This window comes from Micromonospora sp. NPDC050695 (assembly GCF_040654415.1).
GTDB lineage: Bacteria > Actinomycetota > Actinomycetes > Mycobacteriales > Micromonosporaceae > Micromonospora.
On sequence record NZ_JBFAHZ010000035.1, the window covers coordinates 1 to 57079 of the forward strand.

The 57079-nt window shown below is 71.7% G+C and carries 49 protein-coding genes, 1 tRNA gene and 1 pseudogene; 16 read left to right on the forward strand and 35 right to left on the reverse strand.

All coding sequences use genetic code 11. The features are described 5' to 3' along the window. Positions 1-511: 511 nt before the first annotated feature. Entirely contained in the window at positions 512-814 is a 303-nt protein-coding gene (locus AB0H52_RS22740; RefSeq protein ID WP_151491397.1) for a DUF1540 domain-containing protein, read from the forward strand. Between the two features lie 9 nt (positions 815-823). On the opposite strand, the gene AB0H52_RS22745 is transcribed toward AB0H52_RS22740, so the two are convergent. Then, entirely contained in the window at positions 824-2827 is a 2004-nt protein-coding gene (locus AB0H52_RS22745; protein WP_357949803.1) for a protein meaA, read from the reverse strand. A gap of 151 nt (positions 2828-2978) precedes the next feature. Here AB0H52_RS22745 and AB0H52_RS22750 point away from each other — a divergent pair, with 151 nt between their 5' ends. Both AB0H52_RS22750 and AB0H52_RS22755 read left to right on the forward strand, forming a co-directional pair. After that, on the forward strand, positions 2979-3830 hold the full coding sequence (locus AB0H52_RS22750) for an ABC transporter ATP-binding protein (RefSeq protein ID WP_357949806.1): 852 nt from the start codon (positions 2979-2981) through the stop codon (positions 3828-3830). Continuing rightward, positions 3827-4672 carry an ABC transporter permease gene (locus AB0H52_RS22755; protein WP_357949809.1) on the forward strand — a complete coding sequence of 282 codons (846 nt, stop codon included), beginning with the start codon at positions 3827-3829 and terminating at the stop codon, positions 4670-4672. The genes AB0H52_RS22750 and AB0H52_RS22755 overlap by 4 nt, the downstream gene beginning before the upstream one ends. A gap of 41 nt (positions 4673-4713) precedes the next feature. On the opposite strand, the gene AB0H52_RS22760 is transcribed toward AB0H52_RS22755, so the two are convergent. Both AB0H52_RS22760 and murA read right to left on the reverse strand, forming a co-directional pair. Then, positions 4714-5562 carry a 3-hydroxyacyl-CoA dehydrogenase family protein gene (locus tag AB0H52_RS22760; protein WP_357949811.1) on the reverse strand — a complete coding sequence of 283 codons (849 nt, stop codon included), beginning with the start codon at positions 5560-5562 and terminating at the stop codon, positions 4714-4716. An 80-nt stretch (positions 5563-5642) separates the two neighbouring features. Beyond that, positions 5643-7082: a UDP-N-acetylglucosamine 1-carboxyvinyltransferase gene (gene murA / locus AB0H52_RS22765; protein WP_151491392.1), complete on the reverse strand. Its 1440-nt coding sequence runs from the start codon at positions 7080-7082 to the stop codon at positions 5643-5645. Between murA and AB0H52_RS22770 the strand changes: the two genes are divergently transcribed. Further along, positions 7081-7653 (forward strand): cob(I)yrinic acid a,c-diamide adenosyltransferase, encoded by a 573-nt coding sequence (locus AB0H52_RS22770; RefSeq protein ID WP_151491391.1) that lies wholly within the window; start codon positions 7081-7083, stop codon positions 7651-7653. The two genes, murA and AB0H52_RS22770, sit on opposite strands and share 2 nt — an antisense overlap. A gap of 231 nt (positions 7654-7884) precedes the next feature. Here the strand turns inward: AB0H52_RS22770 and AB0H52_RS22775 are convergent, their stop codons facing one another. The 13 genes from AB0H52_RS22775 to glyA all read right to left on the reverse strand — a co-directional run bounded on the left by AB0H52_RS22775 (position 7885) and on the right by glyA (position 18905). After that, positions 7885-8340: a DUF2550 domain-containing protein gene (locus AB0H52_RS22775; RefSeq protein ID WP_151491390.1), complete on the reverse strand. Its 456-nt coding sequence runs from the start codon at positions 8338-8340 to the stop codon at positions 7885-7887. A gap of 12 nt (positions 8341-8352) precedes the next feature. Further along, entirely contained in the window at positions 8353-8634 is a 282-nt protein-coding gene (locus AB0H52_RS22780; protein ID WP_151491389.1) for a F0F1 ATP synthase subunit epsilon, read from the reverse strand. Positions 8635-8721: 87 nt separating this feature from the next. Next, positions 8722-9864, reverse strand: a complete 1143-nt coding sequence (locus tag AB0H52_RS22785; protein WP_151491388.1) for an LCP family protein — start codon at positions 9862-9864, stop codon at positions 8722-8724. 223 nt (positions 9865-10087) lie between these two features. Then, positions 10088-11524 carry a F0F1 ATP synthase subunit beta gene (gene atpD, locus AB0H52_RS22790; protein WP_139582683.1) on the reverse strand — a complete coding sequence of 479 codons (1437 nt, stop codon included), beginning with the start codon at positions 11522-11524 and terminating at the stop codon, positions 10088-10090. Next, complete coding sequence (locus AB0H52_RS22795; protein WP_151491387.1) at positions 11524-12453, reverse strand: F0F1 ATP synthase subunit gamma; 930 nt, start codon at positions 12451-12453, stop codon at positions 11524-11526. The genes atpD and AB0H52_RS22795 overlap by 1 nt, the downstream gene beginning before the upstream one ends. A gap of 4 nt (positions 12454-12457) precedes the next feature. Further along, positions 12458-14110, reverse strand: coding sequence for a F0F1 ATP synthase subunit alpha (atpA, locus tag AB0H52_RS22800; RefSeq protein WP_151491386.1), 1653 nt, complete (start codon positions 14108-14110; stop codon positions 12458-12460). Between the two features lie 165 nt (positions 14111-14275). Further along, a complete protein-coding gene (locus AB0H52_RS22805; RefSeq protein WP_357949818.1) occupies positions 14276-15097 on the reverse strand; it encodes a F0F1 ATP synthase subunit delta in 822 nt (273 codons plus the stop codon). Continuing rightward, positions 15097-15636, reverse strand: a complete 540-nt coding sequence (locus tag AB0H52_RS22810) for a F0F1 ATP synthase subunit B (RefSeq protein ID WP_151491384.1) — start codon at positions 15634-15636, stop codon at positions 15097-15099. Before AB0H52_RS22810 ends, AB0H52_RS22805 begins: the two co-directional genes overlap by 1 nt. 26 nt (positions 15637-15662) lie before the next feature. After that, positions 15663-15896 (reverse strand): ATP synthase F0 subunit C, encoded by a 234-nt coding sequence (locus AB0H52_RS22815; protein ID WP_030488047.1) that lies wholly within the window; start codon positions 15894-15896, stop codon positions 15663-15665. A 66-nt stretch (positions 15897-15962) separates the two neighbouring features. Continuing rightward, positions 15963-16760, reverse strand: coding sequence for a F0F1 ATP synthase subunit A (gene atpB, locus AB0H52_RS22820; RefSeq protein ID WP_151491383.1), 798 nt, complete (start codon positions 16758-16760; stop codon positions 15963-15965). 11 nt (positions 16761-16771) lie between these two features. Beyond that, on the reverse strand, positions 16772-17008 hold the full coding sequence (locus AB0H52_RS22825; RefSeq protein ID WP_088951984.1) for an AtpZ/AtpI family protein: 237 nt from the start codon (positions 17006-17008) through the stop codon (positions 16772-16774). A 189-nt stretch (positions 17009-17197) separates the two neighbouring features. Next, positions 17198-17623 carry a hypothetical protein gene (locus tag AB0H52_RS22830; protein ID WP_151491382.1) on the reverse strand — a complete coding sequence of 142 codons (426 nt, stop codon included), beginning with the start codon at positions 17621-17623 and terminating at the stop codon, positions 17198-17200. Beyond that, positions 17616-18905: a serine hydroxymethyltransferase gene (gene glyA / locus AB0H52_RS22835; protein WP_192580373.1), complete on the reverse strand. Its 1290-nt coding sequence runs from the start codon at positions 18903-18905 to the stop codon at positions 17616-17618. The genes AB0H52_RS22830 and glyA overlap by 8 nt, the downstream gene beginning before the upstream one ends. A gap of 35 nt (positions 18906-18940) precedes the next feature. Between glyA and AB0H52_RS22840 the strand changes: the two genes are divergently transcribed. After that, positions 18941-20404, forward strand: coding sequence for an SDR family oxidoreductase (locus tag AB0H52_RS22840; protein ID WP_278126719.1), 1464 nt, complete (start codon positions 18941-18943; stop codon positions 20402-20404). Between the two features lie 175 nt (positions 20405-20579). Here AB0H52_RS22840 and AB0H52_RS22845 read toward each other — a convergent pair whose 3' ends face one another. The 4 genes and pseudogenes from AB0H52_RS22845 to prmC form a co-directional block, all read right to left on the reverse strand. Beyond that, positions 20580-22694 (reverse strand): transglycosylase domain-containing protein, encoded by a 2115-nt coding sequence (locus AB0H52_RS22845; protein ID WP_357949824.1) that lies wholly within the window; start codon positions 22692-22694, stop codon positions 20580-20582. 106 nt (positions 22695-22800) lie between these two features. After that, entirely contained in the window at positions 22801-23412 is a 612-nt protein-coding gene (locus AB0H52_RS22850; RefSeq protein ID WP_151490448.1) for a phosphotyrosine protein phosphatase, read from the reverse strand. After that, positions 23413-24069, reverse strand: a pseudogene (locus tag AB0H52_RS22855) (L-threonylcarbamoyladenylate synthase); the annotation flags it as partial. Beyond that, positions 24060-25007: a peptide chain release factor N(5)-glutamine methyltransferase gene (gene prmC / locus AB0H52_RS22860; protein WP_357949827.1), complete on the reverse strand. Its 948-nt coding sequence runs from the start codon at positions 25005-25007 to the stop codon at positions 24060-24062. The gene prmC and the pseudogene AB0H52_RS22855, both read right to left, overlap by 10 nt. A gap of 73 nt (positions 25008-25080) precedes the next feature. On the opposite strand from prmC, the gene AB0H52_RS22865 reads away from it, so the two are divergent. Continuing rightward, a complete protein-coding gene (locus AB0H52_RS22865; protein ID WP_151490450.1) occupies positions 25081-26628 on the forward strand; it encodes a GGDEF domain-containing protein in 1548 nt (515 codons plus the stop codon). A 32-nt stretch (positions 26629-26660) separates the two neighbouring features. On the opposite strand, the gene prfA is transcribed toward AB0H52_RS22865, so the two are convergent. Both prfA and rpmE read right to left on the reverse strand, forming a co-directional pair. Further along, positions 26661-27749 (reverse strand): peptide chain release factor 1, encoded by a 1089-nt coding sequence (prfA, locus tag AB0H52_RS22870; protein ID WP_151490451.1) that lies wholly within the window; start codon positions 27747-27749, stop codon positions 26661-26663. A 127-nt stretch (positions 27750-27876) separates the two neighbouring features. Continuing rightward, positions 27877-28101, reverse strand: a complete 225-nt coding sequence (rpmE, locus tag AB0H52_RS22875; protein WP_088987870.1) for a 50S ribosomal protein L31 — start codon at positions 28099-28101, stop codon at positions 27877-27879. A 275-nt stretch (positions 28102-28376) separates the two neighbouring features. Between rpmE and AB0H52_RS22880 the strand changes: the two genes are divergently transcribed. Next, positions 28377-29273: an AAA family ATPase gene (locus AB0H52_RS22880; protein ID WP_151490452.1), complete on the forward strand. Its 897-nt coding sequence runs from the start codon at positions 28377-28379 to the stop codon at positions 29271-29273. A gap of 75 nt (positions 29274-29348) precedes the next feature. Here AB0H52_RS22880 and rho read toward each other — a convergent pair whose 3' ends face one another. The 9 genes from rho to argS form a co-directional block, all read right to left on the reverse strand. After that, on the reverse strand, positions 29349-31460 hold the full coding sequence (gene rho, locus AB0H52_RS22885) for a transcription termination factor Rho (protein WP_357949831.1): 2112 nt from the start codon (positions 31458-31460) through the stop codon (positions 29349-29351). A gap of 296 nt (positions 31461-31756) precedes the next feature. Further along, on the reverse strand, positions 31757-32701 hold the full coding sequence (gene thrB, locus AB0H52_RS22890) for a homoserine kinase (RefSeq protein ID WP_151490454.1): 945 nt from the start codon (positions 32699-32701) through the stop codon (positions 31757-31759). 64 nt (positions 32702-32765) lie between these two features. Then, on the reverse strand, positions 32766-34010 hold the full coding sequence (locus tag AB0H52_RS22895) for an MFS transporter (protein ID WP_151490455.1): 1245 nt from the start codon (positions 34008-34010) through the stop codon (positions 32766-32768). A gap of 11 nt (positions 34011-34021) precedes the next feature. After that, positions 34022-34837, reverse strand: a complete 816-nt coding sequence (locus AB0H52_RS22900) for a polysaccharide deacetylase family protein (RefSeq protein WP_151490456.1) — start codon at positions 34835-34837, stop codon at positions 34022-34024. A 158-nt stretch (positions 34838-34995) separates the two neighbouring features. Beyond that, complete coding sequence (locus tag AB0H52_RS22905) at positions 34996-38292, reverse strand: efflux RND transporter permease subunit (RefSeq protein WP_151490457.1); 3297 nt, start codon at positions 38290-38292, stop codon at positions 34996-34998. Positions 38293-38446: 154 nt separating this feature from the next. Continuing rightward, positions 38447-39496 carry a threonine synthase gene (thrC, locus tag AB0H52_RS22910; protein WP_151490458.1) on the reverse strand — a complete coding sequence of 350 codons (1050 nt, stop codon included), beginning with the start codon at positions 39494-39496 and terminating at the stop codon, positions 38447-38449. A 138-nt stretch (positions 39497-39634) separates the two neighbouring features. Beyond that, positions 39635-40945 (reverse strand): homoserine dehydrogenase, encoded by a 1311-nt coding sequence (locus AB0H52_RS22915; RefSeq protein ID WP_192580298.1) that lies wholly within the window; start codon positions 40943-40945, stop codon positions 39635-39637. Between the two features lie 8 nt (positions 40946-40953). After that, positions 40954-42339 (reverse strand): diaminopimelate decarboxylase, encoded by a 1386-nt coding sequence (gene lysA / locus AB0H52_RS22920; protein WP_151490460.1) that lies wholly within the window; start codon positions 42337-42339, stop codon positions 40954-40956. A 1-nt stretch (position 42340) separates the two neighbouring features. Next, a complete protein-coding gene (gene argS, locus AB0H52_RS22925; RefSeq protein ID WP_278126697.1) occupies positions 42341-44008 on the reverse strand; it encodes an arginine--tRNA ligase in 1668 nt (555 codons plus the stop codon). A 98-nt stretch (positions 44009-44106) separates the two neighbouring features. Between argS and AB0H52_RS22930 the strand changes: the two genes are divergently transcribed. The 5 genes from AB0H52_RS22930 to AB0H52_RS22950 all read left to right on the forward strand — a co-directional run bounded on the left by AB0H52_RS22930 (position 44107) and on the right by AB0H52_RS22950 (position 48489). Beyond that, complete coding sequence (locus tag AB0H52_RS22930) at positions 44107-44907, forward strand: DUF3105 domain-containing protein (RefSeq protein ID WP_357949837.1); 801 nt, start codon at positions 44107-44109, stop codon at positions 44905-44907. 8 nt (positions 44908-44915) lie between these two features. Then, complete coding sequence (locus tag AB0H52_RS22935; protein ID WP_151490463.1) at positions 44916-45584, forward strand: DUF305 domain-containing protein; 669 nt, start codon at positions 44916-44918, stop codon at positions 45582-45584. Positions 45585-45924: 340 nt separating this feature from the next. Beyond that, a complete protein-coding gene (locus AB0H52_RS22940) occupies positions 45925-46620 on the forward strand; it encodes a winged helix-turn-helix domain-containing protein (protein WP_151490464.1) in 696 nt (231 codons plus the stop codon). Between the two features lie 238 nt (positions 46621-46858). Further along, a tRNA-Arg gene (locus tag AB0H52_RS22945) sits at positions 46859-46933 on the forward strand. Positions 46934-47145: 212 nt separating this feature from the next. After that, positions 47146-48489: a glycosyl hydrolase family 18 protein gene (locus AB0H52_RS22950; RefSeq protein WP_357949842.1), complete on the forward strand. Its 1344-nt coding sequence runs from the start codon at positions 47146-47148 to the stop codon at positions 48487-48489. 26 nt (positions 48490-48515) lie between these two features. Here the strand turns inward: AB0H52_RS22950 and AB0H52_RS22955 are convergent, their stop codons facing one another. Then, positions 48516-49475, reverse strand: a complete 960-nt coding sequence (locus AB0H52_RS22955) for an ATP-dependent DNA ligase (RefSeq protein WP_151492740.1) — start codon at positions 49473-49475, stop codon at positions 48516-48518. Beyond that, positions 49472-50989, reverse strand: a complete 1518-nt coding sequence (locus AB0H52_RS22960; protein WP_151492739.1) for an MFS transporter — start codon at positions 50987-50989, stop codon at positions 49472-49474. The genes AB0H52_RS22955 and AB0H52_RS22960 overlap by 4 nt, the downstream gene beginning before the upstream one ends. Before the next feature lie 75 nt (positions 50990-51064). Between AB0H52_RS22960 and AB0H52_RS22965 the strand changes: the two genes are divergently transcribed. The 3 genes from AB0H52_RS22965 to AB0H52_RS22975 all read left to right on the forward strand — a co-directional run bounded on the left by AB0H52_RS22965 (position 51065) and on the right by AB0H52_RS22975 (position 54406). Next, the gene (locus AB0H52_RS22965) at positions 51065-51499 is read left to right on the forward strand and encodes a helix-turn-helix domain-containing protein (protein ID WP_225854795.1); all 435 of its coding nucleotides are present in this window, start codon (positions 51065-51067) and stop codon (positions 51497-51499) included. A 100-nt stretch (positions 51500-51599) separates the two neighbouring features. Continuing rightward, a complete protein-coding gene (locus AB0H52_RS22970) occupies positions 51600-52187 on the forward strand; it encodes a TetR/AcrR family transcriptional regulator (protein ID WP_151492738.1) in 588 nt (195 codons plus the stop codon). Continuing rightward, entirely contained in the window at positions 52187-54406 is a 2220-nt protein-coding gene (locus AB0H52_RS22975) for an MMPL family transporter (protein WP_278126685.1), read from the forward strand. The genes AB0H52_RS22970 and AB0H52_RS22975 overlap by 1 nt, the downstream gene beginning before the upstream one ends. Before the next feature lie 105 nt (positions 54407-54511). On the opposite strand, the gene AB0H52_RS22980 is transcribed toward AB0H52_RS22975, so the two are convergent. Next, positions 54512-55768: an erythromycin esterase family protein gene (locus AB0H52_RS22980; protein WP_357949847.1), complete on the reverse strand. Its 1257-nt coding sequence runs from the start codon at positions 55766-55768 to the stop codon at positions 54512-54514. Between the two features lie 100 nt (positions 55769-55868). On the opposite strand from AB0H52_RS22980, the gene AB0H52_RS22985 reads away from it, so the two are divergent. Further along, the gene (locus tag AB0H52_RS22985; protein ID WP_151492735.1) at positions 55869-56060 is read left to right on the forward strand and encodes a DUF2795 domain-containing protein; all 192 of its coding nucleotides are present in this window, start codon (positions 55869-55871) and stop codon (positions 56058-56060) included. 9 nt (positions 56061-56069) lie between these two features. Here the strand turns inward: AB0H52_RS22985 and erm are convergent, their stop codons facing one another. Next, positions 56070-56867 carry an ErmE/ErmH/ErmO/ErmR family 23S rRNA (adenine(2058)-N(6))-methyltransferase gene (erm, locus tag AB0H52_RS22990; RefSeq protein ID WP_357949850.1) on the reverse strand — a complete coding sequence of 266 codons (798 nt, stop codon included), beginning with the start codon at positions 56865-56867 and terminating at the stop codon, positions 56070-56072. Positions 56868-57079 lie beyond the last annotated feature (212 nt).

Here is a 57079-nt window from a genome sequence, read left to right on the forward strand (position 1 = left end):
GCCAAGGGGGAAAACGGCGGGCAGGGTGTGAGCACCTCGTCCGGCGCTGCACAAACAAGGGGGAAAGTTTGGGGGCCTGCGAGCCCGGGGGCTCGCGGCGCCGGTGTCGGCGGCCTACCAAGCCGGGGGGCTCGGGGCGCCGGGACCGGGTGTAACGACCGGCTGCCGGGGGTCATTCCCCGGGGCCGCCCGGTCGGGCTGGCGGCCGTGGTCCTGCGATCGTCAGGGTGTGTAACGACCCCCGGCCAGCCACCATTCCGCCGCCCGGGTGCGGCCGGTCACAGCCCATAAACCCCCACTACCGGACAAACCACCCACCCCGACAGCCCAGCGCACACAGTTGCGCTCGGCGACCCGATACGGGACGTGAAGTGACGGATCGGCACGGCGCGGGCGCGGCGTGAGCGCGGTGCCGGATTCGGGTCGTCGCGGGTGATCGACGGGCGGTGATATCCGGGATTGGGATACCGGCAAAAGCCTAGGATCGGGCAAGAGACCAGAGGAGGTCGGCATGACCGCAGCGATGGAGATGCCCCGGGTCCAGGAGTGTGTGGTCGCGGCGTGCGCGTACAACCAGTCGGGTGACTGCCACGCCTTCGCGATCACGATCGGCAGCATGGATCACGCGCACTGCCACACCTTCGTCGAGTCGCCCGTCCGAGGTGGCGTGGACGGCCTCACCGCCCAGGTGGGTGCCTGCCAGCGTTCCGACTGTCAGCACAACGAGCAGCTGGAGTGCCACGCGTCGTCGATCCGGGTCGGGCCGGACAACGACATGGCCGACTGCATGACGTACGCGGGCCGGCGAGGCTGACCGGCGGGATCAGGGCAGGTCGTTGGCCTGCCGGATGACCGTCACCAGGTCGTCGATGATGCCGGTGAGGGCGAAGTCCTTCGGGGTGAAGATCCGCGCCACTCCGGCCGCCCGCAGCGTGTCGGCGTCGCCGGCCGGGATGATGCCGCCCACCACCACCGGCAGGTCGCCCCGGCCGGCGGCGCGGAGCCCGTCGAGCACCGCCGGCACGGCGGCCAGATGCGAGCCGGACAGCACGGAGAGCCCGACCAGGTCGACGTCCTCCTCGACGGCGGCGGCGACGATCTGCCCGGCGGTCAGCCGGATGCCCTGGTAGACGACCTCGAAGCCGGCGTCGCGGGCGCGTACCGCGATCTGCTCGGCGCCGTTGGAGTGCCCGTCGAGGCCGGGCTTGCCGACCAACAGCCGCAGCCGCCCGCTGCCCAACTCGCGGGCGGTGGCGGTGACCCGCTCACGGACCACGGCGAGCCCCGGATCTCCGCCGGTCCCGGTGGCGCCGGCGAGACCGGTCGGTGCCCGGTACTCGCCGAAGACCTGGCGCAGCGCGCCGGCCCACTCGCCGGTGGTCACCCCGGCCCGCACGCACTCCAGGGTGGCCGGCATCAGGTTCGTGGTGGTCGCGGCGTCCGCGCGGAGCCGGGCCAGGGCCGCGTCGACGGCCGCCGCGTCCCGATCGGCCCGCCACCGGTGTACGGCGTCCGCGGCGGCGGCCTCGACCGCGGGGTCGACCTGCTCGACCGCCTCCGCCCCGGCGGCGGTCAGCGGGGACACCTCGGTCTCGGCGAAGCGGTTGACCCCGACCACCACGTCGGCGCCGGACTCGATCCGACGACGACGTTCGGCCAGCGAGGCGACCAGCGCGCTCTTGAGGTAGCCGGTCTCCACGGCGGCCACCACACCGCCCAGCTCCAGCACCTTGTCCAGCTCGACCCGCGCCCCGGTGACGATCTCGTCGACCAGCGCGGTCATCACGTGCGAGCCGGCGAAGAGGTCGGGGTACTCGAGCAGGTCCGACTCGTACGCCAGGACCTGCTGCATCCGCAGCGACCACTGCTGGTCCCAGGGGCGGGGCAGACCGAGCGCCTCGTTCCAGGCGGGCAGTTGCACGGCGCGGGCCCGGGCGTCGCGGGACAGCGTCACGCCGAGCATCTCCAGCACGATGCGCTGGATGTTGTTCTCCGGCTGCGCCTCGGTCAGGCCGAGCGAGTTGACCTGCACGCCGTAGCGGAACCGGCGCTGCCGGGCGTCGGTGACCCCGTAGCGGTCCCGGGTGATCTCGTCCCAGAGCGCGCCGAACGCGCGCATCTTGGCGATCTCCTCGACGAAGCGCACGCCGGCGTTGACAAAGAAGGAGATCCGCTGCACCACGTCGCCCATCCGCTCGGCGGGGACCTGACCGGAGTCGCGGACCGCGTCGAGGACGGCGACGGCGGTGGCCAGCGCGAACCCGACCTCCTGCACGGGCGTGGCGCCGGCCTCCTGGAGGTGGTACGAGCAGATGTTGACCGGGTTCCACCGGGGCATCTCCCGCAGCGTGTACGCGACCACGTCGGCGGTGAACCGCAGGGATGCCGCCGGCGGGAAGATGTACGTCCCCCGGGACAGGTACTCCTTGATGATGTCGTTCTGGGTGGTGCCGGCGCAGCGGGCCAGCTCCGCGTTCTGCTCCAGCCCGACGGTGCCGTAGAGGGCCAGCAGCCACATGGCCGGAGCGTTGATGGTCATCGAGGTGTTCATCTCGGCGAGCGGTATGCCGTCGAACAGCGCCCGCATGTCCCCGAGGTGGGCCACCGGCACCCCGACCCGGCCGACCTCGCCGGTGGCCAGCTCGTGGTCCGGGTCGTACCCGGTCTGGGTGGGTAGGTCGAAGGCGACCGAGAGACCGGTCTGCCCCTTCGCCAGGTTGCGCCGGAAGAGGGCGTTGGTGGCGGTGGCCGACGAGTGGCCGGCGTAGGTGCGCATCACCCACGGGCGGTCCCGCTCGGGCAGCCGCCCGGATGCCGTCTCATCCATGGCCGGAGTCTAAGTTACCGTTCAGTAAAACGGGTTGTGGAAAACCACACAGGTCCATGTCGCGGACGTCCGGGTGCGAAGCACGCGCAGTGGCGCGGACCGCCACACCCCGGGGCAACAGGCTTGCCAGCCAGGACGCACACTGGACGTCATGGATGACGAGCTGGCCATCTCCGTCCGAGGGCTGCGCAAGGCGTACGGCGAGAACGTGGCCGTGGCGGGCGTGGATCTCGACGTCCGCCGCGGTGAGGTGTTCGCGTTGCTCGGCCCGAACGGCGCCGGCAAGACCACCACGGTGGAGATCCTGGAGGGCTACCGTCGCCGGGACGCCGGTGAGGTCACCGTCCTCGGCGCGGACCCGGCCCAGCCGGACGCGGGCTGGCGCTCCCGGGTCGGCATCGTCCTCCAGGGCACCGGCGAGTTCGACGAGCTGACCGTGGCCGAGGTGATCCGGCACTTCTCCGGCTTCTACCCGGACGCCGACGACCCGGACAAGGTGATCGAACGGGTCGGGCTGGCCGGCAAGGCGAAGGCCCGCACGCACACGCTCTCCGGCGGGCAGAAGCGCCGCCTCGACGTGGCGCTGGGCATCATCGGCCGCCCCGAGCTGCTCTTCCTCGACGAGCCGACCACCGGTTTCGACCCGGAGGCCCGCCGCGAGTTCTGGGAGCTGATCCGTGACCTCGCCGCGGCCGGCACCACCATCGTGCTCACCACCCACTACCTGGACGAGGCGGAGGCCCTCGCGGACCGGGTCGGCGTGATCGCCGGCGGCCGGCTGGTCGAGGTCGCCGCACCGAACCGGCTCGGCAACCGGCAGGAAGCCCTCGCGACGGTCTCCTGGCGTACCCCGGAAGGGACGGTGGAGAGTGCGCAGAGCGCGACGCCGACGGCCCTGGTGGCCGACCTGGCCGCACGCTACGGCGGCGAGGTCCCGGGGCTCACCGTGACCCGGCCGACCCTGGAGGACGTCTACCTCACCATGATCGGACACGCGCGATGACGACCACGACGAAGCCGGCGACGCCGGTCGCCGCCACCGGAGGCCGCCGGCCGGGCGCCGGCACGCTCGCCCTGCGCCAGGGCCGACTGGAGATCACCCAGTTCCTGCGCAGCCGGGAGTCCGTGGTCTTCACGATGGGTTTCCCCATCATCATGATCCTGATCTTCGCGTCGATCTTCAGCGGTGAGATCGGCGGCGGGGTCAAGTTCACCCAGTACTTCATCACCGGCATGATCGCGACCGGCCTGATGACGGTGAGCTTCCAGAACCTCGGGATCTGGATCCCGATCGAGCGCGACCGGGGCGTGCTGAAGCGCTACCGGGGCACGCCGATGCCCAAGTGGGTGTGGTTCGCCGGCAAGGTGCTCATGGTGGTGGTGATCGGTATCGCCGAGACCGCGCTGCTGCTGGCCGTCGCCGTGGCGCTGTTCGACCTCGACCTGCCGGGCACCGCCGCGAGGTGGTTCACCTTCGGCTGGGTCGCCGTGCTCGGCGTGACCGCCTGCACCCTGTGCGGCATCGCCATCTCCTCGCTGGCCCGCACCGCCCGCAGCGGCTCGGCCGTGGTCACCCCGGTCGCCCTGGTGCTCCAGTTCATCTCCGGGGTGTTCTTCGTGTTCACCAGCCTGCCCACCTGGATGCAGCAGGTCGCCGCGTTGTTTCCGCTCAAGTGGATGTGCCAGGGGCTGCGGGCGGTCTTCCTGCCGGAGAGCTTCGGCGCCCAGGAGCCGGGCGGCTCGTTCGAGCTGGGTCGGGTCGCGCTGGTGCTGGGCCTGTGGTGCGTGATCGGCCTGGTGCTCTGCCTGACGACGTTCCGCTGGACCACCAAGCGCGACGGTTGAGCGGCCGACCGGGGCGGAATGGCCGCCCCGGTCGCCGTGGCTCAGTACGTGTAGAAGCCCTTGCCGGTCTTGCGGCCCAGGTCGCCGGCCGTGACCATGCGCTGGAGCAGCTCCGGCGGGAAGAACTTCTCGTCGGCCGTGTCGGTGTAGATGTTCTTCGAGGCGTGCAGCAGCACGTCCACCCCGGTCAGGTCGGTGGTGGCCAGCGGACCCATGGCGTGCCCGAAGCCCAGCCGGCAGGCGGTGTCCAGATCCTCGGCGGACACCACGCCCGACTCGACCAGCTTGACGGCCTCCATCACCAGGGCGGAGATCAGCCGGGTCGTGACGAAGCCGGCGATGTCCCGGTTGACCACGACGACCGTCTTGCCGATCTCCTCGGCGAAGGCCCGCGCGGTGCCCAGCGTGGCGTCGCTGGTCTTGTAGCCACGGACCAGCTCGCAGAGCTGCATCATCGGCACCGGGGAGAAGAAGTGGGTGCCGACGACCGCCTCGGGCCGTTCGGTGACCGCGGCGATCTGGGTGACCGGGATGGCCGACGTGTTGGTGGCGAGCACCGCGTCGGCCTTGCAGATCTTGTCGAGGGCGCGGAACACCTCGTGCTTGATCTCCAACCGCTCGAAGACCGCCTCGACGACGATGTCCGCGTCCGCCGCCGCCTCCAGGTCGGTGGTCGGGGTGATCCGCGCGAGGGTCGCCTCGACCTCGGACGCCTCGATCCTGCCCTTCTCGGCGAACTTCTCCAGCGACTTCCGGATGCCGCCGAGCCCTCGGGTGGTGGCCGCGTCGTCCAGGTCGCGTAGCGTCACCTGCCAGCCCGCCTGCGCCGCCACCTGGGCGATGCCGGAGCCCATCAGCCCGGCCCCGACGACCGCGAGTCGACCCGCCATCTACTTCTCCCTCGCTGCGATTGAGTGCCTGCCCTGCACCCTAGTCGGCGAGCCTGAACGACGGCTAAGCCCGGTCGGCGTCAGATCTCCAGCGACGGCTCCTCCGGGGTGGTGCCCCGCTCGACCGCCACCCCGAGCGCCCGCAGGTCGGCCACGAAGTCCGGGTAACCCCGGTCGACGTGGTGCACGTGGGAGACCTCGGTGGCCCCGTCCGCGCACAGCCCGGCGATGATCAGCCCGGCCCCGGCCCGGATGTCGGTGGCCCGCACCGGCGCACCGGACAGCCGGTCCCGACCCCGGACCACCGCGTGGTGCCCGTCGGTCTTGATGTCGGCGCCGAGCCGCATCATCTCGTTGGCGAACATGAACCGGCCGTCGAAGATGTTCTCGGTGATCAGCGAGGCGCCGTCGCTGACCGCGGCCAGCCCGATCGCCATCGGCAGCAGATCGGTGGCGAAGCCGGGGTACGGCAGGGTCACCACGTCCACCGCCCGGGGCCGCTCGTCCATCCGTACCCGGAAGCCGTCCCCGCGGGTCTCCACCAGGCCGCCGGCCGCGACGACCTTGTCCAGCGCGACCTCCAGGAAGGCCGGGTCCAGACCGGTCACGGTCACGTCTCCCCGGGTCATGGCGGCGCCGAACGCCCAGGTGCCGGCGACGATCCGGTCCCCCACCGTGGCGTGGCGCACCGGGCGCAGCCCGGGCACCCCGGTGATCCGCAGGGTGGACGTGCCGGCGCCGGAGATCCGCGCGCCCATCTGGCTGAGCATGGTGCAGATGTCGACGATCTCCGGCTCGCGGGCCGCGTTGTCGATCATCGTGGTGCCCTGGGCGAGCACCGCCGCCATCACCAGGTTCTCGGTCGCGCCCACGCTGGGGAAGTCCAGCACGATGTCCGCGCCGCGCAACCCGTGCGGGGCGGAGGCGATGACGAACCCGTGCTCACCGGAGATCTCCGCGCCCATCCGGGTCAGCCCCGAGATGTGCATGTCCAGCCCCCGGGAGCCGATCGCGTCACCGCCGGGGTGGGCGACCCGCACGTAGCCTCGGCGGGCCAGCAGGGGGCCGAGCACGCAGATCGACGCGCGCAGCCGGCGGACCAGGTCATAGTCCGCGTCCGCGCCGGGTTCCTCGGGTACGTCGATGGTCACCGAACGGGACCGGGCTACGCCTCCTCGGGCGACCATCGGGTCGACCGGGTCGTCCGCGTCGAACCGGACGTCGCAGCCCAGCCGCCGCAGGACCTCACCCATGATCGCGATGTCGGTGATCCTGGGGACGTTGGTGATGACGCTGCGGCCCGGGGCGAGCAGCGCGGCGGCCATCAGTTTCAACGCCGAGTTCTTGGCACCCACCACGTGCACGGTGCCGGCCAGCCGGGCCCCACCGCAGATCCGGATGACGTCGACGTCGGTGACCGCCGGATCACCGGCGTCGCCAGGGCCCACCACCGCCGGCCAGGCGGTGGTATCCGGCCGAGCCGGGATCGTCAGGTCCGGTATCCGTAGGCTGTGCGTCATGGCCGTCCACCTCACGCGCATCTACACCAAGGCCGGCGACGCCGGCATGACCAGGCTGAGCAACAACGAGCAGGTGCCGAAGACCGATCCCCGGATCGCCGCGTACGCCGATGTCGACGAGTGCAACGCGGCGATCGGTGTCGCGCTGGCCCTGGGCCAACTCGACGAGGAACTGCGGGGCGTGCTGGGGTCGGTGCAGAACGACCTGTTCGACGTCGGCGCCGACCTGTCCACCCCGGTCGAGCCGGACCCGAAGTACCCGCCGCTGCGGGTGACCGAGGAGTACGTCGAGCGCCTGGAGGGCTGGTGCGACGAGTACAACGCACGCCTGAGCAAGCTCGACTCCTTCATCCTCCCCGGCGGCACCGCGGGTGCGGCACTGCTGCACGTGGCGCGTACCACGGCCCGGCGTGCGGAACGAGCGGCGTGGGCGCTGGTCAGCCACGATCCGGACCGGACCAGCCCGCTCCCGGCAAAGTATCTCAACCGGCTCTCCGATCTGCTCTTTATCCTGTCAAGAACGGCAAATCCGGCGGGAGATGTGCTATGGGTGCCGGGCGGTGAGCGCTGAGCGTCGGTGGGCTGCACCACGTCGAGGTGTGGGTTCCCGATCTCGCCGCCGCCACGCGTAGTTGGGGCTGGCTCCTCGGCGAGTTGGGCTGGACGCCCTACCAGGACTGGCCAGCGGGCCGCTCCTGGCGTCTGGGAGAAGCGGAGCCCGCCCGGCACAGGGATCAAGCCTGACCGCCCGGAGCCGGGTGGGCTCCCTCGGAAACCCCGACAGCGAGCACAGAAAGGCGGATCAGGCAGCCGGCCAGTCCTGGGAGGCCATACGCGGCGAGACCGCCCCCGGAGGGGCGGCCTCGAGCCAGGAGAGGAAGCCGGTCACTGTCGACCGCGCCATGGCGATCTCCACCGGTGCGTGGTGACTGGTACACCGGAGGATCACCCAGTCGGCCGGCATGGAGAGCCGTTCCTGCCCTTCGGGCAACCGCCGGCGCTCGACCGCCAGGGTCTTGCGGGAGAGGACCCGCTTGGGTCGGAGCGCGAAGCTGAACATCCGGTACCAGCGCAGCTCGTCACCGGCGAAGCGACCGAAGCCGGGCGACCAGCCACGGCCGTCGAGCACTGTGGTGACCCGGACGCTGAGCCGGATGATGCCACCGCTGCGGGTGACCACGGCCCGTCGGACGAAGAGGATGAGAAGCGCGGCGAGGACGACGGCGACGCCGATCCCGATCCCTTCGACGATATCCATCCCCGGTATGGCTCAGCGGCTCGGTGCGGAAACCGGGGTCGCGCTCTCGGCCAGCACGGTGACGCCGTCGGCGCTCACCGAGAGGAAGCCGCCGGCCACCTCGTAGGCGACCTGCTCACCGCCGGCCAGCTTGATGCGCACCTGGCCGGGCTCGGCGAGCTGGCCGAGCAGCGGCGCGTGCCCAGGCAGGACACCGAGCTCACCCTCGGTCGTCCGGGCGACGACCATCTCGGCGTCACCGGACCAGACCTTCTCCTCGACGGCGACGAGCTCGACGTGAAGCTGCTGTGCCACGCTGTCTCCTTGCTGCGGCGGCGGATTGCCGAAAGTCTAGCCTGACGCCTCGCCGCGCCCAACGCGGGTGGGAGAACAGGACGCCGACTACTTGGTCTTGTTCAGAAAGTCCGGGTGCTCCAGCAGGAACGGATCGAGCTGCTCGCTGTGCAGCGCGGTGAAGAAATCGGTGACGCCCGGCTGGAACTGCTCGCCCTTGTACGCCTTGCCTTCGAAGACCCCGCCACCGGGGAGTTTGATCATCTGGATGGTGTTCGGCCGGATGTCCTTCAGTGCCAGCCCAAAGTCGACCACGCTGTTACCCCGGCCGTTGAAGATCAGCGACTGGCCGGCGGCCCGGAGGACCTTGTCCAGTTTGATCGGGTTGGCCACGACGTCGGCACCGAACGCCTGACCCACCATCGCCTTGACGAACTGCTGCTGGTGGCGCTGCCGGCCGTAGTCGGAATCCGGGACGCCGTTCTTCGGGTACCGCTGCCGGACGTAGTCCAGCGCCTGCCACCCCTTGAGGTGGTGGTTGCCCTTCTTGTAGAGCGCCTGCGGGCCGATGTAGCCCTCGCCGCGCGGGTTACCGGGCCGCGGACTGCCGTCTGGCTGCTTGTGCTCGGATTTCACGTCCCGCTCGACGTACATGTCGACGCCACCCATGGCGTCGACGATCTTCTGGAAGCCGGTGAAGTTGATGATCGCGCCGGCGTCGAACCGCTTGATGCCGGTCACGTTCTGCACCGTGGTGGCCAGCAGCTCGAAACCCCGGGCCGCGTCGGGGTTCTTGCCAGGCACCTGACTGCCGAACGACATCGCGGCATTGATCTTGGTCTTCTCGCCGGAGAAGTTGGCCTTCTTGAACGGCGGAATCTGCACGTAGAGATCACGTGGCAGCGAGAACAGGTAGGCCCGGTCCATCGACGCGGGCACGTGCAGCACCATGATCGAGTCCGCCAGTGGCGCCGCCGTCGGCGTACGCGGGTCGATGCCGACCAGGAGGATGTTGAGCGGACCCTTGATGTCGCTCTTCTTCTCCTTGGCGCCGGCGGCCTGGTCGCCGAAGAGGTCGGCCTTGCCGACCGCGCCCTCGTAGCGGGCCATCAGCACCTCGGTGCCGACCAGCGCCGCGCCGCTGAGCACGGTCAGCACGGTGCCGAACACCGTGCAGATCCTGGCCCAGCGTGGCACGCCCCGCCACACGGACTTCCTGCGGCCACTCTTGCCGGCCTTACCCACGAGCATCTCCGTTCGTTACGCCCACGAGGGGAAGACGGGCGCACGTCGCCGAAAGGTTGCAAAGATGAACGCGCGTTCACGTGAGCGCGCGGATCGACCGTAGCTCGGGGGACTTGACAGCGACGACCACGAGTAACGGACCGCGACGACGATAGGGCGTGAAGATGAACAAAAGACTGCCCCGGCATTGCCGGGGCAGTCTTTTGATGACGAATCCGATGGGGGCTTGTCAGCCCTTCATCAGCTCCTCAGCCTTGCGCTCCAGGTCCTCGAGACCGCCGCACATGAAGAACGCCTGCTCGGGGAAGTGGTCGTACTCACCCTCGCTGATCTTGCGGAACGCCTCGATGGTCTCCTTGATCGGGACCGTCGAACCCGGCACGCCGGTGAACTGCTCCGCAGCGTAGGTGTTCTGCGAGAGGAAGCGCTCGATCCGCCGCGCGCGCTGCACGGTGATCTTGTCTTCCTCGGAGAGCTCCTCGATGCCGAGGATGGCGATGATGTCCTGCAGGTCGCGGTAGCGCTGCAGGATCCGCTTCACCTCGGTGGCGACCTGGAAGTGCTCCTGGCCGACGAACTCCGGGGCGAGAATCCGGGACGAGGACGCCAGCGGGTCCACGGCCGGGTAGATGCCCTTGTCGGAGATCGACCGCTCCAGGTTGGTGGTCGCGTCCAGGTGGGCGAACGTGGTGGCCGGGGCGGGGTCGGTGTAGTCGTCCGCCGGCACGTAGATCGCCTGCATGGAGGTGATGGCCTGGCCCCGGACGGACGTGATCCGCTCCTGGAGCTCGCCCATCTCGTCGGCCAGGGTCGGCTGGTAACCCACCGCGCTCGGCATGCGGCCGAGCAGGGTGGAGACCTCCGAGCCGGCCTGGGTGAAGCGGAAGATGTTGTCGATGAAGAGCAGCACCTCCTGCTTCTTCACGTCGCGGAAGTACTCCGCCATGGTCAGCGCGGAGAGCGCCACCCGCAGACGGGTGCCCGGCGGCTCGTCCATCTGGCCGTAGACCAGCGCGGTCTTGTCGATGACGCCGGACTCGGTCATCTCGGCGATGAGGTCGTTGCCCTCACGGGTGCGCTCACCCACGCCGGCGAACACCGAGGTACCACCGAAGTTGCGGGCAACCCGGGTGATCATCTCCTGGATGAGCACCGTCTTGCCCACGCCCGCGCCGCCGAACAGGCCGATCTTGCCGCCCTTGACGTACGGGGCGAGCAGGTCGATGACCTTGATGCCGGTCTCCAGCATCTCCGTCTTCGGCTCCAGGTCGGCGAAGGCCGGGGCCTTACGGTGGATGCCCCACCGGTCGTCGGCCTGGATCGTCTCGCCCTCGGTGAGGTTGAGGCACTCGCCGATCGCGTTGAACACGTGGCCCTTGACCGCGTCGCCCACCGGAACGGTGATCGGCTCGCCGCGGTCCTGCACCTCCGCGCCACGGACCAGACCGTCCGTCGGCTGCATCGAGATGGCGCGGACCAGGTTGTCACCCAGGTGCTGGGCGACCTCCAGGGTCAGCGTCTTCTCACCGCCGGACAGGTTCACCTTGACGTTCAGAGCGTTGAAAAGGGCCGGCATGGCGTCGCGCGGGAACTCGGCGTCGACGACCGGGCCGATGACCCGGACCACGCGACCCGTGGCCGTCTTGGTCTCTACTGGGGCAGTCATCACACTTCACTTCCCGACGCGGCCAGCGCGTTGGCGCCGCCGACGATCTCGCTGATCTCCTGGGTGATCCCGGCCTGCCGGGCCGAGTTCATCTCACGCGTGTACTTGTCGATCATCTCTTCGGCATTGTCGGTGGCGCTCTTCATCGCCCGCCGACGCGACGCCGACTCACTCGCCGCCGACTCGATCAACGCCGCGTAGATCCGCGTGTTGATGTACCTCGGCAGCAGCGCGTCGAGCAGCGCCTCCGCCTCCGGCTCGAACTCGTACGCCGGCAGCAGCCCCTCGGAGCGCGGCCGGTCCTCCACCTGCATCGGACCGATGACCTTGGTGACCGGGGTCTGCGTCATCAGCGAGTGGAACTCGGTGTAGACGATGTGCAACTCGTCGACACCCAGCACACCGTCCGCGCCGGCACCACCGTCGAGGTCATCCGCACCGGCCGTGAACGCCTTGATCAGCGTCTCACCCACGGTACGGGCGTCCTCGAACGACGGCTGCTCGCTGAACCCGGTCCAGTTCGCCTCGATCGGCCGGTCGCGGAACCGGTAGTACCCGACGCCCTTACGCCCGATGACGTAGAGCACCGGCTCCTTGCCGTCCGACTTGAGCCGCGCGATCAGCGACTCGGCCATCCTGATCGCGTTCGAGCTGTAACCACCGGCCAGGCCACGGTCGCTGGTGACCAACAGGACGCCCGCCCGCCGCACCCGCTCACGCGGGGTGAGCAGCGGGTGGTCGATCCGCGCGTTGGACGCCAGCGCCGTGAGCACACCGGTGATGGCCTGGGCGTACGGCAGGGACGCCTGCACCCGGGCCTGGGCCTTGGCGATCCGGCTCGTCGCCACGAGCTCCATCGCCTTGGTGATCTTCTTCATCGACTTCGCCGAGCGGATCCGTTGACGAAGAACGCGTACCTGGGCCGCCATCAGATCAGCTCTCGGCCGGGCGGTCGGTCGAGCCGTCGCGGAAGCGGGTCACCGTCTCGCGGTTCTCGTCGCCCTCGAGCGGCGCGGCCGGCGCGTCGTTGACCTTGCGCTCGTCGGCCTTGCCGAGGAAGACCTGCTTGAACTCGGTGATCGCCGCCTCCAGGGAGCCGATGATGTCATCGTTCCACTGGTTGTCGGCGATCCCGGCCAGCACACCCTCGTGCTTGTGCCGCAGGTACTGGAGGAACTCCGCCTCGAAGCGCCGGACCTCACCCACCGGGATGTCGTCCAGCTTGCCCTCGACGCCGGCCCAGACCGAGACGACCTCCTGCTCCACCGGGAACGGCGAGTAGTTCGGCTGCTTGAGCAGCTCGACGAGGCGGACACCACGGTCCAGCTGCGCCCGGGAGGCGCGGTCCAGGTCGGAGGCGAAGGCGGCGAAGGCCTCCAGCTCGCGGTACTGGGCCAGGTTGAGCCGCAGCGAGCCGGCGACCTTACGCATCGGCTTCACCTGCGCGGCGCCACCGACCCGGGAGACCGAGGTACCGACGTTGATGGCCGGACGGACGCCCTGGTTGAACAGGTCCGTCTCCAGGAAGATCTGGCCGTCGGTGATCGAGATGACGTTGGTCGGGATGAAGGCCGAGATGTCGTTGGCCTTCGTCTCGATGATCGGCAGACCGGTCATCGAGCCGCCACCCAGCTCGTCGGAGAGCTTCGCGCAACGCTCCAGCAGGCGGGAGTGCAGGTAGAAGACGTCACCCGGGTACGCCTCACGGCCCGGCGGGCGACGCAGCAGCAGCGACACGGCCCGGTACGCCTCGGCCTGCTTGCTCAGGTCGTCGAAGACGATCAGGACGTGCTTGCCGCCGTACATCCAGTGCTGCCCGATGGACGAGCCGGTGTACGGGGCCAGGTACTTGAAGCCGGCCGGGTCGGAGGCCGGGGAGGCGACGATGGTGGTGTACTCCATCGCGCCCGCCTCCTCCAGCTGCCCCTTGATCGAGGCGATCGTGGAGGCCTTCTGGCCGATGGCGACGTAGATGCAGCGGACCTGCTTCTTCGGGTCGCCGGTACGCCAGTTGTCCCGCTGGTTGAGGATGGCGTCCAGGGCGACCGTGGTCTTGCCGGTCTTCCGGTCACCGATGATCAGCTGCCGCTGACCCCGACCGATCGGGGTCATGGCGTCGATCGCCTTGATGCCGGTCTGCAGCGGCTCGAACACCGACTGGCGGGACATCACGTTCGGAGCCTGCAGCTCCAGCTCGCGGAAGCCCTCGTTGGCGATGTCGCCAAGCCCGTCGATCGGCTGGCCGAGGGCGTCGACCACGCGGCCGAGGAAGGCGTCGCCCACCGGAACGGACAGCACCCGCTCGGTGCGCTTGACGCGCTGCCCCTCCTCCAGCTTGGCGGAGTCACCGAGAACGACGACACCGATCTCCCGGACGTCGAGGTTCAACGCCACGCCGAGCGTGCCGTCCTCGAACTCCAGGAGCTCGTTGGTCATGGTCGAGGGCAGGCCCTCGACGTGGGCGATGCCGTCGCCGGTGTCGGCGACGGTGCCGACCTCCTCGCGGGAGACGTCGGACGAGTAGGAAGAGACGTAGCGCTCCAGGGCGCCGCGGATCTCCTCCGTCGAGATGGTCAGCTCGGCCATCCTCTGCTTCCTTAAAATTCAGGGGCCCGGGATACCTAGTACCGACCGGTCCGAATGGCGTCTGTCATTCAGGGCGCTGTGCGATCCAGCCGCCCCGGAGCGGGGCGGCGGAGCCGCTCAGCCACTGGGCGGCGAAGCCACCGCATTGCTGGGCGGCGGAGCCGCTCAGCGCTTCGCGAGCGCGTTGCGGGTCTCGTTGAGGCGGCGCAGGATGGTGCCGTCGTACAGGTCGGACCCGACCCGCACGCTCACGCCACCCAGGACGTGGGGGTCGACCGTCTGCTTGACGGAGACCTCTCGACCGTATATCGCGCTGAGGCTCGCACCCAGCCGACGCTCGTCCTCGTCACTCAACGGGGCCGCGACGGTCACATACGCCACCTGCCGGTCGCGCCGCTCGGCGGCGAGCTCCACCAGCCGGGTGAGCGCCCCGGTGAAGGAGCGTCCCCCGAACCCGCCCAACGCCACCTCGACGAGGCGGACGGTGACCGGGCGGGCCTTGTCGGCGAGCAGCTCGCGAGCCAGGGTGGCCCGCTGCTCGACCGGGGCGACCGGGTCGGCCAGCGTGTTGCTCAACGCCGACTGACCCGACACGACCTGGCCGAAGCGGAACAGCTCGTCCTCGACCTCGCCCAGCTCGCCGGCCTTGTCGGCACTGGCGAGCAGTGCCTCCACGCCGAGGCGCTCGGCGCCGTCGAGCAACTCCGACGGTGCCGACCAACGGCCGGAAACCAGTACCACGAGCAGGTCAAGTGCGTCGGCGCCGATCCGACCGCCCAGCATGTCGCCGAGCAGGGCACCCCGGTCCTCGCCGAAGCGGGCCGGCTCGGACAGCGCCCGCCGCAGCCGCGGCTCGCGCCGCAGCAGGGCCGCCACGGAGAGGATGGCGTCGGCGGTGGAGGTCACCGCCGACGGCTCCGCGCCGCGGACGTACGCGTCGAGGCGCTCGGCCGCGACCTTGTACGACTCCCGGCTGGCGGCCTGCATCAGCGGGCCCCCGTGCTCTCGAGGCCGCTCAGGAACCGGTCGACGGTGCCCTTGCGCCGCGCCTCGTCGGCCAGCGACTCACCGACGATCTTGCTGGCCAGGTCCACCGCGATGGTGCCGACCTCGGCACGCAGCTCACGCACGATGGTGGCCCGCTCGGCGGCGAGCTGGTCCTTGCCGGCCTGGATGACCCGGTCGGACTCTTCCCGCGCCTTGGCGAGGATGTCCTGCCGGATGCCCTCGGCGTCGGCCCGAGCGTCGTCACGGATCTTGGCGGCGTCGGTCCGGGCCTCGGCGAGTTGGGCACGGTACTGCTCGAGCAGCTGGTTCGCCTCGGCCTGGGCGGCCTCGGCGCGCTTGATGCCGCCCTCGATCGCGTCGACCCGAGCCTGGAACGTCTGCTCCATGCGCGGGAAGACGAACTTCATCAGCACGAAGCAGAGCACGGCGAAGGCGACCGAACCAACCACGATCTCCTGCCAGAGCGGGATGATCGGGTTGTGGGTCGACTCACCACCCTCAGCGGCGAGGAAAAGCATGGTTACCTCCCGGTCTAGGGGCGGGATCAGCCGGCCCAGATGAAGCCGAAGGCGATGCCCAGCAGCGCCAGCGCCTCGATGACGGCGAAGCCGATCCAGACGTACGGCAGGGTCATCCGCGACGACTCCGGCTGGCGGGCGGTCGACTGGATGTAGGCGGCGAAGACCAGGCCAACGCCGATGCCCGGGCCGATGGCCGCGAGGCCGTAGCCGATGGCGGCGGTGCTGCCCTCTACCGCGGCGAGAACGCTAGCGTCCATTGGTGTGGTTCCTCCTGGTTATCACGCGTGACTCTCACGCGGGACGACAACGGTTGGTGCGGTGGATCAGTGCTCGTCGGCGAGCGCGCCCTGCACGTAGCTGGCGGTGAGGACGGTGAAGACGTATGCCTGCAGGCAGATCACCAGGAACTCCAGGAAGGTGAGCGCGATGGTCATCACCCAGGAGAGCACCGAGACCGGGGCCAGCCAGGCGTTGGCGCTCAGCATCGCGAAACCGCCGAGCGTGAAGACCAGCAGGAGCATGTGACCGGCGAACATGTTCGCGAAGAGACGAACCGCGAGCGAGAACGGCCGGACGATGAAGGTCGAGAACAGCTCGATCGGGATCAGCAGCGGCAGGATGTACCACGGTGCCGGCGGGATCAGCGAGTTCTTGAAGTACTTGACGAAGCCGTGCTTCTTGATGCCGATGTAGTTGAACAGCACGTAGCTGATGATCGCGAGGATCGCCGGGAAGGCGATGTGCGAGTTCGGCGAGATCTGGAAGAACGGGATGATCGCGAACGCGTTCGTCAGCAGCACGAAGCAGAAGAGCGTCGTGAAGTAGGGGGCGAACCGCACACCCGCGTGCCCGATCATGTCGACCGCGATGTTGTTGCGCACGAAGCCGTAGATCGACTCGGCGAACCACTGCTTCTTGGTCGGCACCAACTGCGGGTTCCGGTAGGTCGCCAGGAAGAAGATGATCAGGACGCCGACCGCGATCCAGACCATCGCCGTGATCTTGGTGAACCAGATTGAGTCGTGGTCATTCCACGGCAGGATGCTGGGCAGGTAGAAGTCGTCCACCGTGGGTGGGAATGCCGCCTGGCCCGCTGCCAGAACGTTCGCCTGTCCGAACACCGCGTCCCTTCCTAAGTAGGCGTGCCGAGTCGGCGGACGACCAGGATGATGCCCCCAGCCATGCCGAGCACGACGCCGATCCCGGTGGCGACGCCGCCGGTGTCGAGCCACTGGTCAATCAGCCAGCCGATGAAACCCCACACGAGCATCCCTCCGATGAGGTAGCTGAGCGCGGTCCAACCCTGACCGGCACCGGACGGAATGTCGTCCGGTTCACCGGCGGGACGGGGGGTTTGGTCACCAGCCATGACGGGGCGAACGATATCAGCCGGGAAGACGAGGCTGTGCCTCACCCCCCGCACAACCGTCGTTGTGTGGGCATCTCGGAGGCGCCGTCGTCTGTGGGCACGCTACTCCCCTTCCGCCCGTCGGTGAATGACCGGAGGCCGACACATTGCCGCGCGTCCGAAAGCTGGGACGACCGGCCGATCGCCAGGTCAGCCCCGCGACCGACGGGCGTGCACCGTGGTCAGCCACCAGATGTGCACCGCTGTCCACACTGCCACCCCGGCGACGATGCCGAGGCAGAGCGGGACCAACCCGGGCCAACCGGTCGACGCCACCGCCACCATCACGACACCCAACAGGGTGAACTTCAGCGCGTACAGGCCCAGACCGAGCGGCAGCACCAACTGCGGGTTGATCTGGTCGGCCCAGGCCAGCACCACGGTCGTGAGGGTGTAGCTGAGCACCGTGACGCCCACGCCGGCCGCCGCGCCGAACGCGGCGGTCACGCCGCCGGTCGCCCCACCCACCACCGCGGCGACCGCGGCGAGGGCCACCGACGCGACCAGCAACACCGGCAGGTGCCGCAACCGCCACCGCCGGTCCGTGTCGGCCGCGACCACCCCGGGCTCAGCCACGGGGGTACGCCGGGAACGCGGTGACCAGCTCGGTCACCTCGGCACCGATGCGGGCCAGGTCGTCGGCGCCGCCCGGGGCGCCCGGATCGACCCGTACCGCACGGGCGATCAGGGTGGCCACCTGCCGCAGCTCCCCCTCCCGCATGCCCTGGGTGGTGACGCTCGGCGTGCCCACCCGGATGCCGGAGGCCACCATCGGCGGCTGCGGGTCGTACGGGATCGCGTTCTTGTTCAGGGTGATCGCCGCGGCGCCGCAGCGGGCCTCCGCCTCGGTGCCGGTCACGCCCAGCTCGCGCAGGTCGATCAGGGCGAGGTGGGTGTCGGTGCCGCCGGACACCGGGCGCATCCCCTCGGCGGCCAGGCCGGCGGCGAGCGCCTGCGCGTTGCGGACCACCTGCCCGGCGTACGTCTGGAACTCCGGCTGGGCGGCCTCGCGCAGCGCGACCGCCTTCGCCGCGACCGAGTGCATCAACGGGCCGCCCTGGGTGAACGGGAAGACCGCCTTGTCGATCCGCTGGGCCAGCGACTCCCGGCACAGGATCATGCCGCCGCGCGGGCCGCGCAGCACCTTGTGGGTGGTGGCGCAGACGACGTCGGCGTACGGCACCGGGGACGGGATCGCCCGGCCGGCGACCAGGCCGATGAAGTGCGCCGCGTCCACCATCAGGTACGCGCCGACCTCGTCGGCGATCTCCCGGAAGCGGGCGAAGTCGATCAGCCGGGGGTACGCCGTGGCACCACAAATGATCATCTTGGGGCGGTGCGCACGGGCCAGGTCCCGGACCTCGTCGTAGTCGATCAACTCGGTGTCCGGACGGACCGTGTAACCGACCGGGCGGAACCACTTACCGGAGAAGTTCACCCGACTGCCGTGGGTGAGGTGCCCACCGTGCGGCAGGTCCATCGCCAGGACCGTGTCCCCCGGCTGCACCAGCGCGGCGTACGCGGCCAGGTTGGCGTTCGCCCCGGAGTGCGGCTGGAGGTTGGCGTGCTCCGCGCCGAACAGCTCCTTCGCGCGGGCGATGCCGATCTCCTCGGCCCGGTCGACCTCCGCGCAGCCGCCGTAGTAGCGCCGGCCCGGATAGCCCTCGGCGTACTTGTTGGTCAGCGTCGACCCGAGCGCCGCGAGCACCGCCGGCGAGGTCAGATTCTCGCTGGCGATCAGCTGGAGACCACCCCGCAGCCGATCCAACTCGCCGAGGACCACCCCGGCGATCTCCGGGTCGGTGGCCCTGAGCTGGGCGAAATCCGGCCCCCAGAAGGTGCTCGTGTCGGTGTCCACAGCGAACGAGTCTAGGTGGCCGCACACTGGGAGCCGTGAGATGCCTCGTCACCGGTGCGACCGGATACATCGGCGGGCGGCTGACGCCGCTGCTGCTCGCCGACGGGCACACCGTCCGCTGCCTGGCCCGCAAGGCCGTACGCCTGCGCGACGTGCCCTGGGCCTCGGCGGCCGAGATCGTCGAGGGCGACCTCAGCCGACCCGAGACACTGCCCGCCGCGTTCGCCGACGTGGACGTCGCCTACTTCCTGGTGCACTCCCTGGGCCGGCCCGACTTCGAGGCGGCCGACCGCACCGCGGCGACCAATTTCGCCGAGGCGGCCCGCGCGGCCGGCGTACGCCGGATCATCTACCTGGGTGGCCCGGAGCCGGCCTCCGACGCGGAGGTCCCCTCGCCGCACCTGCGCTCCCGCGCCGAGGTCGGGCGGATCCTGCTGGCCAGCGGGGTGCCCACGGCGGTGCTGCGGGCCGCGGTGATCATCGGCTCCGGTTCGGCGTCGTTCGAGATGCTGCGATACCTGACCGAGCGCCTGCCCGCCATGATCACCCCGCGCTGGGTGCGGAACCGGATCCAGCCGATCGCGGTCCGCGACGTGCTGCGCTACCTGGCCGGCTGCGCCACGCTCCCGCCGGAGGTCAACCGGGGCTTCGACATCGGCGGGCCCGACGTGCTCACCTTCCGCGAGATGATGCAGCGCTACGCCCGGGTGGCCGGGCTGCGCCGACGGATCATCGTGCCGGTCCGGCCGCTCACCCCGTCGCTCTCCTCGCACTGGGTCGGCCTCATCACCCCGGTGCCGAACGCCATCGCCCGTCCGCTGGTGGAGAGCCTCATCCACGAGGCCGTCGCACACGAACACGACATCGCCCGGTACGTACCGGACCCGCCGGGCGGGTTGACCGGTTTCGACGACGCGGTGGCGCTGGCGCTGGCCAAGGTGCGCGACGCGCAGGTGGAGACCCGCTGGTCGACCGCGAGCGGCCCGGACGCCCCCGCCGAACCGCTGCCCACCGACCCGGACTGGTCCGGTGGCACCACGTACACCGACACCCGCGAGCGGGCCGTGGACGCGTCACCGGCGGCGCTCTGGCGGGTCATCGAGGGCGTCGGCGGCGAACACGGCTGGTACTCGTTCCCCCTCGCCTGGTCGGTCCGCGGCTGGCTGGACCGGCTCGTCGGCGGTGTGGGGCTGCGCCGGGGCCGACGCGACCCGCACCACCTCCAGGTCGGCGAGGCCCTGGACTTCTGGCGGGTCGAGGAGATCGTCCCCGGTGAGCTGCTGCGCCTGCGCGCCGAGATGCGGCTGCCCGGCCGGGCCTGGCTGGAGATGCGGGCCCTGCCGACCGACGACGGCCGCAGCCGCTACCAGCAACGCGCCGTCTTCCTGCCCCGCGGCCTGGCCGGGCACGCCTACTGGGGGTCGGTGGCCCCGTTCCACGCGGTGGTCTTCGGCGGAATGGCCCGCAACATAGCCCGCAACGCCGAACAAACCCCCTAACCCACCCCAAGCCCCCGCCCTTCCCTCCCTCCCCGCCCGCCCGCCCGCCCGCCCGCCCGCCCGCCCGCGTCGATCATGCAGTTGTGGTGCCTCGCGAAAGGGGCGGTCAAGGAGCTAGCACCCACCACAACTCCATGATCGACTGGGTTGGGGGGCGGGCCCCGAGGAGGTTTGGTCAGTTTCCGGAGCGGGGTTCGGTCTGCTGGAAGGCAGTTCGTTCGCTCGGGGGGACGAAGTCACGGACCGGTTGGTCGCGCAGCGCGACGGCGAGCACCTCGCCGACCGCGTCGACCATCCGCGACTGCACCGCCTGACCGACCGCGTCGCGGGGATCGTCGGGGTTCGCCGCCATCGAGGCGACCGCGAGCTGCGGGGTGAACGCCACGACCGTCTCCGTCTCGTACCGCTCCGAACTACCGGTCTTGCCGGCCACCGGTCGGCCGAGCTTGGCGCGCAGCGTGGGGGCGGTGGCGCCGTCGCAGCGCCCGTACATCGACTGGTCGCCGACCGGGCAGCGGGCCGCGTCGGTGGCCGCCCGGGCCACGTCGGCGTCGAGCACCTGCCGGCAGTCCGGCTTGGCGGCGTCGACCGGACGGCCGCCCGAGTCGGTGATCGAGACGACCGGCAGCGGCGCGCACCAGGTCCCCTCGGCCGCCACCGTGGCGTACGCCGTCGCCAGGTCCAGCGGCGTCGTCGCGGCCACGCCCAGGGTGAACGGACCCCAGTTCTTCGCGCCGTAGCGGGCGAGCTGGGCATCGGAGTCGGCGCGCAGCACGATGCCGAGCCGTTCGGCCATCTCCACCACCCGATCGGCACCCACCCGCTCGGTGAGCCAGGCGAAGTAGGTGTTCACCGAGCGGCCGAACGCGGTCCACATGGTGCGCGGGCCGTCCATCGACGAAGGGCTGGCGTTCGCCGGGCACCAGCGGCCGTCGCAGCTGCCCGCGCCGGTCACCGGGAAGCGGGTGAGCAGTTGGGTGGGCGCGACGAAGTCCGTCGACAGCGGCATGCCGGACTCCAGCGCGGCGAGCATGGTGAAGAGCTTGAACGTCGACCCACCCTGGTACCCCTCGATCGCCCCGCCGCCGGCGACGAGCTGGTTCACCGTGTTCGGGTGGTTCTTCTGCCCGACCGGGTTGTCCTCGACGCTGTAGTTGCGGTTCACCGACATGGCCAGCACCCGGCCGGTGCCGGGCTGGACGACCACGGTCGGCACCGCCCGCGCCTCGGTGGGCCGGTAGATCCGCAGAACCTGCTCGGTGGTGGTCCGCTGCACCGCCGGGTCCAGCGAGGAGACGATGGAGAACCCGCCCCGGCGCAGCGTGCGTTGCCGCTCGTCGGCGGTGGATCCGAACGCCGGCTGACTGCTCCACCACCGGGTGAACCAGTCGCAGAAGAAGCCCCAGTCGTTGTGCCCGCCGGGCACCGCCGTGCAGTCGTTCGGGGTCTCGCTGGGCCGCAGCTGCAACGGCTCGGCCCGGGCCGCCGCCGCCGCTTCCGCCGACACCTGGCCCGTCTCGACCAGCTGCTCCAGCACGTACCTCCGGCGGTTCAGCGCGCTGTCGGCGTCACCGTTGATCGGGTCGTCGCTGTCCGGTGAGCGGACCAGGCCGGCCAGCAGCGCCGCCTGGGCCAGGGTCAGCTCCGCGGGGCTTCGGGAGAAGTAGCGCTTGCTGGCCGCCGCGATGCCGTACGCGCCGGCCCCGAAGTAGGCGATGTTCAGGTAGCGGGTGAGGATCTCCTCCTTGTTCAGCTCCCGTTCCATCGCCAGGGCGTACCGCATCTCCTGGAGCTTGCGGGCGGTGGTGACCTCGGTGGCCGCCCGGCGCTGCCGCTCGGTCAGCCGGGGGTCGCTGCTGAGCACGTTGCGGACGTACTGCATGGTCAGCGTGGAGGCGCCCTGCCGGGTCTGGCCGTCGCGCCTGTTCACGGTGAACGCGCGCACCACACCCCGCAGGTCCACCCCGCTGTGCTGGTAGAACCGGACGTCCTCGGCGGCCACGATCGCCTGGCGCATCACCGGCGCCACCTCGCGCAGCGGCACGTCCCACCGGTCCTCCTGGTAGAAGGAGGTGATCAGGGTGGTGCCGTCGTTGGCGTAGAGGTTGGAGCGCTGCGCGGTGGGTGGCGTCCGCAGGGTGTTCGGCAGCTCCGAGTAGGGCGTGGACAGGGCGCTGAAGCCGATCCCGAAGACCAGGGCCGCGGGCAGGGCGGCCGCGGCCAGCGCCAACCCGGCCAGTACGCCGGCGATCACCACGGTCAGCAGTTTGTCGAGATGGGCCCGGATCATCAGCTCTCCCCGCAGGAGCCGGTCACGCTAGGACCCGTTCAGAATGACCCGGAACGCCCCTTTCGCCCCCGGTTTTCACCAAACCCGGAGAAAACTCGCACGGCGCTCAGGGCAGCAGCGCGCCGGCCAGCGGGTGAACCGTCTCCTCGATCTCGTCGGCGACCCGGCTGAAGCACTGGTCACCGCGACCCCACGGGTCGTCCAGATCGTCCGTCGGCAGCGCCGAGGCACCCATCCGGGCGTCCTGCGCCGCCGCCACCAGGGCCACACCCCGGGCGTACACCGCCTCCGGGGTCGCCTCGGCGGCCGGCAGCGCGCCGGCGTCCACCGCCGCGAGCAACCGGCCGAACTCGCCCAGCACGAACGTGCGGGCCGCCGCGTCCGGACGCAGCGCCACCACGTACTCCTGCTGGTCGGCCGTCGCGGTCAGCACCAGGTCGGCGGCGTCGATGTGGTCCGAGCGCAGCTTGCGCGCGGCGAAGCCCTCGACGTCCCCGCCCCGCCCGATGACCTGACGCGCCGCCGGCGGGTTCATCTCCTCGCCCGCATGCCAACCACCGGTGCCGGCACTGTGGCTGTGCAGCAGCTCCTCGGCGCGGGCCGGGTCCTGCTCACGCCGGGCCAACCGCTCCCGCACGGCGAGGGCGAGCAGCCGCTCGGCCATCGGCGAACGGCAGATGTTGCCCATACAGACGTGCAGCACGGTGAACGGGGGCACTCAGACCCCCTGGCGGTCGACGAGATCCGGAACCACGTCGCGCAGCTTCTCCAGCGGAATCGCGCCGGCCCGCAGCAACTGCGGCACCTCGCCGGTCAGGTCCACGATCGTGCTGGGCACCGGGTCCGGGCAGGGCCCGGCCTCCAGGTACGCCCGCACCGAGTAGCTGAGCTGGTCGCGCGCCTCCTCGGCGGTCACCGCGGCGGGCTGGCCCGTCTTGTTGGCCGACGACACCGCCATCGGGCCGGTCTCCCGCAGCACCTCCAGCGCCACCGGGTGCAGCGGCATCCGGACCGCCACCGTGCCCGTCTTGTCGCCCAGGTCCCATTGCAGGCTCGGCGAGTGCTCGACCACGATCGTCAACGCACCCGGCCAGAACGCCTCCACCAGGTCCCGTGCGGCCGTGGGCAGCGAGAAGACCAACCCGTCCAGGGTGTGCCGGGAACCGATCAGCACCGGCGGCGGCATCTGCCGGTCCCGGCCCTTCGCGTCCAGCAGCGCCCTGACCGCGTACGGGGTGAACGCGTCCGCGCCGATCCCGTAGACGGTGTCCGTCGGGAGGACGACCAGTTCGCCGTTCTTGACCGCCTCGATGGCCGCAGCGATGCCGCGGTCCCGATCAGCGGGCGACCGGCAGTCGTAGAGCATCACGAGGAGTCAGTCTGCCACGCCGCCCCAGCGGGGGCGTGCCGGCCGTCCGCCCGTCGGGACGCGGTGGCGTACCGGGGGCGCCCGGTGAGGTCCAGATGCTCCGCGACGGCGACGAACCGGCCGTCCGCGACGAGCAGTTCGGGCACCACGACGCCGTGCGTGTCGTCGTGCTCGACGCCCACCACCCCGTCGGGGCGCAGCAGCGCCGCGGCCCGGGTGATCACCGGCCGGATCACCGCGAGGCCGTCCGCCCCACCGAAGACCGCCTCCGCCGGGTCGTGCCCGGCCACCTCGGGCGGCACCACCACCTCGACCGGCACGTACGGCGGGTTGCAGAGCAGCACGTCCACCCGGCCGACCAGGTCCGCCAGCAGGTCCGCGGCGGTGACATCCGCCTCCACCACCTCGATCGGCCGGTCCCCCGCGGCGGCCCGCTCCGCCGCGTTGCGCCGCAGCCAGTCCAGCGCCGCCCCGGACCGCTCCACCGCCACCACCCGCGCCCCGGGCAGCTCCTGCGCGACCGCCAGCGCGATGGCGCCGGAGCCGCTGCACAGATCCACCACCAGCGGATCGGGCCGGCTCCGGGCCTGTTCGACACCCCACCCGGCCAGCAGCTCCGTCTCGGGCCGGGGCACGAAGACGCCCGGACCGACCGCCAACTCCAGGTGCCGGAAGCCGGCCCGGCCGGTCAGGTGCTGCAGCGGCTCCCGGTCGGCGCGACGGCGGACCAGGTCGTCGAGCCGCGCCAGGTCGTCGGTGCCCAGGTCGTCGGCGAGCGCCAGCCGACCCCGGGGCACCCCCAGCACGTACGCCGCCAGCAGCTCGGCCTCCACGCGGGCCGGGCCCACCCCGGCGGCGGCGAGCGTCCGGGCCGCGCGGGCCACCGCGGCGGACGGACGGAGCCTCCCTGTCCCTTCGGGGGGGTGTTGCGGCAGAGTGGTCACCGCATAATCATGATGCGTCGCGGGTGGCGTGACGAACGGGTGCGTCGAGACGCACACGACGGGAGGTTGGCGGGTGGGCTGGCTCGACCGGGTCGATGACCAGGTTGACACCCTCACGCACGCGCGGGCTTTGCAGGAAGCAAGTCGCTCCGCCGAGTCGTACGCGCTGCTGGAACGGGTGATCCGCACCACCACCGACCCGGCGGCGCGGGCGGACGCCATGGTGCAGCGCCTCTCCGCGCTGATCAATCTCGGTCGGACGGCGGAGTTCACCCGCGCCATCGAGGAGGCGTCGGCGGCGGTCCGCGACCTCGCCGAGCCCTACCTGCACGGGCACCTCAACGCCCTGGCCGCGCTCGCCGCACACCACCAGGGCGCCCTGGACCGCTGCGTCACCCACCTGGTGAAGGCCGCCCGGGCGTTGAGCGCCGTGGAGGACCCGGACCGGGACACCGCCTGGGGCTGGCACGACCTCGCCATGGCCTACAGCTACCTCAGCTTCCACGGGTACGCCCTCGGCGCGATCGAACGCGCCCGGCAGTTGGGCCTGAGCGCCGGCATCCCCGAGGAGACGTTCGCGGCCCCGGGCATCCGGCTGCGCAACGCCGTGGCGCTGGACCACAACGGCGACAGTGACGGCTGCCTGCGGGTGCTCCGTGACGTCGCGGCCGACCTGGCCCGGTTCGTGCACACCGGCCGCGCCGGCCGGCTGCGCCCGAGCAGCCTCGCCGCGTACGGGTACGCGGCGGCCCGGCAGGCCGCGCTCGGCGACCGGGTGGAGCCGACCGTCGACACCGACCCGTCCCGACTGCTCAAGAACGGCGGGGACAGCGCCCGGACCCGGGACATGCGGCAGCTCGGGCAGGTCTGCCTGGCCGTCGCCGCCGGACGGCCCATCGAGGCGGTCGCCCGGCTGGACACCATCCTGGTCTCCACCGAGACGCTCGGCACGGCCGAGCCGGCCCGGCTGCGCAGCATCGCGCTGGCCCGCGCCGGGGACCACGTGGCCGCCCACCGGGCCGACCGGCTGGCGTTCCGGCTCGCCGCGCAACGCAACGACCGGCTGCGCGACGTCTACATCGACGGCATCGCGGCCCGGATCGACCACGAGGAGATGCGCCGCGAGGCGGCCCGGTACGAGGGCGAGGCGCTGACCGACCCGCTCACCGGCCTGCCCAACCGGCGGCGCCTTGAGCGGTACATCACCGCCGTGGTCACCCGCGGCGAGCGGGTGGTGATCGGCGTCTGCGACCTGGACGGGTTCAAGGCGGTCAACACCCGGCACGGGCACCACTCCGGCGACCTGGTCCTGCAACGCATCGCCGGGGTGATCAACCGGGTGATGCGCCGGGGGGACTTCGTGGCCCGCTACGGCGGTGACGAGTTCGTCGTGGTGCTGCCGGACACCGGCATGGCCGAGGCCGTCGAGGTGGCCCGCCGGATCGAGGCGGCGGTCCACGCCGAGGACTGGGAGTCGCTGGTGCCGGGCACCCCGGTCGGGGTCAGCATCGGCTTCGCCGAGGTCTCCGGCGGCGGTGGGCTGCGCGACGCGCTCAGCGTCGCGTTCGAGGAGGCCGACCGGGAGATGCTGCGCGCCAAGTCGCGGCCCCGCGCGAGCTGAACCGCCGGCCGGACCGGCCGACGACAGCGGGGTCAGCGGCGGGTCAGCTCGGTGTCGCCGGCCAGGCGGGCGGCGCGGTCGGCCTCGGTCAGGGCGTCCAGGACGCCGTCCAGCTCGCCGGCCAGCGCCAGGTCCAGGTTGTACGCGGTGTAGCCGATCCGGTGGTCGGTGATCCGGTTCTGCGGGAAGTTGTAGGTGCGGATCCGCTCCGAACGGTCCACCGTGCGCACCTGCGCCTTGCGGGCGTCCGAGGCGGCGGCGTCGGCCTGCTCCTGGGCGGCCGCGAGCAGCCGGGCCCGCAGGATGCGCATGGCCTGCTCCCGGTTCTGCAACTGGGACTTCTCGTTCTGACAGGAGACGACGATGCCGGTCGGCAGGTGGGTGATCCGCACCGCCGAGTCGGTGGTGTTCACCGACTGCCCGCCCGGGCCGGACGAACGGAACACGTCGATCCGCAGGTCGTTCTGGTCGATCGTGACGTCGACGTCCTCGGCCTCGGGCAGCACCAGCACACCGGCGGCGCTGGTGTGGATCCGGCCCTGCGACTCGGTGACCGGGACGCGCTGCACCCGGTGCACGCCGCCCTCCCACTTGAGCCGCGACCAGACGCCGTTGCCGCCCTCCGGCACACCCTTGGTCTTGATCGACAGCGACACGTCCTTGACCCCGCCCAGGTCCGAATCCTGTGCGTCGATCACCTCGGTGACCCAGCCGTGGCGCTCCGCGTACCGGGAGTACATCCGCAGCAGGTCACCGGCGAAGAGCGCGGACTCCTCGCCGCCCTCCCCCGCCTTGATCTCGACGATCACGTCCTTGGCGTCGTGCGGGTCACGCGGGATGAGCAACTCGGCGAGACGCTCCTCCAGGGCCGGCAGGGACGCCGCGATCGACTCCGCCTCGCCGGCGAAGGACGGATCCTCGGCGGCCAACTCGCGTGCCGCGGCCAGGTCGGCGCGCGCCTGCTCCAGCTCGTCGGCGGCCTTGTGCAGCGGCACCAGCTCGGCGTACCGGCGGCCGACCCGGCGCGCGGTGGCCTGGTCGGCGTGGATCGCCGGGTCCGCCAGCCGCTTCTCCAGCTCGGCGTACTCGTCGAGGAGGCCGGCCAGACGCTCGCTGCTCATGCTGGGGTTGCTCCTTCGACGGTGCGGCACCGGGCCGGCACGGAGGCCGGCCGGCGGGCGGAAACAGGCGAAACGCGGACGGCGCCCGCGTCCGGCGGTAAACCGGACGCGGGCGCCGAACGAGGAGTTACTTGGCCTTCTTCGCCTGAACCTTGGCGTACTTCTGCTGGAACTTCGCGACCCGGCCGGCGGTGTCGAGAACGCGCTGCTTACCGGTGTAGAACGGGTGGCAGGCGCTGCAGGTCTCGACGTGGATCGCCCCGCCCTTGGCGGTGCTGCGGGTCGTGAACGTGTTGCCACAGGAGCAGCTGACCTCGGTGGTCGTGTACTCCGGGTGGATGTTTGCCTTCATCTCGCCTCGGTCCTCTCGTTGGTGGTCGCCGGGTCGCCGTCACCGCCCGTCGCGCCGTACGCGACGGGCTCGGGCGTGAACCGGAACCGGTGGCCGATTGACCAGTGTGCCATGGGCCTGAGCCGACCCGGCAATCGGGCCGCACACCTCGTCCGGCATCGTCAACACGTGCCCACCCGTCCGCATTCCCGCCGCCGGCCGACGCATTCGCCCGCCCCGCGAGCCACCGCCACGTACCCCGCCGGGGGTACGCCGGCCCGGACCGAGGTACGCCGATGACCCGCCTGATCGCCACCCGAGGGCTGCCCGCCTCAGGCAAGACCACCTTCGCCCGTACGCTCCAGCCGTCCGTGCTGCGGGTCAACCGGGACGACCTGCGCCGGATGCTGCACGGCGAGCGGCTGTTCACCCAGTGGGCCGAGGCGCAGGTGACCGTCGTGCAGCGGGCCCAGGTCGAGGCACTGCTGAGGGCTCGGGCGGACGTCTGCGTGGACGACACCAACCTGCGCGCCCGGACACTGCGGGGCTGGGCCGATCTGGCCGCCCGACACGGCGCGGATTTCGAGGTGCACGACTTCACCGACGTACCGCTGGAGGAGTGCCTGCGCCGCGACGCGGCCCGTCCGGTGGCCGACCAGGTCGGCGCGGACGCGATCCGTCGGCTGCACGAGCGGTACCTCGAGGGGCGCACGCTGCCGCTGCCGGTGCCGCAGGCCCGCACCGGAGGGCCCGCCACCGCCCATCCGCCGTCGACCGAGCCGCCGGAGATCGTCCTGGTCGACATCGACGGCACCGTCGCGCTGGCCGTGTCCCGCAGCCCGTACGACATGACCCGGGTGGGCCAGGACGCGCCGAACCCGGCGGTGATCGCCGCCGTCCGGGCCATGCACGCCGCCGGGTACGGGGTGGTCTTCTGCTCCGGGCGGGACGCCTCCGCCCGCACGGCCACCGAGGCGTGGCTGGCTCGACACGTCCGCGTTCCCTACCTCGGCCTGCACCTGCGGGCGGTCGGCGACACCCGCCGGGACTCGATCGTCAAGCGGGAGATCTACGACCGGGAGATCCGCGACCGCTACCGGGTGGTGGGCGTCTTCGACGACCGCGTCCAGGTGGTGCAGATGTGGCGGTCCCTCGGCCTGACCGTATTCCAGGTGGCCGACGGCGACTTCTGAAGTGGACGGTGCGACATGCCGAAGGGGCACGGCCGCGGTGGCCGTGCCCCTTCGTCGTCGGTCAACCGGAGAGCGTCACTCCCCCGGCGTCGACTTCGCGATCTGCATCAGGAACTCGATGTTGGTGCGGGACTGCTTGAGCCGGTCCAGCAGGAGATCCATCGCGGCCTGCGAGTCCAGCGAGTGCAGCACCTTCCGGAGCTTGTGGATGATGGCCAGCTCCTCGGGTGCGAGCAGGACCTCTTCCTTACGCGTACCGGACGGGTTGATGTCGATGGCCGGGAAGGTGCGCTTGTCGGCGATCTTCCGGTCCAGCTTCAGCTCCGCGTTACCGGTGCCCTTGAACTCCTCGAAGATGACCGTGTCCGCCATGGACCCGGTCTCCACCAGCGCCGTGGCGATGATGGTCAGCGAGCCGCCGTTCTCGATGTTGCGGGCCGCTCCGAGGAAGCGCTTCGGCGGGTAGAGCGCGGTGGAGTCGATACCACCCGACATGATCCGGCCGCTGGCCGGCGCCGCCAGGTTGTACGACCGACCGAGCCGGGTCACCGAGTCGAGCAGCACGACCACGTCGTGGCCCAGCTCGACCAGACGCTTCGCCCGCTCGATCGCCAGCTCGGCAACCGTGGTGTGGTCCTGCGGCGGACGGTCGAACGTGGCCGCGATGACCTCGCCCTTGATCGACCGCTGCATGTCGGTGACCTCTTCGGGCCGCTCGTCCACCAGCACCACCATCAGGTGGCACTCCGGGTTGTTGCGGGTGATCGCGTTGGCGATCGCCTGCAGCACCATCGTCTTACCCGCCTTGGGCGGAGACTGGATGAGCGCTCGCTGGCCCTTGCCGATCGGCATGACCAGGTCGATGACCCGCGTGGTCAGGATGTGCGGCTCGGTCTCCAGCCGCAGGCGCTCCTGCGGGTAGAGCGGCGTGAGCTTGTAGAACTCGGGCCGACGCCGCGCCTCCTCCGGCTCCATCCCGTTGATCGTGTCCAGCCGCATCAGCGGGTTGTACTTGTCCCGCCGCTGATCGCCGCTGTTGCCGCCCTCGCGGGCCGCGCGCACCGCGCCGGTGATCGCGTCACCGCGGCGCAGGCCGTACTTCTTGATCTGGGACATCGAGACGTACACGTCGTTCGGGCCGGCCAGGTAGCCGGTCGTCCGGACGAAGGCGTAGTTGTCGAGCACGTCGATGATGCCGGCCACCGGGACGAGCACGTCGTCCTCGCTGACCTGCGGCTCACGCCCACCGGTGTCGCCACCGGTCTCGGTGCGCTCGCCACGCCCACGGCGACGGTCGCGGAAACGGCTGCGCCGGCCGCGCCGACCGCCGCCCTCGCCGTCGTCGTCGTCGTTGTCCCGCTCGGCGCGCTGACCACGGTCGTTACGGTCGTTACGGTCGTTACGGTCGCCCCGGTCGTTGCGGTCGCCCCGGTCGTTGCGCTCGGCACGGTCACCGCGGTCGGCACGCTCGCCCCGGTCGTTGCGCTCGGCACGCTCACCACGGTCGGCACGCTCGCCCCGGTCGTTGCGCTCGGCACGCTCACCACGGTCGGCACGCTCGCCCCGGTCGCTGCGCTCGGCACGCTCACCACGGTCGGCACGCTCGCCCCGGTCGGCACGCTCCGGACGCTCGGCCCGATCCCGGCGGTTCTCGCCCCGGTCGGTCCGCTCGGCGGTCTCGACCTCGTCGGTACGCGCCTCGCTGCTACGCGCCTCCGTGGCGCGAGCCTCGGTGCCACGAGCCTCGGTGCCACGAGCCTCGGTGTTACGAGCCTCCGCCGTGGCGGTGCGGCTGCGCCGGGTACGACCCCGGCCCTCGGTCTCGGCGGCCGGCTCGGCCGGCGCCTGGTCGGCGCTGCGGCCTTCGGCTGCCGGCCGGTCGGCGGTCTCCCGCACCTCGGCGCGCACCCCCTCCCGGGTCGGAGCGGCCGCAGCCGCGACCTCGGCCCGCGGTCGAGGGGTCCCGGCAGCGTTGCCGCCCTGCCGCTCGGAGATCGCGGCGATCAGCTCGCCCTTGCGCATGCGAGCCGTGCCGGAGATGCCGAGCGACGCGGCCAGGCTCTGCAGCTCTGGCAGCAGCATCGCCGACAGACCGGTGCCGCTACGCCGACGACGGGCGGGAGCGGCGGTGGTGGCATCGCCAGCGACGTTGGAAACATCCGACGTCACGTCGGTGGTGTCGCTCAATGGATTCCTTCCCTCGATAAGGCCGGGACTGCCCGGAGTCGGAACTCAGGTGGCCGGGCGGCCTCGGTGCACCCGCCTCGCAAGGACGCGTCGCGGGAGTCTGTGACACAGCAGCCGGTCGGTATCCCGACTCACCAGAGCTCGGTGAGCAGGTCTCGCCGTCTGCGGCGACCTGTGGAAACTGCGGTGCGGCGTGGGCCTTGGCAGGGGTGACGGGCTGACCGCCGAGAGCTTCGGGGGTGCGCCGCCCCGCAGGAGATCGCGTGCTTCGCGGCTGTGCTAGGTCTAGAGCGTAATCAACTCTTCCGACCTGCGGCAACAGGGTCCCGCTCGGCGTGTCCAAGTCTACCCCGGGCAACCCGCGCGCCGCTGACGTCTATCGGTAACTTCCAGAACTGCCAGTCTGTTCCCAGGGGGAAGCCCGCCGGGGGGGCGGTGAGCGCGAGCACGGTCGGCCCGGCCCCACTGACCACAGCCGCCACTCCGGCCTCTCGCAGCGCGTTGACCAGGGAAGATGTGGCCGGCATCCCGGCCGCGCGGTAGCTCTGGTGCAGTCGGTCAACGGTGGCCGGCAGCAGCAGCGACGGGTCCGTGGTGAGCGCGTGCACGAGCAGCGCCGCCCGTCCGGCGGTCAACGCGGCGTCGCCGTGCGGCACGGTGGCCGGCAACGCGGCCCGTGCGGTCGCGGTCAATCCACGCTCGGCCGGCACGAAAAGAGATGGTCGCACCCCCTCGGCGACCGGCAGGGACACCGCGCGGGCACCGGCCGGCTCGGACCAGGCCAGCGTGAAACCGCCCAGCAGGCAGGGGGCGACGTTGTCGGGATGACCCTCGATCTCGGCGGTCAGCCGGAGCACGCCGGCGGTGTCCAACCGTTGGCTCCCGTCGACGACCAGCGCGCGGGCCAGCAGCACACCGGCGACGATCGCGGCGGACGAGGAGCCCAGCCCGCGCGCCTGCGGGATCCGGTTGACGCACTCCACGCTCAGCCCCGTGGGTTGCGCGCCCAGCACGTCGAAGGCGGCCCGCATGGCCCGCACCACCAGGTGACGGTCGTCGTCGGGCAACTCGCCGGCGCCCTGCCCGGTCACCGTCACCCGGACCCCACCCGACGCGACCTCGGCCGCCAGGTCGTCGTACAGGCCCAGGGCGAGGCCCAGCGCGTCGAAGCCCGGGCCCAGGTTGGCGCTGGTCGCGGGAACCCGGACCCGGACCGGCCCGGCGGTGAAGTTCGTCGGCACGCGCTCATGCTAGGGGTCGGCACCGACGATCCGGTCCCGCGCCCGCAGCTTGGGACCGGCCGGGTCAGCCGGCCCGGTCCGGGACCGGCTCGGTGCTCGGGTCGGTGAGCGAGAGCCGGCGCGTGGCGATCCGCCAGCCCACCGCGTACACGAGGGTGACCAGACCGCAGCCGGCCAGCACCACCCGCTCGTCCACCACGTCCACGACCAGGGCCACCGCCAGCTGGCTCACGGAGATGGCCAGCGTCGCGAGCATCATGTCGGTGGCGAACACACGACCACGCAGCCGGTCTGGCACCTCGCCCTGCAGGGCGAAGTTCGACATCACCCAGTTGCTGCCGCCGGCGAAGTGCGCCACGAAGACCAGCAGCAGCACCAGCGGGAACCACCGGACCACCGACGTGCCCAGGTAGGACAGGCCGTAGAGCGACATGGACAGCGCGAGCCCGGGCAGCAGCCAGGACCGGTTGGTCAGCACCCTCCGCATCAGGATGGGCCCGACCAGCGCGCCCGCACCGCGGACCGCGAAGAGCAGGCCGGCGCCCAGCGGGCCCACGCCGTAGACGCCGGCGAGCAGCGGGAACACGGTCAGCACCCCGTTGCCCAGCCCGACCGCCGACTTCACCGTGACCAGCGCCAGCACCCGTGGCCGGTGGCCGATGTAGCTGAGCGCCTCGCGGACCGCCGCCCAGGTCCGCTGGACCGGCAGGTCGGCGTCGCGCGGCGCCTGCAACGGCCGGCGGATCCGCGTGGCCAGGCCCGCCGCCAGCGCCAGGCCCACCGCCGCCACCCAGAAGCAGGCGTACGGGCCGGCGGCCGCGCTGAGCACGCCGCCGAGCGAGGCGCCCACCACCGTCATGGTGCCCCAGGCCGAGCCGGCCACGGCGTTCCCGGCGGCGAGCTCGTGCGGCTCCAGGACGTTGGGCAACGCGGCCTGGGCGGCCGGCGAGTAGAACGCCTTGGCGACCGCGACGACGCCGATCGCCACCAGCGCCAGCCAGGCCGTGCCCCGGCTCTGGACGCCGAGCAGCAGCAGCACGCCCGCCAGCGCGGCCACGTTCGCGCCGATCATGATCTTCCGGCGGTCGAACCGGTCGGCGATCGTGCCGGTGTACGGCAGCAGCAACGCCACGATGCCGGTGTCCACGGCGAGCACCAGCGCGCCCCACACGCCACTGCCGGTCAGGTGCGGCAGCAGCACCAGCAGCGGCACCATGACGAACCAGTCGGCGCCGAAGACCACCAGCTCGGCGAGGAAGAGATTGCGGAAGCTCCGATTGCCGGTAAGGACCGAGAGGGTGGACGCCACGGAGCGCGACCCTACCCGGTCCGCGTCGGGGCCACGCGTGCTCCCAGCAGCGCCGAGACGGTCACGAAGGTGTAGCCGCGCGCCCGCAGCCCGTTGATCATGTCGGGTAGGCCGCGCAGGGCGACCAGACGTCGCGGCTGACCCACGTCGTGCCCGAGCACGATCGCCCCGGGTCGGACGTCGGCCACGATCCGCCGGGCGTGACCGGCCGGGTCGTCCGGGTACTCACGCTCCACCATCTGCAACGACCAGAGCACCAGCCGACAGTCCAGTCGTGCCGCCGCGTGCAGCACCGCCCCGCCCAGGTGGCCGTACGGCGGGCGGACCAGCCGGGGCGGAGCGCCGGTCACCTCGGCGATCACGTCGTGGCTGCGCCTCAGGTCGTCGTACGCCGCCGCGGCGTCCATCTGGGCCAGGTCCCGGTGCTGCCAACTGTGGTTGCCCACCTCGTGCTCGGTGAGTCGGCCGCGTACGACGTCGGCGTGCCGCCGGACCTGCGCGCCGACCATGAAGAAGGTGGCCGGCACCCGGTGCTCGGCGAGGGTGTCCAGCACCATCGGCGTCCACTGTGGTGCCGGCCCGTCGTCGAAGGTGAGCGCGACCAGCCGCCGCGTGGTCGTTCCCGACCAGACGACCGGCAGTACGCCGGAGCCGACGTCCTGCGGCCCGTTGCCGAGGGTGGCGCTGGCCGGGCCGCCACCGAGGGGCAGCCGGCGGTGGGTGAACCACATGTCGGTGGCTCCCGCGCCGGCGGCCATCCCGGTCGCCACCAGGGCAGCGCCGCGCAGCAGATCGCGCCGGGACCACCCGTGCGCAATCTCGGTCATCTGCCCGCCCCGCTCGCCGACACTTCTGACATCTACTAGGAGTATGCAAGAGATGACGCAAAGTACCGGCTCGGTCGTTCGATCGGAGTGTCCGCGCCGACGTACGGGACGCCCCCGGCAGGTCGAGCCTGCCGGGGGCGTTCCGCACTGTCGTCCGACTACTCGGTCGGCTCCGACGGGGGCAGCGGCGAGGTGCGGCTACGGGGCAGCCGCAGCACCTCGAACTGGTCCGTACCGTCCACCAGCGCGCCCGACGGCGCGGGGCGCGCCGCCGCGGACGGTGAACCCTCGCCCGACGCCTGCGCCTGTGCGGGCGCACCGGCCGGCACCGCCACCTGGTTCGGGCCGTCCTGCTCGGCGGCCGCCGGGCCGGTCGGCTCGGAAGCCGCCGGCTCGCCGGAGCGCCGACGCCGACGCCGCTCGCGCAACGACTCCTTGGTGTGCTCCACCATCGTGTACAGCGTCGGCACCAGGATCAACGTGAGCAGCGTCGAGCTGAGCAGGCCGCCGATCACCACGACCGCCAGCGGCTGCGAGATGAACCCGCCCTCGCCGGTCAACCCGAGCGCCATCGGCAGCAGCGCGAAGATCGTCGCCACCGCGGTCATCAGGATCGGGCGCAGCCGGCGCCGGCCACCCTCGACCACCGCCTCCCGGACCCCCATGCCCTGGGCACGGTACTGGTTGATCAGGTCGAGCAGCACGATCGCGTTCGTCACCACGATGCCGACCAGCATCAGCACACCGATCAGCGCGGGCACGCCCAGCGGCGTCCCGGTGATCAGCAGCAGGCCGATCGCGCCGGTCGCCGCGAACGGGATGGAGATCAGCAGGATCAGCGCCTGGGTGAGGCTCCGGAACGTGGCCACCATGATCAGGAATACGATCGCGATGGCGGCCAGCACGGCCAGGCCCAGGTCACCGAAGGCGTCCGCCTGGTCGGCGCTGACCCCACCGATGGTGAAGCTCGCCCCCGGCACGTCGATGCCGTCCAGACGCTTCTGCAACTCCTGGCTGGTCGCGCCCAGGTTCGAGCCGGTCGCCGCGCCGGTCACCGACACGCTGCGCTCACCGTCGATGCGGGTGACCTGCTGCGGGCCCTCGCCCTGGGTGACGTCCGCGATGTCGTCCAGCTTCACCGGACCCACCGGCAGGGCGCGCAGTTCCTGCACCGACACCGGCGGCTGCGCGCCCAGCCGTAGCACCACGTTCTGCTGGCGGCCGTCGAGTGCCACCTGGCCCAGCGGCGCCCCGCGGAACGCCTGCGACACGAGCTGACCCACCGCGGCCTCGGTGAGGCCGACCCGGCCGGCGGCGACCCGGTCCACGGTCACGTCGACCCTCGGCACCCGGTCGGCGAGGCTGGTGGTGACATCCTCGACGTCCGGCACCCCGGCCATCGCCGTCCGGGCCGCCTCGGTGGCGCGGGTCAGCACCTCCGGGTCGCTGGCCTGCACGATCACCTCAAGCTGGCTGGTCGAGGCGTCCTGCCCGCCACCGAAGCTGACCTCACCCACGCCGGTGCCGAGCTTGTCGAACTCCTTGCGCAGCTGCTCGCGCATCTGCTTGGCGTCGGTGTCCCCGTCCAGGGCCAGCGACCAGCTCGCGACGTTGTTGCCGCCGCCGCCCGCCCACGGGGTGTCCCCGCCGCCGGCGGTCACCTGGTACGTCTCGACCCCGTCGACCCGCCCGAGCACCGCCTCGACCTGCTTGGCGGCGGCGTCGGTGGCGGCCAGGCCACTGCCGGCCGGCAACTCCTGGCGGAAGCTCAGCGTGTCCTGACCGGAGTCGTCCAGGAAGTTGGTCTCCAGCTTCTGGGCCAACCCGAAGGTGCCGAAGAGCACCAGCAGCCCGAGCCCGACCGTGATCCAGCGGGTGGACCGCTTGCGGGTGGCGAACCCGATCACCGGCAGGTACGACCGCTGCAACGGGCTGCGCAGCTCCTTCTCCTCCGCGCCGCGCCGCACCGCCTCGTCGTCCGGGGTGCCGCCACGCGGCGTGAGGAACCAGTACGCCAGCACCGGGATCACGGTCAGCGACACCAGCAGCGACGCGAGCAGCGCCACCGTCACGGTGATCGCGAACGGCGCGAAGAGCTGCCCGACGAACCCGCCGACCAGCGCGATCGGCGCGAACACCGCCACCGTGGTGAGGGTGGACGCGGTCACCGCGCCGGCCACCTCACGGACGCCGGTGATGATCGCCTGCCGCTTCTCCTCGCCGTACTCCAGGTGTCGTTTGATGTTCTCCAACACCACGATCGAGTCGTCCACCACCCGGCCGACCGCGATGGTGAGCGCGCCGAGGGTCAGCAGGTTGAGCGAGTAGTCGCCGATCCACAGGGCGATCAGCGCCACCAGCACCGACAGCGGGATGGACACCGCGGTGACCACCGTCGAGCGGATCGACAGCAGGAACACCAGGATCACGATGACGGCCATCAGCAGGCCCAGCAGACCCTCGGTGGTCAGCGACTCGATCGACTTCTCGACGAACGGCGCCTGGTCGAACACCACGGTCAGCTCGGCGCCGGAGGCGTTCTTCAGCTCCGCCAGCCGGTCCCGGATCTCGTGCGAGATCTCCACCGCGTTGCCGTCCGGCGCCGCGGTGATCGCGATGCCGAGGCTGTCCTTGCCGTTGGTACGGGTGATCGCGGTGGCCGGGGCGAGCGCCTGCTCGACGGTCGCCACGTCACCGAGGCGGACCGGGGCCGCGCCCGGGGCGACGACGATGCCGCGCAGGTCGTCCAGGGTGGCGACGGGCGTACCGACCTGCACCGGAAGGGCGAGGTTGCCGTCGGTCACCGCACCGGCCGGCACCGACACGCCATTGGTCTTCAGCGCGGCGCCGATAGCGGTCGGCTGGAGCTTCGCCGCACCCAGCTTGGCCAGGTCGGGGGTGACCACGACGATGTCGTCGCGGGTACCGGTCACCTCGACCGTGCGGACCCCCTCGATGCCCTCCAGCTCCGGCACCACCGTCGCACGCAGCTTCTCGGCGAGCGCCCGCTCGTCGGCCGCACCGGCCGCGGCCAGCACCACCGCCGGCAGGTCGTCGGTGCTGCCCGCGATGACCTGCGGGTCGACGCTCTCCGGCAGTTGGGCGTCGATCCGGCTCAACGCGGTCTGCATCTTGTTGACCACGTCGTCCAGGTCGGTGCCGAACTCGTACTCCACCTGGACGGTGGCCGAGCCCTCACGGGACGTGGAGGTGACCTTGTCCAACCCGGGAATGCCCTGGAGCGCGTTCTCGATCGGCTCGGTCACCTGCGACTCGACGATCTCGGGTCCGGCGCCGGGATAGGCGGCCACGATGAACGCGGCCGGGAACTCGAGCGACGGCAGCAGTTGCTGCTTCAGCGACGGCACGGCGAACGCTCCGAACGCCGTGGTCACCACCGCGATGAGGGCGACCAGCCCTCGGTTGGCGAGGCTGAATCTGGCGAGCAGCGACATCGGCCTGGCTCACTCCTGGAAGAGAATGCGGGCGGGGATACCCGAAAGTGTGCCGGACTCGATCACCGGAACACCCGCCGCCCCCAGGGCCGTCCCACCGCCGCCGGTCGACGGCCGGTCACGCCCCCGCCCGCACCGGCGGGCGGCACCGCTCTCAGGCCAGGTCGAGGGCCCGGGCGGCGGCCATCGGGTCGTTCGCGATGGTCAGCGGGGCGGGTGCCGTGGAGATGGCCCACTCCGGGTCCTTCAGACCGTGGCCGGTCACCGTGCAGACCACCGTCGAGCCGGGCGGCACCGCGCCCGCCGCAGCCTGTTGGAGCAGGCCGGCCACGCTGGCCGCGCTGCCCAACTCGACGAAGACCCCCACCTCGCGGGCGAGCAGTCGGTACGCGGTGAGGATCTCCCGGTCGGTCACCGCGGCGATCAGGCCGCCGGAGGCGTCCCGCGCGTCGAGCGCCTTGGTCCAGCTCGCCGGGTTGCCGATCCGGATGGCGGTGGCGATGGTCGACGGCTCCGGCACGACCTGACCGGTCACGATCGGGGCCGCACCGGCGGCCTGGAAGCCGTACATCTTCGGGGCGCGGGTGGTGGCGCCGGCGGCGCGCTCCTCCGCGTACCCCATCCAGTAGGCGGAGATGTTGCCGGCGTTACCGACCGGCAGGCAGTGGATGTCGGGCGCGTCCCCGAGCGCCTCGACGATCTCGAAGGCCGCCGTCTTCTGGCCGTGCAGCCGGTCGATGTTGACCGAGTTGACCAGTGCCACCGGGTGATCCTGGGCGAGCTTCGCGGCGAGCGACAGGCAGTCGTCGAAGTTGCCGCTCACCTGGAGCAGCTTCGCGCCGTGCACCAGCGCCTGGGCCAGCTTGCCCAACGCGATCTTGCCCTGCGGCACCAGCACCGCGCAGGTCAGCCCGGCCCGCGCCGCGTACGCGGCGGCGGACGCGCTGGTGTTACCGGTGGACGCGCAGATGATCGCCTTGTTGCCGGCCTCGACCGCCTTGGACACCGCGAGGGTCATCCCCCGGTCCTTGAAGGAGCCGGTCGGGTTGGCACCCTCCACCTTGAGGTGCACGTCGCAGCCGATCCGGGCGGAGAGCACGGGCGCCGGCAGCAGCGGAGTGTTGCCCTCGTGCAGCGTGACGACCGGCGTGGCCGCGGTGACCGGCAGCCGATCCCGGTACGCCTCGATCAGACCCCGCCACATGTCGCTCTCCTCGCCTCTACCGCCACGCCGACCTGAGCACCAGGCCACCCTGGACCACCCTGCCGGAGCGATCGACGGCACACCCCGGCTTACCCACCTGGCGGGACGCGCGAGCACTCCCGTCGACGGTGCAACGACTCAGGCGTCGCCCTCGACCCGCAGCACACTGGTCACCGACCGGACAATGTCCAGACCGCGCAGCTCACCGACGGTCGCGGCGAGCGCCGCGTCCGGTGCCACGTGGGTGACGATGACCAGCTCGGCGTCGCCGTCGCGGCCGGGCGACCCACCCGCCGAACCCTGCCGCACGGTCGCGATCGACACGTCGTGCCGGGCGAACACGCCCGCCACCGCGGCCAGCACACCCGGACGGTCGGCCACGTCGAGGCTCACGTGGTAGCGGGTCAGCGCCTCGCCCATCGGCCGGACCGCCAGGTCCGCGTACGCGCTCTCGCTGGCCGCGCGCACCCCGGCGAGCCGGTTACGGGACACCGCGACCACGTCGCCGAGCACGGCGCTGGCGGTCGGCGCGCCACCCGCGCCCCGGCCGTAGAACATCAGCTGCCCGGCCGCGTCGGCCTCGACGAAGACCGCGTTGAACGCGTCACCGACGCTGGCCAGCGGGTGGCTGCGCGGGATCATCGCCGGGTGCACCCGGACGCTGACCGTCTCCCGGCCGGTCGGGTCGACGCCCCGGGCCGCGATGCACAGCAGCTTGATCGTGCAACCCATCGCCCGGGCGCTGGCCACGTCCGCGGCGGTCACCTCGGTGATGCCCTCCCGGTGCACGTCGGCGGCGCCGACCCGGGTGTGGAACGCCAGCGAGGCGAGGATCGCCGCCTTCGCCGCCGCGTCGAAGCCCTCCACGTCGGCCGTCGGGTCGGCCTCCGCGTACCCCAGCTCGGTGGCCTCGTCGAGGGCCTCGGCGAAGCCGGCGCCGGTGGCGTCCATCGCGGAGAGGATGAAGTTGGTGGTGCCGTTGACGATGCCGGTGACCCGGGTGATCCGGTCGCCGTGCAGCGACTCGCGCAGCGGGCGCAGCAGCGGGATGGCCCCGGCCACGGACGCCTCGTAGTAGAGGTCGCCGCCGCCCTCGGCCGCCGCGTCGTGCAGCGCCGCGCCGTCCTCGGCGAGCAGCGCCTTGTTGGCGGTGACCACGCTCTTGCCGGCGCGCAGCGCCTCGACCAGCCAACCCCGGGCCGGCTCGATGCCACCGACCACCTCGATCACCACGTCCACGTCGTCGCGCTTGATCAGGCCGAGCGCGTCGGTGGTGAACAGGTCGTCGTCGACCGGCAGGTCACCGCGGTCACGCCCGAGCCGGCGGACGGCGATGCCGGCGATCTCCAGCGGAGCGCCGATGCGGGCGGCCAGGTCCGTCGACTGCTCGTGCAGCAGCCGCACCACCTCCTGGCCGACCGTGCCGCAGCCGAGCAGTGCCAAGCGCACAGGTGACGTCATCCAACATCCAATGCGAGCAGGTCGTCTTCGGTTTCCCGCCGGACGATCAGACGCGCCTGGCCGTCACGCACCGCGATCACCGGTGGCCGGGGCACGTGGTTGTAGTTGCTGGCCATGCTCCGGCAGTACGCGCCGGTGCCGGGCACTGCGACAAGATCTCCGGGCTGCACGTCGGCGGGCAGGAATTCATCCTTCACCACGATGTCCCCGGACTCACAGTGCTTTCCCACCACGCGGGCGAGCAACGGCTGCGCGGCCGACGCCCGGGAGGCCAGCGTCGCCGAGTACGACGCGTCGTACAGCGCGGTGCGGATGTTGTCGCTCATCCCGCCGTCCACACTGACGTACGTGCGGATGCCGTCGAGATCCTTGACCGTGCCGACCTCGTAGAGGGTGAACACGGCCGGCCCGACGATGGCCCGACCCGGTTCGATCGACAGGTGCGGTACGGCCAGGTTCTCCGCCGCGCACTCCGAGTCGACGATCTTGCGCAGTCGCTTGGCCAGGTCCTGCGGGGTCGCCGGGTCGTCCTGGGTGGTGTACGCGATGCCGAACCCGCCGCCCAGGTCCAGCTCGGGAAGCTCCACGCCGCGGGCGTCGCGGATCTGCGCCTGCAGGGCCAGCACCCGGCGGGCCGAGACCTCGAACCCGCTGGCGTCGAAGATCTGCGAGCCGATGTGCGAGTGCAGACCGCGCAGCTCCAGCACACCCTCGTCGAGGATCTTGAACGCGGCGTTCGCGGCGGCACCGCCGGCCAGCGAGAAACCGAACTTCTGGTCCTCGTGGGCGGTGGCGATGAACTCGTGGGTGTGCGCCTCGACGCCGACGGTGACCCGGACCAGCACGCGGGGCCGGACCCCACGCTCGCGGGCCAGCGCGGTGAGCCGGTCGATCTCGGTGAACGAGTCGACGATGATCCGCCCCACCCCGGCGTCCAGCGCCCGGGTCAGCTCACGGATCGACTTGTTGTTGCCGTGGAAGCCGATCCGCTCCGGCGGCATCCCCGCGGACAACGCGGTGGCCAGCTCGCCTCCGCTGCACACGTCCAGGTGCAGGCCCTCCTCGGCGATCATGCGGACCACCGCCCGGCAGAGGAACGCCTTGCCGGCGTAGAAGACGTCCTCGGTCGGGAACGCCGCCCGGAAGTCCCGGCAACGCGAGCGCAGGTCGGCCTCGTCGAGGACGTACACCGGGGTGCCGAACTCGGCCGCGATGTCGCGGACGCTCAGGCCCGCGACGGCGAGCGCGCCGTCGGCGCCGCGCGTCACGCTGCGCGGCCACAGCGCCGGCACGAGGGAGTTGACGTCCTCGGGGGTACGCAGCCAGGCCGGCCCCTGGTTGCTGATGTCCGCGTGCAGCGCACCGGCCTCGTGAGCCCTCATGTCACATCCTCTCGGGTGCGGAGACGCCGAGCAGGTGCAGACCGTTGGCGATCACCGTACGGGTGGCGTTGTTGAGCCACAGCCGGGCGCGGTGCAGGTCGGTGACCTCCTCGTCGCCCAACGGCAGCACCCGGCAGTTGTCGTAGAACCGGTGGTAGGACGCCGCGACGCTCTCCTCCAGGTAGCGGGCCACCCGGTGCGGCTCCCGCAGCTCGGCGGCCGTGGCCACCACCGCCGGGAACTCGGCGAGCGCCTTGAGCAGCTCGTTCTCCTTCTCGTGGTCGAGCAGCTCGGGGCGGAACGCGTCGGCGTCGCCCGGCACCAGCCCCACCTCCGCGGCGTTGCGGGCCACGCCCGCCGTACGGGCGGCCACGTACTGCACGTAGTAGACCGGGTTGTCGCGGGTCGCCCGGGTCCACAACTCGATGTCGATGTCGATCGGCGAGTCGCTGGAGTAGCGGGCCAGCGCGTACCGGGAGGCGTCCACGCCGATCGCGTCGACCAGGTCCTCCAGCGTGATCACGGTGCCGGCCCGCTTGCTCATCCGCATCGGGGCCCCGTCGCGCACGAGGTTGACCAGCTGCCCGATGAGGATCTCCAGGTTGCGCTCCGGGTCGTCGCCGAAGCAGGCGGCCATCGCCTTCATCCGGCCGATGTAGCCGTGGTGGTCGGCGCCCAGCATGATCACGACCCGCTCGAAGCCGCGCTCCCGCTTGTCCAGGTAGTACGCGCAGTCCGCGGCGAAGTAGGTCCACTCGCCGTTGGACTTGCGCAGCACCCGGTCCTTGTCGTCGCCGAAGTCGGTGGTGCGCAGCCAGGTGGCGCCCTCGGACTCGTAGAGGTGCCCCTGCTCGCGCAACCGGGCCAGGGCAAGGTCCAACTCACCCCGGTCGTGCAGGTCCTTCTCGTTGAAGTAGGTGTCGAACTCCACCCCGAAGTCCCGCAGCGAGGAGCGGATCTCGTCGAACATCAGCGCGACACCCTCGACCCGGAACACCTCCTGGGCCGCGGCGTCGTCCAGGGTCAGCACCTCCGGGCGGCGGGCCTGCACCTCGGCGGCGATCTCGGCGATGTACGCCCCGCCGTAGCCGTCCTCCGGCGCCGGCTCACCCTTGGCGGCGGCGAGCAGCGACCGGGCGAACCGGTCGATCTGGGAGCCGGCGTCGTTGAAGTAGTACTCCGTGCCGACGTCGGCGCCGGTGGCCCGCAGCAGCCGGCTCAACGCGTCGCCGACGGCCGCCCAGCGGACCCCGCCGATGTGCACCGGCCCGGTCGGGTTGGCCGAGACGAACTCCAGGTTGATCTTCTCGCCGGCCAGCCGGTCACTACGGCCGTACTCCGCGCCGGCCTCGACGATCACCCGGGCGAGCTGGCCGGCGGCGGCCGCGTCGAGCCGGATGTTCAGGAAGCCCGGCCCGGCGATCTCGACCGATTTGACCCCCGGTGCCCGACCCAGCTCGTCGGCCAGGGCGGTCGCCAGCTCCCGCGGCGGAACGCCCACCTTCTTGCTCAACTGCAGCGCGAGCGTGGAGGCGTAGTCGCCGTGCTCGGGGTTGCGCGGCCGCTCCACCACCGTGCGCTCCGGCAGCGCGGCGCGGTCCAGCCCACGCTGGGTGAAGACGGCGTGGGCGGCGGCAAGGACGACCGAGGCGAGTTCTGCAGGAGTCACCCAGCCATGTTATCGGGGGTAGACTCGGGCACTCGGCGGCTACCCTGCGCGTCATCCGGCCCGCCACTCCCCCTGACCGACCGACTTGACGAGGCACGATGAGCATCAGCACCCCGGGTGGCCCTGAACGCCGCCCGACCGTGGTCAGCACCGGCAAGAAGCCGGCCGCGGGCCGGCCGGCGTCCGGCGCCAAGGCCGGTTCCGGCAAGCCGGCGGGCACGCCCCGGGCGGGTGGCAAGGGCCCCCGCAAGCCGGTCACCCCGGTCAAGGTGAGCCAGGGCCGGGCCTGGGGCCCGATCGCGCTCTTCGTCGCCGTCGGCGTGCTCGCGGCCGGCATCATCGGGTACGGCGCCTGGGCGTCGTTCCAGGGCTCCAAGCCGTGGGACAAGAAGGCCAACGCCATCGACGGCATCGTCAACATCCGCAAGACCGACAAGACGAGCCTCGACTACGAGTCGCACAAGTCGGGCCCGCTGACCTACAAGTACTCGCCGCCGGTGGGTGGGGTGCACAACGCCGCCTGGCAGAACTGCATGGGCGACGTGTACGACGCCCCGATCGCCAGCGAGCACGCCGTGCACAGCCTGGAGCACGGCGCGGTGTGGATCACCTACCGCCCGGACCTGCCGAAGGACCAGGTCGACAAGCTCGCCGGCAAGGTGCGCGGCGTTGAGAAGATGCTGATGAGCCCGTACGAGGGCCTGGACAAGCCGATCTCGCTGCAGGCGTGGGGCTACCAGCTGAAGGTCGACAACGCCGACGACAAGCGGATCGACGAGTTCATCAAGGACCTGCGGGTGAACGCCTCGGTCGAGGGCCCGACGGCGCTGTGCAACCAGGGGGTCACCGCCACCGGCACCACGCCGCGTGAGCTTCAGCAGCAGCCGCCCACCCAGTAAGGACGCCGATGACAGCCCCCACCACCACCGACACCGAGTACGACGAGACCCAGCCCGCCCCGCACGAGGGCGGCCGGGCACCGGCGCGGCGTTACGGGGTGCTCGCGCTGGCCGCCCTGCTGGTGGTGGGGTTGCTGCTCGGGTACGCCGGCGGTCTGCTCACCCCCCGGCTCACCCGACCCGGTGACGCCTCGGTCGAGGCGGGCTTCGCGCGGGACATGACGACCCACCACGCGCAGGCGGTGGAGATGAGCCTGATCGCGTACCGGTCGGCCACGCTGCCCGAGGTCCGCCAGATCGCCGTCGACATCGCCACCGGCCAGCAGGGCGAGATCGGCGCCATGCAGACCTGGCTGCGCGAATGGGGGCTGAGCCCGACCGGCTCGAAGCCGCCGATGTCGTGGATGTCCGACGGCGCCACCGTCAAGGACGGGCTGATGCCAGGGATGGCCACGCCGCAGCAGATGGCCGCCCTGCGCGACGCCAAGGGCATCGAGGTCGACCGCCAGTTCCTGACCCTGATGTACGCCCACCACCTGGGCGGCATCCACATGATCGACGCGGCGCTCGGGGAGACCGACAACGCGGAGGTCGTACGGGTGGCGGAGACCATGAAGGCCACCCAGCAATCCGAACTGAACAACCTGCGGCAGCTCCAGGCGCAGGCCAAGGGCTGATCCCTCGCACGGGCCACACCGGGCCCGCGTCACCGCCGCACACCGGCGGGCCGCGGGCCCGCATCCTGTCCCGGGGCGCGGGCCGCGACCCCGCGTCCTGCCCGAGGGCCCGGGCCCGGTGATCGACTCGGGTTCCTGGAAGCCGGGGTGTCCCGGGCGCGTCGACACCCCGTTTTCCAGGAACCCGAGTCGATCAGCATGCATATCCGCAGGCCCCAGCCCCGTACGCCGCGCAGATGCCCCTTGTGGGCGTTTTGCGAGGGACAGGCGATTACGTTGCTTAGAGAGTTTTCTCCCCACATATCGTGACCAGTTGCGATTCGGGCTCGTTGCCCAAGACGTGGGGGTTGCACTCAGAGACGCACGGCGTTCGGTCACCAGTTGGTGCCGGCGCCACACCATCGGCGGTGACGGGGCGGTGGCAGCCGTCCGTCGCGGACAGCGGCAGGGCGAGCCGGGATTGCTCAGCCGCGAACAGGAACTTGAACTGATCGACGTGCTGCGGGGCGTCCACCCCGACGAGTTCGGCCTGGACGAGGAGTTGTGGACGCGGCAGAGCCTCACCACGCTCATCCAGCGCCGCTTCGACCTGCCGCTGGACTCCGGCGCGGTCGGGGCGTACCTGCGGGCCTGGGGGTTGGGTCCGCGCGAGCCGCGCGAGCGCGCCTGCGGGCTCTGCGTCAGCGCGGTCGAGCGCTGGGTACGCAGCGAGTACCCGGCGATCACCCGCGCCGCCCAGGAGCACCTCGCCGAGGTCTACTGGATCGGCCGGGTACGCCTGCGCGGCACCATGCCGGCGGCCGACGTGATCTCCGCCGTCTCGTCCCGAGGTCGGGTGCGCTTCATGATCACCACACCGACGGTCGACCCGCCGCTCCCCCGCGACTTCGTGCTGCGGCTCAGCGGCACGGAGGAGCGCACCGTGCACCTGATCGTGGACGGCTCCTGGCCGCGCAACGAGTGGCCGCGCCGGCTCCCGCGACGGATCGTCCTGCACCCGCTGCCCAGCTGCGGCCGAGTGATCGCCGCCGCCTGATCAACCGTCCGGACCATGGCCGCCGGCCACCGGCCAACTCCCGCGCCAGCCGGACCCGCACGACGGCGGCCGGCCAGGATCCGCGTAGGAACAGGGAAAGCGCCGCGACGGGGCAGCACCTTCCCGACGTTGTGCGGATCTTGAGATCGCGATCCGCACAGGGCCTGCGACACGATCGGGGCACCGATACCGATTCGGTGTTCCTGGAGGAGGTTTGCTAGTCTTCTCCAGTCGCTGAGCCCCCGTAGCTCAGGGGATAGAGCACCGCCCTCCGGAGGCGGGGGCGCAGGTTCGAATCCTGCCGGGGGCACCAGAGCTCAGCAGCACGGTAAGGCCCTTGACCGGGTGACATTCGGTCAGGGGCCTTTTCTCTGCGCCCGGACCCTCGGCGGTCCGATGGCGGATGTCCAGGTCGAGGCGGCGCGGTCACCCCGACTGCCCCGGATCTGTTAACAACCCTTGATATTAAACTTCACGAACGTCAATATGTGGAGGTCGCGGGACGTCGAAGCCTGGGGAGTGAGCATGAGAAGCCGTCGGATTTTCGCAGTGGTGGCCGGGGCGGCGATGACCGTCGCGGCCGCCGTCGCCTTCGTTCCCAGCAGCATGGCCGCCGTGTCCTCGGCCGACGTCGCACCGATGGTCGCCTGCACCGCGCCGGGCTGGGCCGAGGGCAACACCTACCAGGCGGGTGCCCAGGTCACCTACAGCGGCCGGCTCTACCAGGCTCTGGTCACCCACACCGCGTACCCCGGCACCGGCTGGAACCCGGCCGCGACCCCGTCGCTGTGGCGTGACCTGGGCGCGTGCTCGGGAGGCACCCCGCCACCGACCACCCCACCACCTCCGACCACGCCGCCGCCCACCACGCCGCCACCGACCACCCCACCACCCACCACGCCTCCGCCGACGGGTGGCACCTGCGCGGTGAAGTCGCGGCCCGCCGGCAAGGTGCTGCAGGGTTACTGGGAGAACTGGGACGGCGCCTCCAACGGCGTGCACCCCGGCCTCGGCTGGATCCCGATCACCGACAGCCGGCTCAGCCAGCATGGCTACAACGTGATCAACGCGGCCTTCCCGGTGATCCGCGCGGACGGCACGGTGCTCTGGGAAAACGGCATGGACGCTGGCGTGAAGGTCGCCACCCCGACCGAGATGTGCCAGGCCAAGGCGGCCGGCGCGACCATTCTGATGTCGATCGGCGGAGCCGCCGCGGGCATCGACCTGAGTTCCAGCGCGGTCGCCGACCGGTTCATCGCGACGATCGTGCCGATCCTGACGGCCTACCACTTCGACGGCATCGACATCGACATCGAGACCGGGCTGACGGGTAGCGGCAACATCAACACCCTGTCCACGTCGCAGGCGAACCTGATCCGGATCATCGACGGAGTGCTGGCCCGGATGCCGTCGAACTTCGGACTGACCATGGCACCGGAGACGGCCTACGTCACCGGCGGCAGCGTGGTCTACGGCTCGATCTGGGGCTCGTACCTGCCGATCATCAAGAAGTACGTGGACAACGGCCGGCTCTGGTGGCTGAACATGCAGTACTACAACGGCAGCATGTACGGCTGCGCGGGCGACTCGTACCCCGCTGGCACCGTGCAGGGCTTCACGGTGCAGACGCAGTGCCTGAACAACGGCCTGACCATCCAGGGCACCACGATCCGCGTGCCGTACGACAAGCAGGTTCCGGGCCTGCCCGCGCAGGTCGGCGCGGGTGGCGGTTACCTGTCGACGTCGCTGGTCACCCAGGCGTGGAACAGCGTGCCCGGTCTCAAGGGCCTGATGACCTGGTCGGCGAACTGGGACGGGTCGAAAGGCTGGACGTTCGGCGACACCGTGAAGCGTCTGCAGGGACGCTGAGCGGGGGGCAGGCGCCGGGCGTACCGTCAGCCGGCTTCCCGGCGGGCGCGGGCCCGGCGCTTGCCCTCGTGCATGGCCTGCACCCGGGCGACCGGGATGGTCCGGCCCTCGGCGACCAGGTCGGCGGGGAGCGGCTGCGGGGCCGGCATCGCGGCGGCCCACGGGTCGGTGTCGGCCACCAGCGACGGCACCGTCCGGATGGTGAAGTCGGCCGGGGTGACCTCGGTCAGGTCGGCCCAGTCGACCGGGAAGGAGACCGGCATCCCGGGGCGTAGCCGTGGGCTGTACGTGGCGGCCACGGTCGCGCCGCCGGCCCGGGTGGCGTCCACGAACACCCGGCCGCCCCGGTCCTCCTTGATGTATGCGGTGGTGGCCAACGCGGGGTCGATCCGCTCGGCACGAGCGGCGAGCGCCCGGGTGGCGGCGGCCAGTTCCTCGGCGGTGGGGTCGCCCGTCACCGGGACGAAGACGTGCACGCCCTTGGCCCCGCTGGTCTTCACCGCCCCGGCCAGGCCGGCGCCGGCGAGGGCCTGGCGGACGAGCAGCGCGGCGGCGACGGCCGCGGCGAATCCGTCGCCCTCCGGCGGGTCGAGGTCGAGCACCAGGTGGGTCGGGCGGTGCAGGTCGGCGACGGTGGCCAGCGTCGGGTGGTACTCCACCGCCCGCTGGTTGGCGAACCAGAGCAGGGTGCGCCGGTCGTCGCAGAGGGCGTACGAGATCTCGCGGTGGGACGCCTCGGCCCAGACCGGCGCCCGGCGTACCCAGTCGGGTGTGTACCGGGGAAGGTTCTTCTGCATGAAGGGCGGTTGGCCCGGGCGGACCCGGATCACCGACAGCGGCCGGTCCCGCAGCTGGGGCAGGAGCCGGTCGCCGACCGCGTCCAGGTAGTCGACCAGGTCGCGCTTGGTCGCGTCGGTGATGTCGGACAGGGGCTGGTCCAGGTTGGTCAGGGCCACCCCGTCGCGGGTCTCGTCGGCCTCGCTCACCCGATCACCCTCCCGGCCTCGGCGTCGTCGGTCAACCGGACGCGGCGCTTCGACACGGGCCGGTTCGGCTGGCCGCCGTCGCCGGCCGGCGCATCGGCGTCGGGCAGCGGGCCGGCCGGGCGCCGGGGCAGCGTGGTCAGGGCTGTCAGCAACGCGGCGAGCACCAGGACGGCGGCCACGGCGAACGCGACCCGGTAGCCGGCGGCCAGCGCCTCGGACTGGGCGGACCCGCCGGCCCGCAGGACGTCGGCGCGGGCGGCGGCGAGGGTGGCCAGCGCGGCCAGTCCGACCGCCCCGCCGACCTGCTGGGTGGTGTTGGCCAGCCCGGACGCGAGCCCGGCGTCGGCGTCGGTCGCGCCGACCATGGCCAGCGTGGTGACCGCCGGCAGCGTCAGGCCGCCGGCCACGCCGAAGATCACCATCGCGGGGAGCACGTCGGCGAGGTAGCCGCCGTCGGCGGGCAGCCGGGCGAGCAGCAGGAAGCCGACGATCGCCAGAGCGAGCCCGGCCAGCAGCACGGTCCGGGCGCCCCACCGGGCGATCAGCCGACCCGCCAGGCCGAGCGACACCACCGCGATCACCACCGGGGTGGGCAGGAACGCCCAGCCGGTGGCCGCCGCGTCCAGCCCGAGCACCAGTTGCAGCTCCACGGCGAGCAGGAACTGGAAGCCGAAGTACGCGGCCACCATGAGGAACTGCACGGCGTTGGCCGCGACCAGACCCGGGACGCGCAGCACCCGGCCCGGCAGCAGCGGCGTGGCCGCCACCCGCTGGCGTACGGCGAAGCCGGCGAGCAGCAGCGCCGCGAGCGCCGCCGCGCCGAGGGTCCGCGGGCTGGTCCAGCCGTGCTCACCGGTCCCCACGATGCCCAGCACGGCTGCCATCAGGCCGGCGGTGGCCAGCAGGGCGCCGGGCACGTCGAGGCCGGCCCGCAGGCCGATGCCCCGTTCGGCGGGGAGTTGGCGGACGGCGGCGAGCAGGATCGCCGCCCCGATCGGCAGGTTCACCAGGAAGATCGAACGCCAACCGGCCAGCTCGGTGAGCACCCCGCCGGCCACCGTGCCGATCGTGGCGCCGGCCGCTCCGGTGAAGCTGAACACGGCGATGGCGCGGGCCCGCTCGACCGACTCGGGATAGAGCCGGACGATCATGCCGAGGCTGACCGCCATGGCGAGCGCGCCGCCGACGCCCTGGCCGAAGCGCGCGCCGACGAGCAGGGCCGGCCCGGTGGCGGTCGCGCAGGCCAGCGAGGCCAGGGTGAACAGCACGACGCCGGCCAGGAAGACCCGGCGCCGGCCGAGCAGGTCGCCGAGGCGTCCGGCGAGCAGCAGCAGCCCGCCGAACGCGACCAGGTAGGCGTTGACCACCCAGGCCAGGCCGGCGCCGGTGAAGCCCAGGTCGCGTTGGACGGCGGGCAGCGCCACCGAGACGACGCTGCCGTCCAGGATGATCATCAGGCTGCCGGCGCAGAGCACGAGCAGGGCCGGCCAGCGGGCCGGGACGGTACGGTCCATCACATGCCTCCTTGGTGCACGCTTTGTTACTGACGTCATCGTCTGTGACCATGAGCCGGAGCGGAAGGAGGCACTGTGATGTCCCAGAGGAACAGCGATGTGTCCGCGCAGGTCGAGGCGGAGTTCACCTGCGCGGCCGGGACCGTGCCGTTCACCCCCGGGCAGGCTCGGGCGTGCACCGTCCGCGAGGTGCTCGACCGGGTCGGCGGCAAGTGGAGCATCGGCATCCTGGTGGCCGCGTCGAACGGCCCGGTGCGCTTCACCGAGCTGGAGCGGCACATCGAGGGCATCAGTCGCCGGATGCTCACGCTGACGCTGCGCAACCTGGAGCGTGACGGCCTGCTGCACCGCACGGTCTACCCGACCGTCCCGCCGAAGGTGGAGTACACGGCCACGCCGATGGCACTGGAGCTGTACGAGTCGCTGGTGGCGCTGACCAGCTGGGCCGAGCGGCACCGCCGGACCATCGCCGCGGCGCGGACCAGGTACGACGCCGAGCACGCGGGCTGAGCCAGGCCGCGTTGTGGTGAACGCCACCACGTTCGTCTGACCGATCGGTCAGGCTCTGACCGATCGGTCAGGCATGCTGGCCTGCGGAGGTGGACCAGTGATGGCCAGAGCGGTGTCCGAGACGCACGGCGAGATCCTCGCCGCGGCGGCCCGACGGTTCGCGGTGACCGGCTACCGGGGCACCTCGTTGCAGGACATCGCGGGCGAGGTCGGCTGCTCCAAGGCCACCGTGCTCTACCACTTCGCCAACAAGGAGGCCCTGCTCGCCGAGCTGATGGCTCCGGCGATCGGGGTGCTGCGCGACCTCGACGACCAGCTCACCGGCCTGACCGGCACGGCCGCCCAGGAGGTCGCGGCGCAGGGCTTCGTCGACCTCGCGGTCCGGTTCCGGCGGGAGATCGCGGTCCTCCGCGGCGAGTTCCCCGAGCTGCTGTGCCAGCCGGCCTTCGCGCACATCCAGCAGATCTCCGACCGGCTGCGCGACGCCTTGGCCGGCCACTCCGACCGGCCGGCCGCCCGGATCGCCGCGCTGGTGCTCCTCGCCGGCATCTCCGAGGCGTGCGCCGAGTTCGTCGACATCCCCGACGACGAGTTGCGCCCCGCCCTGCTCACCCTCGTCCGGCGGGCCGTCGAACCCGTCGACGCACCCCTGCCCCAACCACCCACGACCGAGGACAAGGACTCCTGATGGCCACCCTGCTCTACCGGCTCGGCCGGGGCGCGTTGCGCCGGCGACGGCTCGTCGTCGCGCTCTGGCTCGTCGTACTCGTTGGCGCCGGCATCGCCGCGGCGACCCTGCGCGGCCCGACGGCGAGCAACTTCACCATGCCGGGCACCGAGAGCCAGCGTGCGCTCGACCTGCTGGCGGAGCAGTTCCCCGCGGCCAGTGGCGCCACCGGCACCATCGCGGTCAAGGCGCCGGCGGACGGCCAGCTGGCCAGCCCCGAGGGCCAGGCCGTGGTGCGGGGGCTCGTCCAGCAGGCGTCGACGCTGCCCGGCGTGGTCGGCGCCGTCGACCCGTTCCAGGTCGGCGCGGTCTCGCCCAACGGGCGGTACGCGCTGGTCCAGGTCCAGTTCGCCACCGGCGCGGACGAGGTCACCGACGACCAGAAGGCCGCGTACGAAAAGGTCGGCTCGTCGGTCGAGGCGCAGGGCTGGCAGGTCGCCCCGGGCGGTGAGGTGCTGGGCGGTGAGCCCGAGGTGGGCTCCACCGAGGCGCTCGGCGTCCTGGTCGCCGCGATCGTCCTGATCATCACCTTCGGGTCGCTGGTGGCCGCCGGGATGACCATGCTCAACGCGCTGATCGGCGTGGGCGCCGGCATGGCCGGCCTGTTCGCGCTCAGCGGTGTCGTCCAACTGACCAGCACCGCGCCAATCCTGGCACTGATGCTCGGCCTCGCCGTCGGCATCGACTACTCGCTGTTCATCACCTCCCGGCACCGGCAGAACCTGCTCGACGGCCTGCCGCCGGAGGAGGCGGTCGGCCGGGCGGTCGGTACCGCCGGCTCCGCCGTGGTCTTCGCCGGCGCGACCGTGGTCATCGCGCTGGCCGGACTGGCCGTGGTGGACATCCCGTTCCTCACCGTGATGGGTCTCGCGGCGGCCGGCACGGTCACCGTCGCCGTCCTCGTCGCCATCACCCTCCAGCCGGCGCTGCTCGGCTTCGCCGGCCGTCGGGTGCTCCCCCGCCGGCTGCGCGCGCTCCCCACCGACGGCACGATCGCCGCCGACGCCCCGTCGGGCGACCGAGCGGACGTCGGCACCGCACCGGCCGAGGACAAGTCCGGGTTCGGCTTCCGCTGGGCCCGGTTCGTGACCCGGTTCCGCGTACCCGTCATCCTGGTCGGCCTGCTCGGCCTGGGCCTGCTCGCGCTGCCCACGCCGGACATGCGGCTGGCCCTGCCGGACGCCTCGACGGCCGCCGTCGGCTCGCCGGCCCGGGTGTCGAGTGACCTGATCACCGAGGGCTTCGGTCCGGGCTTCACCGGCCGGCTCGCGGTGGTCGTCGCCGGTGATACGCCGCAGGCCACGTCGGCCGCCGTACCGCAGGTCACCGCCCTGCTCCAGCGCACCGAGAACGTCCTGGCGGTGGCACCGCCGCAGCTCAGCCCGGACGGCCGCACCGCGCTGCTCGGGGTGGTGCCGAAGACCGGCCCGACCGACGAGGCGACCGAGACCCTGGTGCACGACGTCCGCGACTCGGTGGGCGGAATCCGGAACGCCGACGTGCTGCTCACCGGTGCCACGGCGATCGGCATCGACGTCTCCGAGAAGCTCTCCGACGCCCTGCCGGTCTATCTGCTGCTCGTCGTCGGGCTCTCCGTGCTGCTGCTGATGCTGGTGTTCCGTTCCCTGCTGGTGCCGGTCAAGGCCGCGCTGGGCTTCCTGCTCACCGTCGCCGCCACGTTCGGCATCACGGTGGCGGTCTTCCAGCAGGGCCACCTCGCCGACCTGGTCGGCCTGGACACGCCCAGCCCGCTGATCAGCTTCCTGCCCATCCTGCTCATCGGCATCCTGTTCGGCCTCGCGATGGACTACGAGGTGTTCCTGGTGTCCCGGATGCGGGAGGACTTCGTCCACGGTGAGACCGCCCAGCAGGCCACCATCAGCGGCATGGGGCACGGCGCCCGGGTGGTCACCGCCGCCGCGCTGATCATGATGTCGGTCTTCGGGGGCTTCGTCTTCCTGGAGGACCCGGTGATCAAGTCGATGGGCTTCGCGCTCGCCGTCGGCGTGGCCATCGACGCCTTCGTGGTCCGGATGACGATCGTCCCCGCGGTGATGTCCCTGCTCGGCTCGCGCGCCTGGTGGCTGCCGAACTGGCTGTCCCGCGCCCTGCCGAACGTCGACATCGAAGGCGAAGGCCTCCGCACCCATCTGCAGGACCGCACCCCAACCCGGGTCTAACCCCTCGCCCTTCGCGGTCGATCATGGAGTTGTGGTGCCTGTTGTGCCCCGATCCGGGGCCTTCGTCCAGCACCACAACTCCATGATCGACGCGGGTCGGGCCGCTCAGACTCCGGCCGGGTACGTCTCCATCTCGCCGGGGACCGCCGGGACCTGCAGCGGGTGCAGGGCCGCCGTCTCGTCGCACCAGATGAAGGCGTCGTAGCGTTCGCCGAGGCGGGTGGGCACGTAGTTGCCCCAGGACTCGAACGACGGGTCGTAGACCACCCCGATCGCCCGGTGGTCCGCCGTTCCGGTGACCCACTCCGGCTGATCGTCGCCGCCGAAGACCAGCACCGCCCGCTCCGGCATCAACTCGTGCAGCCTGCGCTCCACCGAGCCCTCCCGGGCCGGCGGCACGACCATCGCCTCGGACGGCGAGCCCCACCGGGGCGCGGCGATCGCCGTGCCCCGGTAGCTGCCGAAGCCGACAAGCGTCACCGCGTCGTCGCCGTACCGCTCCCGGGCCAACTGACCAATGTTGACCATCCCGTCGGCGGCCATGTCGGTGGCCCGCGCGTCCCCCACGTGCGTGTTGTGCGCCCAGACGATCCCGCGGGCGTCCGGGCCGTACCGATCCAGCAGCCGGTCCAGCGTGTCCTGCATGTGCGTGTCCCGGATGTTCCACGAATCAGGGCCACCGGCCACCATCGCCCGGTAGTAGCGCTCCGCGCCGGCCACCACCTCCGCGTTCTGCCAGGCCGAGAAGCGGTCCGGGCCGTCCGACATGGCCTGTTCCCGGGTACGGGCCAACAGCCGGACGACCTCCTCCTCACAGCGGGCCGACACGAACCGGCTGGCCGCGCCGTACTCCTCGACCCGCTTGCCGTACGGCTCGAAGCACCGGTACGCGTCCTGCGCCGCCTCCAACGAGGTCGGATCCTCCTCGCCCAGATAGTCGAAGATCGCCTGCATGGACTCCCACAGGCTGTACACGTCGAGACCGTGGAACCCGGCTCGTTGACCGTCCGGCCGCTCCAGGTTCCACGCCCGCAGCCAGCGGCAGAACCGGGCCACCTCGGCGTTCGCCCACATCCAGGTCGGCCACCGCTCGAAGTGCTCCAACGCCGTCTGCGGATCGAGGGCACCGCCCGGCGCGCCGGTGACCGAGCGGTGCACCCGGTCGCAGTCCGGCCAGTCGCCCTCCACCGCCACGAACGAGAAGCCGCACTCCGCGATGAGCCGACGGGTGAGCTGCTCGCGCAGCCGGTAGTAGTCGTAGCTGCCGTGCGTCGACTCGCCGATCATCACCACCCGGGCGTCCCGGGCGCGCTCCAGCAACGGATCAAAGTCGCTCGGTGCGCCGAGCCGCTGAACCAGCATGCCAGCGGCTACCCGGCGGCCGCGCCGACAAACCGTCGGCGCGCCGCCCGCCGACACGCCGGACCGGTGTACGGGTGCGGCGAGCGGGTAGCCGGCCGGCATGACGGTCACCGGGGTGCAGTTGCAGGAGTACCTGGCCGGGCTCGACTACCCGGTCTCCCGCGAGGACCTGGTCCGCTGGGGTCAGGAGAACGGGGCCAGCACGGCCATGTTGCAGATGTTGCAGGCGTTGCCGGCGGAGCAGTTCGACTCACCGGACGAGCTGAACGCCGCGCTGACCACCCTCGCCTGACGGCCCGGTTCACCGCGCGTGCAGCAGCCGGAACAGCACCAACCACTGTTCCGGCCAGACGTACCCCACCGGGGTGTCCGCCGCGATCCGCGTCGCCCGCAGGGCGGCCGCGACCCGGGCCGGCGGGTGGTGCCGGCGCAGGCTCGCGGCGAGGGAACCGCCGACGCCCTCGAAACCCCACCCCACGAGCCTTTGGTACGCCGGCAGCGCCGCCGCCGACAGCAGCGGCTCCGGGCGCCGCTCGATGCGCAGGATCCCGGCGTCGACCGCCGGCACCGGCCGGAATGCGGTACGCGGCACCCGCCCCGCCAACCGCCACTCGACCTCCGGCCAGGTCTGCACGGTGAGCCGGGTCCACCGGCCGTAGTCGCCGCTGCGCCGACGGGCGTACTCCAGTTGGGTGAGCAGGGTCGCCGAACGCAGCCGGGGCGCGGCCAGGCACCAGCGCACCACGGCGGCGGTCAGCGACCACGGGATGTTGCCGACCACCGCGAACGGCTCCGGTGGAGGTTCCGCGGCGAGGAAGTCGGCCTGCCGATGCTCGACGTTGGGCAGGGCCGCACAGACGGCGGCCAGTTCCCGGTTGGCGGCCGGGTCCACCTCGTACGCCGTGAGTCGCCCGCCGCGGGCGGCGAGCGGCCGGGTCAGCTGGCCGCGGCCGGCGCCGACCTCCAGCAGGAGCCCGGCCGGGTCGGGGTCGGCGACGCGGACCAGCCGGGCCACGGCGGCCCGGTCGGTGAGGAAGTTCTGGCTGAGTACGCGACGGGACCGGTCGCGTTCGGTCGGTCGGAGGTTGCGGGGCGCCACGGGTCGTCGTCCTGTCTGTCGCCGCTCGGCGACGGGCTGGACAGGCAGCCGGGATTCCGGGCCTGTCCGAGTGGATCGGGACTCGGACGGCCCTGGACGATGGCGCGGGTACGCGAGACGACGAGGCGACAGCCTCGTGCCGTTGCAGACGATCAGCGATGGTGGGGCGACGCCCCAACGTCACCGCGAAGGTGAACCGATCAGCGGCGGAA

Excerpts from the sequence above, each read along its gene's own strand:
- AB0H52_RS22770 (WP_151491391.1), top strand. The coding sequence starts at position 7,081 with ATGGCCGTCCACCTCACGCGCATCTACACCAAGGCCGGCGACGCCGGC.
- AB0H52_RS22960 (WP_151492739.1), bottom strand. The coding sequence starts at position 50,989 with ATGGACCGTACCGTCCCGGCCCGCTGGCCGGCCCTGCTCGTGCTCTGC.
- AB0H52_RS22750 (WP_357949806.1), top strand. The coding sequence starts at position 2,979 with ATGGATGACGAGCTGGCCATCTCCGTCCGAGGGCTGCGCAAGGCGTAC.
- AB0H52_RS22975 (WP_278126685.1), top strand. The coding sequence starts at position 52,187 with ATGGCCACCCTGCTCTACCGGCTCGGCCGGGGCGCGTTGCGCCGGCGA.
- AB0H52_RS22760 (WP_357949811.1), bottom strand. The coding sequence starts at position 5,562 with ATGGCGGGTCGACTCGCGGTCGTCGGGGCCGGGCTGATGGGCTCCGGC.
- AB0H52_RS22980 (WP_357949847.1), bottom strand. The coding sequence starts at position 55,768 with ATGCTGGTTCAGCGGCTCGGCGCACCGAGCGACTTTGATCCGTTGCTG.
- AB0H52_RS22825 (WP_088951984.1), bottom strand. The coding sequence starts at position 17,008 with ATGGCTGGTGACCAAACCCCCCGTCCCGCCGGTGAACCGGACGACATT.
- AB0H52_RS22745 (WP_357949803.1), bottom strand. The coding sequence starts at position 2,827 with ATGGATGAGACGGCATCCGGGCGGCTGCCCGAGCGGGACCGCCCGTGG.
- AB0H52_RS22880 (WP_151490452.1), top strand. The coding sequence starts at position 28,377 with ATGACCCGCCTGATCGCCACCCGAGGGCTGCCCGCCTCAGGCAAGACC.
- AB0H52_RS22935 (WP_151490463.1), top strand. The coding sequence starts at position 44,916 with ATGACAGCCCCCACCACCACCGACACCGAGTACGACGAGACCCAGCCC.
- AB0H52_RS22775 (WP_151491390.1), bottom strand. The coding sequence starts at position 8,340 with ATGGATATCGTCGAAGGGATCGGGATCGGCGTCGCCGTCGTCCTCGCC.
- AB0H52_RS22755 (WP_357949809.1), top strand. The coding sequence starts at position 3,827 with ATGACGACCACGACGAAGCCGGCGACGCCGGTCGCCGCCACCGGAGGC.
- prfA (WP_151490451.1), bottom strand. The coding sequence starts at position 27,749 with ATGAGCAGCGAGCGTCTGGCCGGCCTCCTCGACGAGTACGCCGAGCTG.
- thrC (WP_151490458.1), bottom strand. The coding sequence starts at position 39,496 with ATGTGGCGGGGTCTGATCGAGGCGTACCGGGATCGGCTGCCGGTCACC.
- AB0H52_RS22950 (WP_357949842.1), top strand. The coding sequence starts at position 47,146 with ATGAGAAGCCGTCGGATTTTCGCAGTGGTGGCCGGGGCGGCGATGACC.
- AB0H52_RS22905 (WP_151490457.1), bottom strand. The coding sequence starts at position 38,292 with ATGTCGCTGCTCGCCAGATTCAGCCTCGCCAACCGAGGGCTGGTCGCC.
- AB0H52_RS22785 (WP_151491388.1), bottom strand. The coding sequence starts at position 9,864 with ATGCTCGTGGGTAAGGCCGGCAAGAGTGGCCGCAGGAAGTCCGTGTGG.
- AB0H52_RS22795 (WP_151491387.1), bottom strand. The coding sequence starts at position 12,453 with ATGGCGGCCCAGGTACGCGTTCTTCGTCAACGGATCCGCTCGGCGAAG.
- AB0H52_RS22900 (WP_151490456.1), bottom strand. The coding sequence starts at position 34,837 with ATGACCGAGATTGCGCACGGGTGGTCCCGGCGCGATCTGCTGCGCGGC.
- AB0H52_RS22740 (WP_151491397.1), top strand. The coding sequence starts at position 512 with ATGACCGCAGCGATGGAGATGCCCCGGGTCCAGGAGTGTGTGGTCGCG.
- murA (WP_151491392.1), bottom strand. The coding sequence starts at position 7,082 with ATGACGCACAGCCTACGGATACCGGACCTGACGATCCCGGCTCGGCCG.
- lysA (WP_151490460.1), bottom strand. The coding sequence starts at position 42,339 with ATGAGGGCTCACGAGGCCGGTGCGCTGCACGCGGACATCAGCAACCAG.
- AB0H52_RS22970 (WP_151492738.1), top strand. The coding sequence starts at position 51,600 with ATGGCCAGAGCGGTGTCCGAGACGCACGGCGAGATCCTCGCCGCGGCG.
- AB0H52_RS22815 (WP_030488047.1), bottom strand. The coding sequence starts at position 15,896 with ATGGACGCTAGCGTTCTCGCCGCGGTAGAGGGCAGCACCGCCGCCATC.
- rpmE (WP_088987870.1), bottom strand. The coding sequence starts at position 28,101 with ATGAAGGCAAACATCCACCCGGAGTACACGACCACCGAGGTCAGCTGC.
- atpA (WP_151491386.1), bottom strand. The coding sequence starts at position 14,110 with ATGGCCGAGCTGACCATCTCGACGGAGGAGATCCGCGGCGCCCTGGAG.
- atpD (WP_139582683.1), bottom strand. The coding sequence starts at position 11,524 with ATGACTGCCCCAGTAGAGACCAAGACGGCCACGGGTCGCGTGGTCCGG.
- AB0H52_RS22805 (WP_357949818.1), bottom strand. The coding sequence starts at position 15,097 with ATGCAGGCCGCCAGCCGGGAGTCGTACAAGGTCGCGGCCGAGCGCCTC.
- AB0H52_RS22810 (WP_151491384.1), bottom strand. The coding sequence starts at position 15,636 with ATGCTTTTCCTCGCCGCTGAGGGTGGTGAGTCGACCCACAACCCGATC.
- AB0H52_RS22930 (WP_357949837.1), top strand. The coding sequence starts at position 44,107 with ATGAGCATCAGCACCCCGGGTGGCCCTGAACGCCGCCCGACCGTGGTC.
- AB0H52_RS22845 (WP_357949824.1), bottom strand. The coding sequence starts at position 22,694 with ATGATCCGGGCCCATCTCGACAAACTGCTGACCGTGGTGATCGCCGGC.
- AB0H52_RS22985 (WP_151492735.1), top strand. The coding sequence starts at position 55,869 with ATGACGGTCACCGGGGTGCAGTTGCAGGAGTACCTGGCCGGGCTCGAC.